Genomic DNA, 56854 nt, shown 5'->3' on the forward strand with positions numbered 1-56854 from the left:
AACTGATCTTTCTTGCGAATAAGTTTTAATCTTCTGGCACTAACTTGAATGATTCTGAAACTAATAGGGAATAGAGTCGTAGAAGAACTAAGGAGTGATATCGATGAAACGACTTATAATGGGACCTTTACTGCTGTTACTCGTTTTCATTTTCCCGATACAAGCGTTTGCAGACGATTTTACAATCGATGGATTTTCGATTGACGCAACGTTACAAACGGATGGAAACGTCCAAGTGAAAGAAGTATTAACCTATGATTTTGACGGTTCGTTCAATGGGATTACGCGTGAAATCTACCCGAAAAAGGGAAGCGAGATTCAGGATCTTCAAGCGGAAGAGAATGGAAAACCGTTAAAAATCGAAGACGATGATGGTGCTTATAAAATCCATCGGAAAGCGAAAGACGAAACCGTCGTCATTCAGCTGAGCTATACAATACTAAACGGAATTGAACGATATTCCGATATGGGGCAGTTTTATTGGCCGTTCTTTGACGATCGAAATGAGACCGATTTCGGAAATGTATCCATTACAGTCCATCCCCCAGCAGCAACGGACGATGTGATTGCGATGGGATATCATGCGGCTCGCGGCAAAGTCACAACGGAAAGTGACGGAACTGCAATTTTTGACCTTGGTAACGTATCGAGTGGTGAAAATGCGGATATCCGTGTCGGTTATGACGAATCCTTATTCAGCGGAGCGCCGCTTGCCGGAAACAAATCCATTCGTTCAGAGCTCTTGGATGAGCAGCAATCTTTAGCAGCAGCGCAGGCTAAATATGATGACAGGCATGAGCTTACTGGCCGAGTAGCTCCTTATATAGTAGGCGGTGCAGTACTTCTACTTATTCTGATAGGAAGCTATGCACTTCGTCTGCAGCAAAGACGTAAACAGAACGCAGTGCAACAGTATCCGGAAGCCTACTTTGTGCCGGATCCTGTCATGAGTTTGCCGGCAACCCTTAGATACACCGTGCCGCAAGCGGGAGGACCGCAAATTCAAACGACGGCACTTCTTGACTTGCTTCGTAAAGGATACATTGAAAAAGTTGGCGAAGAAGAGTTCCGAGTTGTCAATCGGAATACAGAATATGCACACGAGAGTCTGCTGATTGAATGGTTATTCGACGAGTTTGGAGACGGAGAAAGGTTTTCATATAATGATTTAGACGTGTTACAAGGCGATCCGCTTGTTGTGAAAGAAGATGTGGATAAATTCAGGACGTCACAAGTTGCCTGGGAATCTGCCGTCAGAGATGAAGTTAAGGAGAATCATCTAAAAGGTGATGTGAAAGGTGTACGTCTTCTTTCTATCATCACGGGTCTTCTGCTGATTGCACCGATGATTTGGTTTGGCATATACAATCAGCCGATGTGGTTATTCTTCTTAGTCCTGCCTAGTATGGCACTGATTTTATTGGGGATTTTCTTCAATCCGAAAACTGTAAAAGGATATGGAATATCGCATCAGTGGGAAGCATTTCGAAAACGATTGCCGACTGTATCTGAATCGGACTTGAATGAGCAGCTGGATGATGAGCAAAAGCGTGCTGTCATTTATGGAATTGGGACGAAAACGCTTGAAAACAACAATTATTTTAAATCGAAACAGACGACACAAGCAATTGACGGCGTGCCCGGCTGGTCATACTTTCCAGTAGGGATAATGGCGACACACTATCTAACGAGTGCAGATACTGCGGTTGCTTCTTCTACTTCATCGTCCTCTTCCTCCAGCATGCCTGGCGGAGGTGTAGGAGGCGGCGGTGGCGGGGCTGGAGCATTTTAACAGACCCAGACAAAAGTTGGTCACAACCCGTATTTTTCTCAGAACAATAAGTTAGGTAACGTTTGCGAACCATGATAAGATGGAGAAATATATTATTTTTGGTTCGATACTGGTTGTAGGAGCGTATTAAATGAAAAAATCATCTCTCACTTTGTGGCTGCTGCTGACGAATTTGCTCATTGCCTTTTTAGGAATTGGTCTTGTGATCCCCGTCATGCCTACCTTGATGAATGAATTGCACTTGTCAGGAAAAGTTGTCGGTTACTTAGTTGCCTTTTTTGCTGTCGCACAGCTTTTAGCTTCTCCGTTATCAGGACGATGGGTGGATTCCATTGGACGCAAGAAAATGATCGTTATCGGATTGCTCATGTTCAGTGCATCTGAACTGCTATTTGCTGTCGGTCAAACGCTGAGTGTCCTGTTTGCTTCCCGTATTGTCGGAGGAGTAAGTGCTGCATTCATCATGCCAGCGGTGACGGCGTTCATTGCAGATATTACGACGAACGAAACTCGTGCGAAAGCGCTGGGCTATATGTCTGCGGCAATTTCAACAGGTTTCATATTAGGTCCGGGAATCGGCGGGTTTCTTGCATCCGTCGGTACGCGGGTGCCGTTCTTCTTTGCGGCAGGACTTGCGCTTTTTGCAGCGATTTTCTCTTTCGTTATGCTGAAAGAGCCTGAACGTCAATACGAAGAAACGATGAATACTAAAAAACCGGGCTTCACAAGAGTGTTTGCTCCGATCTATTTCATAGTCTTTGTTGTGATATTTGTATTATCGTTCGGACTGGCTTCTTTTGAATCGATATTCAGTTTGTTTGTTGACCACAAGTTTGGCTTTACACCTGCCGATATCGCAATTATCATAACGGGCAGTGGACTGGTCGGTGCAGTTGCTCAAGTTGTATTGTTCGATCGGCTCGCAAAACGAATGGGAGAAAAGAAACTGATTTTCTATTGTCTGGTTTTGTCCGCTTTTTTGGTGGCCGCGATGACAATCGTCAGTTCATACTTTGCGATTCTAGCCGTTACGATTGTTGTATTCGTTGGGTTTGACTTGATCCGTCCAGCCGCGACGTCATACTTGTCCAAAATTGCGGGGAACGAGCAAGGTTTCGTCGGCGGGATGAACTCAATGTTTACCAGCATCGGAAACATGATTGGTCCGATTGCTGGAGGAATTCTCTTCGATATCGATCTTGACTATCCGTTCTACTTTGCAACGTTTGTCCTGATCATTGGTTCTGTTCTTGCTTATGTGTGGATGCGTCGAGAAGGCGTAACAAAAGACCCTGTGCACCAGCCGTTGTAATCGGTTGGGGCTCAGGGCCTTTTTATAGGAAAAATACTATGAGCTGCGAAGCGATCGCAACAAGAATGAGCGCAAATGGATAAGCAGCTGCATAGGCGATAGCAGGGTCTTCCGAGTCGATTAACTGATTCAATGCACCGAGCGCAGGTGTACTGGTCATCCCGCCCGAAAGTCCGCCTAGCGCGTGGACGACACTTAGTTTCAGAAGTTTCCGTGCAGCGAAATAACCAGCAAATATGGGAACTAGTGTAATCAGAACGCCGCCAAATATGAGTTTGACACCTTCAGTTTGAATCACTTCGACAATTCCGGCACCGGCCGTTGTGCCTGCGCCTGCCAAGAACAATACTAAACCGAGTTCACGGATTACATGATTGGAAGGGCCATAATAACGAACGTGTATCGGGCCGAGCTTACCGAAATGTCCGATGATCAATGCGACAAAAAGAGGCCCGCCTGCGGTACCAAGCTTGATGGTCCCGAGGCCGGGTACCGGAATAGGCACCATTCCAAGCAGAACCCCTAATAAAAGTGTAATACTGATTGAAAAGATATCCAAGTTCGTGATCGTAAGTTTCTTCCGGGCGAATAATTCTTCAACCTCGTCCAATCGCTGTTCTGTACTGACAATCGTCAAAACGTCCCCGCGAATTAAAGGCAAGTTCGGATTTTGTGTCAGTTCAATCCCTTCACGTGTAATGCGGGTAACCGTCGTTCCATGATCTTTTCGTAAACGGAGTTCTTTCAACGTTTTCCCAATGACTTCATCGGAATCGACAGTCACTTTACGAAGGTGAACATTATCTGGATTCTCTAAGTCTGTAGCGACAGGCTTTCCTACATAGGCAGTCAATCCATGCAGTTTCGTTTCGTTACCAACGACTACGATGTGATCTCCCTGTAGCAAAATCGTATCCCCTAAAGCAATCATCGTATGTCCATCACGGATCACGCGGCTGACGACAGCATCGTAAGGAGCGAAATGCAATTCGCTCAAACTGCTTTTGTGAAGCATGGGATTCGTCACTTCAAGCGTCGTGAGAACAGGGGAACCTGCCGTCCGGATCGGATTTACGGTCTCCTCCAAGTCTTTTTGTAAATCGACCTTTCCGATGCGGGGCAGCAGCTGGACAAACAATACGACTGCCAGAACGCCGAATGGATAAGCAATCCCGTAACCGACAGATGCGAGCGGGTCATGTGTGGCCTGCAAGGCAGCAGCTAAACCGGGTGTACTCGTAAGGGCGCCTGTCATGAGACCGACACTTAATGCGGGATTTAAGTCGAGTCCTTTCGCAACAACAATAGTTGTGATTACCGCAAAGAAGATAATCAGCAACGACAAAATGCCGAAGATCAGGCCGCTTGAACGCAGCATACGGAAAAACTTAGGACCTGCCTGCAACCCGATACCGACAATGAACAAACTTAATCCGAAGTTTTGAATTACCGGAGAAATCGCAAATCCGAAATGTCCAAAAACCATTGCAACAAGTAAAACTCCAGCAGCACCTAAGTTCAGTCCTTTGATCGACCAGGACCCAAACCAGGAGCCAAGAAATAAGATAACGAATAACAAAATCAGCGGTTCGTCGAGTAACGAGCGCAGTAATTCCATCCAATCACCTCTAGAAAACAATCTACCCTAAGTATACTGCAACCAACCGGAGGAGTGCAGTGACACGTTTTGGAATTTCAAAATCGAAAAGGTTAGTTAACTTCTTCGACAGGGAAGGTATAGGGATATAGTAGTTATTGTAATACCAGAGAGGAGATTTAAGTATGGGATTTCTATTAATCATTTTCATTGCTCTTGGCGCAGCAAGTCTGATTTTTCAAGGACTGATGTATATAAAACAATTTCATTTAAACTTAGGGGTCCGCACCATAAATGCTATACTTGGACTAATTATCGCGTACATCGCGTTCACGTCTTTCCCTGAAGGTGACACGATGGAGAAAACAGTAGCGGCAGCTTTAGGGGTTAGTGCTGTAATTGGACTTGTGCTGAGTTTTGTTAAACGGGAAGCACTTGCGGGTAAGATATTTCTATCTTTATCTGTACTTGGCGGACTTGTATTTTTGTTTTTCGGAATGTAATGCAATTGACTGTTTCTTTAAAGGGAGCAGTCAATTTTTTTGTTGACTCTCACGTTACGTCAGCCTTTATGCTTGAATCAGGGAAGGAGGAATGAGTATGAAAGTGAAGGAAGTGGCAGCCTTATCTGGTGTCAGTATCCGTACTCTACATCATTATGATGAGCTAGGATTATTGAAGCCAGCAGGGACGACGGAAGCGGGGTATCGCGTGTATTCGGATGAAAACCTTATCGAGCTGCAGCAGATCCTGTTTTACAGGGAACTTGGGTTTTCCTTGAAACAAATTAAAGAACTTGTGACGAACCCATCGTTCGATCGTCTCGAGGCATTGGAAAGTCAACAGTCCATGCTGCGTCAAAAACGTGCACAACTCGATGTCATGATCCACACCATCGAACGGACAATTAAAGAAGGAAAGGGGGAAGGCACGATGACAAACGAAGAAAGATTCAAAGGTTTTGACTTCAGTGAAAATCCATACGAGCAAGAAGCACGCGATCGCTGGGGAGACGAAATTGTCGATGAAACGAACAAAAACGTGCAGCAGTTCGGCGGGAAGCAGCAAGAAGAGATGAATGCACTGTATCGGCGTCTTGCGGAAGTGCGCCATCTTGAGCCGGAATCATCCGACGCTCAAGTGCTGATCGGTGAATGGTATCGTTTGTTGAACAGGATTGGAACGTATTCACTGGACGCATTTGCGGGACTTGGGGAGATGTATGTGGCGGATGAGCGCTTCACAAAGAATATCGATCAGTTTGGATGCGGTCTCGCACGTTTCATGTGTGAGGCGATGAAAGAATACGCACAGCAAAATAAGTAATGGCCAACAGGCACCTATTGCAGGTGCCTGTTTCAGTTTGACCCGGTTACGCGATTGTTTTATGATGTATCAAAACAGTTTGACAGTTGATGGAAAGGGTGTGGGGGGATGAATGTTCCTGCTAAATTACAACGCGGCGATGAGATTCGAATTATCGCACCGAGTCGAAGTGCTGCCATTTTGTCTGAAGAGGGTGTAAAGCGTGCGACTGAACGGTTGGAAGCGCTAGGATTCAAGGTGACTTTTGGAAACCATGTATTTGAGGATGACCTACATCACTCTGCTTCGATTGAGCATAGAATCGAAGATGTGCATGATGCGTTTAAGGATCCTTCTGTAAAAGGGATTTTGACTGTCATTGGCGGGTTTAATAGTAATGAATTGCTGCCTTATCTGGATTATGAATTGATAGGGAACAATCCGAAGGTGTTTTGCGGATATAGCGACATTACTGCGATTGCAACAGCGATTACCGTGAAAACAAGAATGGTCACGTATTCAGGTCCACATTTCTCGAGTTTTTCGATGGAGTTGGATCAGGATTGGCAGACGGAGTTTTTCAAGAAGTGCCTTATGCAAAAGGAACGTTTTCCGCTTACTCCTTCTAGCCGCTGGAGCGATGATTCATGGTATTTGGATCAGAACGACAGAACGTTTGAACCGACAGAGTGGAAGATTTATAGCGAAGGAAAAGCGCAAGGGCAAATCTTTGGTGGGAATTTATGTACCCTGAACCTTCTGCAGGGGACGGAATACCTTCCAGATATGAAGGACGCGATCCTATTCATAGAAGATGACGGCATGACGATTCCTGAAACATTTGCACGGGATTTAACTTCACTGCTGCAAGCAGCAGGTGAAATACAAGGATTGGTATTAGGCCGTTTTCAACGGGAAAGCACGGTTTCAGACGAACAGATTCGTTATATCCTCGACAAACACCCTGTGTTGCAAGAAATTCCAGTCATTTACGATACGGACTTCGGGCATACTCAACCGATGTTTACTTTCCCGATTGGCGGAGAAGCAGTTTTGGATAGTGAAGGCTGTTCAATCGAATTGATCGAGTTTTAGTATGGAAATAATGCTCAAACTGGCATAGCGCAGTGCTATGTCAGTTTTTATTGGCTAATAAAATTTAAAAGTTAAGTGATAGTAGGGACTCTAAAGCAGATAATTGAACATCTGCTAAATGAGAACACATTACCCATTACTATGTTTAATGAACAGCTTATTTAGTAAATCATTTTAATTGAGAATTGTTATCATTTAGTGTATATTTGTTTCCAGGGAAGAAAATATCTGAATAAGGGGAATATACAATGCAAATATACTGGACTAAAATAAATAAGATCATTGAAGAAACGCCTGAGGTTAAAACGTACTTGCTTGACTGTCCGAAAGACTTTACTTGGGAAGAAGGTTCTCACACGCACTTTGCATTGGAAGGGTTTAATGCAGAGGATAAGCCAAATCGCAGCCTCATTCGCCACATGTCCATCTCGACGCTACCGCACGAAAATTCAATCGGCATTACGACGCGTATCAAAGAGCAGTGTTCGGAGTTTAAAACAATTTTAAGAAGTCTAACTGTCGGCGATGAAGTTGCACTATTTAAAACCCATTCCAATGTACCGCTTAAAAGGGAAGACAAGAATGTGTATCTGCTTTCATCAGGTGTCGGCTTGGCAACCTTCAGACCGCTGGTGCTGGATTATTTCAAGCGCAATGAAAACGTCAATCAAATTCACTCCCTTAACATCGACTCATCAAGAGACTTTTTATTCACTACTGTTTTTACTTCTGCACCTGACCAAAAGTTCACATCACAGTTTGTAGATAATCGTAAAGACTATTATGAAGAAGTAAAACGTCTTGCTGCTGACGAGGATGGGCTCTTCTACGTTGTGGGGAGTGACGAATTCCTTCTGCAGAACATCGAAGTGCTGCAAGAACAGGGAGTTAAGCCGCAACAAATTATGCTCGATAAGCATGAACAGTCACTTTCTAAGTTTTTAACATTAGATTTGTCAATTTGAAAATTGGATATCAAACTGAATCGTACCCCAATAAATAAATGCAGAAACCGCTAATGATTGATTCGTTAGCGGTTTTTACATGCTCCAAAGAGTATTATTTTTGAAAACGGGATAATCACCATTTCTGGAAAAAGATAGATAACTAACGTGGGAATGTTATAATGGTATAGACTAATCAGTTAGTTCCTGTGAGAGTTAATGCATTTATTCGAAAATGGTCTTTCCACGTTTTGAAGGACTTATCTGTTCTCAAAAGAAGCATTATAAAGTTCAGTTTGCTATATGTAGAATTGGTTAAAAGGAGTGGTGAGAAAGATGGTGAACGATGAAGTGACGTCAACTGCCTATAAGCGAGTATTCGACCGTCTTGCTCTCTACTTGCTTGCGGTAGTTCTCGCTCCTGTTCTTTTCGGAGCTTGTCTGACGCTTTACTCAATGGCAATGCATGAGGACTCTTGGGGTTTCGGTCCGTCTACCCTTGTAATAGCTCTTTACTCACTTCCGTTTTTTGCACTCGGTGCCTTTCCGGTTTCCTTGTATATCGACTCCAGTGTCAGAACGAAACAGAGCTCCCGGTGGATTAAAAGTCTTCTCTACGTGGGGGCTGGCAGTCTCGCTGGACTGCTCGGAGCTGTCCTATTCTTTGACCTGTTTTCCATTCCGGCGATAATTCTGTATGGGGCGGTTGGCGCTCTTATATACTTCGGTGTGGTCGAATTGGTGAAAAAGCTATTTAGGAGCCGCGAGCTGGACTCTTGAAGTAACTAGGGAATGTATAGGTCTGTACAATAATCACGCAGCTAATAGTATTTTGAAAACCTAATAAGTAAAGTGAAAACTAAAGTCAATCGGTTGGAAAGAATTGTAACTGTGTCTTTTTAAAAGACCACAAGCAAGGAGGAAAGATGAATGGAGAACAAATTGTACGCAGTCTATGCACTGATTTTAGGAATTATTTCCTTTTTCACAGGAGAAATCGTAACGTTTATCATGTTGGGATTCATCTTGATGGCGCTCATTAACATCAATACGACGTTGAAAAAGAATGCCCAGCAGCGGAATGACAGTCATGACTGAAGTCTTTGACCAAGAGAATGACAATATCTCCAAAGGTGGTGGAAGCATGGCAAGTACAGCGACTTACATACTTTTGACTCCCGTTCTGGCATTCCTCGGCGGACTGCTGTCGTACAGCATTATGCTGCGGCTGCTGTGGAGCGAATCGATTGGATCCGAATTAGGAACAATTGTCTTTTGGGGCAGTGCGGTTTTTTCGGTCATGATTCCTGTCTATTTTGTCGTCGTCTACCTTGTCGCGCGCCGCTTCAATCGAAATACACTTTTTCTATTTACTGCAGCCTGTTTTCTGGTCTCATTTGTGCCAGTGCTTCTGATCTTTGTCCCTTTCGGCAGCCAGGCACTGTTTTCGGAACAATCCGCGCTCGTCTTGTCATTCTTCTTAGCCGCAGGAATTGTTTTCGGTCTATGCAGCTGGGCGTTCAGGAAATTCAAGTTGAAAAAATGATAGGGTCACGCGTGTCTGCGATAATTATTTAGCTCAACATTTTGAGCGTATACTAGCGGAAGTATTTTGTTTGTCATCGAAGAAGCAGGGATAAGTAAATTTCCCAAAGAAACTAATGAACAATTTGCGTTTCACAAATTACAGGCCTGACCAATTATCTACGAGGATGTGAATGAATTCGGACAGTAATTACAAGGTAGTGATTAACTATAGTCGCTAATTCTATAGGAAAGAAGCTATCTCCAAAGAAAGAGTAGAGGTTAAACAATCGGGTCTTATAAATTACTTAGATGCGTGTTGCAATCGAGCCAAATTTCAGGGAATGAAGAGGTACACATATGGAAAAGAAGTTACAGAAGTCAGGATTGTATGGATTAATATTTGGTTTAGCTGTTTCAATCTTATTTGTCAGTTATAAAGATGTACAGGATTTGGGTAATGGTAGTTACGAAATTTCTTATAAGCCTGCTTATGACTATATAATTTCGATTTTACGCTTAGGAATTATAGGGATGTTTGTAGGCTTATTTATTGGTTGGAAAGATTTCGAAAAGAAAAGCAGCACTCAAAAACAAGGAAAAACATATTATGTCCTCGCATTTTTTGCTGTATTCCTAGCTTCGAGCGTCATAATGTTGATATTTAATTGGTAAAAAAACTTCTACAAATGGGCGCTATTCTAGAACAAGGATTTGCTCAGCTTAAGCAATAGGGCCAGATTTATGAAAGTATAAATAATAGTTAGGGCAAAAGGAGAAAGTGAATATGAGTTTAGCAAGTTATATAGGATGTAATGTAGAAATCCCCCTAAGTGATGAAGAATCCGACAGTTTGATTATTATTGGCAATTGCTTCTCAGACGAGTCGAACCGACAAGCAGTTAGAGAAAATCAATTTTCGACGCCTTTTGTATATGAAATATCAAGTGACTGGGGAATCGAGATTACAGAATACATGGACAAAAAAATGTATGCTGAATCGAAAGAGAAGCTAATTGTGCTATGTGAAATTATGAATAGTTTTCTTGAAAAAGGAGAGTATTTTGAACTGTATAGTTGTTGGGTGGGTGACGAGGGTGAAAAGCGAGAAGGTGAAATAACCCTTCCAATCAGTAATTTTGACATTGAGAAAATTGTGTTACCTGAAAAGACGTTAGTAAGGTTTGAAAAATAAAGCCTTCTTCTGTAATCGGGCCAGATTGTTGAATGGAAAAGACGGGAAGGAGCGAGTTATATGGATTTGTGGTTTATTATAAAAGAACGTTATATGCTTCTTTCTGTTCTTTTAATCATTACATTTGTTAGCTTGTTTTTGCTTTTAGCTATTTGGAAAAATCGTTCTGAAGTGCCGAGAAGTCTAACTGTAATAATAACAGTGATTTGTATGGGAATAATTATTTTATCGTTACTTGCATTAGTATTTGCGATTTCATTTGGATACAATACTTAAAAAACAATTCATCAATCGGGTGCGTTTGAGTTATAAGCGATCGCTTCAATATCTCAATAGGGCTAAATGGTTTCACAAAGAAGGTTAATTTAATTAGATGTTAAGGCTTTATTTTAAGTAAAGGGAGGGTTTGAATGGGAATTATAGTTGCAGTTGTAGTGGTAATAACATTAATTTCAATAGAAGTTCAATTGAGAAGATTAAATAAAACAAACGAAGAAATGGCAGTATTACTAAAGGAAAAAATGAAAAAAGAATAAGATCACATAATACAATCGGGTACTTTTGTAAGACATTCACAAAGACGGGCTAAATCATCGATAACTAAAAATCGTGAGGGGTTTTAATGAATAAAGAAATTGAAGAAAAGATTGTCAAAACATTTTTCGTTAAAAGTATTCAGCGAAGAGTACTGTTTGAACTCTCTTCACTACACAAGCGCTATGATGCTTTTGGAAGACGAAACGATTTCCTGCGTACAGAGTTAATGTTTGAGATACCTAAACCCAATTCAGATCCTGAAGAGATTGAGAAGTTGTTAAAAAAACAAGGAGCTGGAACTATGTGCTATGTAATGACATCGGCAGAAAGTGATATTGATGGAGAAGAATTACCACTAACAAAAGCGTTAGAAGAACTAATTTGGTCAGGACTACCGTTTATTATCTCTTGTATACCAACTAAATTGGCTTTCTATCAAGGTGAACAGGCATATGGTCCTCCCCAAAGGTTTATTTTGAAAAGATAAAAGCAGTAGTTATTGTTGTATTAACGGGAAGCTGCATCGTAAGTAATCGCATCTCTATCGCAAATGAAGACATTTCTGTAACACAACTATGCTGCAGTAAGGTGATTTAACGAAATGGATTATGTCAAAGCTGAATTATTTTAAAGGGGAAAAAGGAGGGTTATACTATGGATTTATTTTTAGAGATTGCTCGTATTGTACTGCCTGTCGTGATAGTGGGTGGGATTGCACTATTTGTAATTCTGAGAATGAAACAAAAGTATAAAAAAGGAGCTCTGGGTAAGAAAAAAACAAAAAGTGCTCAAATCTTACTGGATAGTTTAATACCATTCGGAATGCTGCTTGGTTTGGCTGTTTCCATACTGCTTAGCTCATTTACTAACTTTTCCTTTCTATCTGCAATTACTTGGGGACCGGGAATAGGTATGTTATTTGGATATTTTGCTTATGAAATTTTCAGCAAAAGAGAAGAAAGTTATTTATAATAATGGACTCCTGGAATCGTGATAAATCGCTGGAATCTTGATCACATTGACAAACTATAAACATATCGATGGGGTGAAACAACTTGTCTCAAGAAAATAAAAGATCCACTTTGATTAGAAACATAGCCATACTGGTGCCAATATTTATTGTGATTTATTTAGGGGTCATGCTTTTAAAATATCTAGCTCATGATGAATTGACATGGGTAAACACCTTTGTGCTGATGTTTTTCATACCCCTTATCGTTTTTATTTTAGGTAGAATAACGAAAAAATGAGGGAATTGAATACGTGTTGTTTGAGTATGGAAAAAATTTGAAACTGTGAGAAGTTGGAATGGCTCTTTATATCTTTATGCTGCAGCAGCTGATCGTCTATCAAACATACATACATACATGCAGCTAAGGATAATGATAGGATCTGATTTTGATTTTGCGAAGGGAGATGAGCTTTCTCAGGTTCTAAGAGTTATAGAGGACTTAATGGAGTTGGAAATAACATTTTCTAAATAGATAGTCATTTGGAATGTCGTAAATATACTGATGGGAGATGAACCTTATACCTACTGCAGCTAAACTTCCTATACTGCTCTCGCTATTTTTGATATCCCTTTTATGCGCTTGTCAACAGCCCGCTCCACCTACAGAACCCGAACAATCCCACGAGCAACTAAACACCGAAGATAAACAGCAAAGCCTATCCTACTCATTTAAAAACCCCGATTCGGGTCAAGAATTTACTATTCTCCACGCGTACTCGTTATACGAAAACTTTTTTGAAGCGGTTGAAAAGAATCCCAAAGTATCCCCTTATGATTTATATGACGATGAAGTGATACAGCCTGTCTATGAGGCGTGTTTTAAAGATGCGGAACTTATTGACGCGACTTTTGCTGTTGCACTTCACTGGACTCCTCCGAAAAGTGAATATGACAACGTAAAGGGTTTAATCGGAAGGATGAATACAGACCAATTAAATCAGGTGTTTGAGGAATCTCTTCTCAAATCTTCAGACATGCTTCCTGCAGACAAAGAAACAACTGTGTGTATTTTTCCTGAAAATGAAGATTATCCTTCTGAAATGATAACATTCGGATCTAATGAAATTCTCGTCTTTTATAAAAAATATGATAAGTATTATAAACCGGGGATGGCTCATGAATATCATCACAGTGTCTGGCTTGAGAAACATGCGAAAGAAGATGAATATCTGACTGTATTTGACCATTTAGCATTGGAAGGACAGGCTGTAATGTTTGAAAGTCTGGTATATCCAGAGTTGAATGCTACGCAATATGCGGTGGATGAGAGCTTTAACAATGAGTATTGGAATCAGATTGAGTCCCATTTTGACAGTATTTCTGGATATGATATACATGACATGATACAAGGCGGCGCGAATGGCCTTCCTGAGGGTTATGGCTATAGTGAGGGGTACAAAATTATTCGATCGTACTTGGAGCTGCTTCCTGGCATGACTGTGGAAGAATGGACATCAAAAGATCCTAAAGAGATATTTGAAGATGGGAATTATATGGCTAACTATCAGTAGGTAGTGATGGATCGGGTGTTTGAAAAGTAAATGAATCGGATACTGCAGCGAAAAGCGGTCCAATGATTGAATTTCTTTTCTAACACCTTCATTCTTCGGATATGACGGAAGATATGAATGACTATATACATTACAAAGAAGAATCTATATTAAACGATTTGAACGTATAGCAGTAACATTGATATCGATAAAACAGAGACTCGTAAGCTTATGGCCTGAGTTTACAGAAATAAGAGATGATTTAAGCAGGTACTTTGACAAGTTTATTTCTATGTTGTAAAATTACTATTAATTCGAGATAAATGAAACTGAGATAAATATAAATATAATTAAAGATAAAGGAGAAGCCTATGACTAACAACAAAGATATAGCATTTCACGAAGAAGAAGTGTCTCTAAAGTTATTTGTCGTACTAACTCGAGCATTGCAGTCCATTAAAGTACGTGTAGAAGAAGATATAAGGAAATCAGGCTTGAATCCAACTGAATTTGCTGTTTTGGAACTGATTTATAATAAGGGTGACCAGCCAATACAGAAGATTGGGGAAAAAGTCTTGATTGCGAGCAGCAGCATTACTTACGTGGTAGATAAACTAGAAAAGAAGGACTTATTAAAAAGAGTACCTTGTCCAAAAGACCGACGTGTAACACATGCCTCTATAACAGTTAAAGGGAGTGAATTAATGGATACGCTCTTTCCTGACCATCAAACAGCAATAAAGGAGATTTTTAAGGGGTTAACAATTCAAGAAAAGGAACACATGATAGAGCAATTGAAAAAGTTAGGAATGTACGCAAGAGATATGTGACTTTTTTAAAATCTGATATCTCGGATTCGTACTATATGAATTAAAAGTAAAAGGAGTTTTCTAACATGACAAACAACTTATTAGGAATTCACCACGTAACAGCAATGACAGATAATGCTATGAGAAACTATAAGTTTTTCACAGATGTACTGGGCATGAGGCTGGTTAAGAAAACGGTGAACCAAGATGACATTCAAACGTATCACACATTTTTCGCTGATGATGTCGGTTCACCAGGGACGGATATGACATTCTTTGATTTTCCGAATAACCCGAAAGGAACGCCGGGAACGAACTCGATTTCCAGAACAGGATTCAGGGTGCCTAACGATGCTGCATTAAAGTACTACTTAGAGCGTTTCAGTGAATATGGTGTGGAGAACGATGGCATACAAGAACTGTTTGGCAAAAAGGTTTTGCCGTTTCAAGAATCGGATGGCCAAAGATATCAATTGTTTTCCGATGAAACGAATAAAGGGGTTGCTCCGGGCACACCTTGGAAGAATGGACCGGTTCCTGAAGATAAAGCGATCTATGGATTGGGACCCATTGAAATAACGGTAAGTTACTTCGATGATTTCAAGAAAATGCTTTCGGAAGTTTACGGCATGAAACCGATCATCGAAGAAGACAACGTGACGCTATTTGATATAGGAGAAGGCGGAAACGGTGGGCAAGTCATTTTACGAAAAGATGATACGACACCAGGACGCCAAGGCTTCGGACAAGTACACCATGTTTCTTTCAGACTGAAAGATCATGATGCGATTAAAAAGTGGGAAGCAAACTATAACAAATTGGAAATTCAACATTCTGGTATTGTGGATCGTTTCTATTTTGAAGCACTTTATACACGTATTGGTCATATCCTAATTGAACTTTCAACGGACGGGCCAGGGTTCATGGGCGATGAGCCATATGAAACGCTAGGAGAAAAGCTGTCCATTCCACCATTCCTTGAGCCGAAACGTGAATATATTGAAGGGCAGATTCGTCCATTTAATACAAAACGATCAAAATGATAGAGGAGGAATTTTATATGGAAGCTATTAAAAGGATCCACCATATCTCAGCTATTGTAGGGGACCCCAATGAAAACCTGAAGTTTTACAGAGATGTATTAGGACTCCGTCTCATTAAACAAACCGTTAATTTTGATGACCCAGGCGTTTACCATTTATACTTCGGAGATCATAATGTAACTCCTGGAACAGTCATTACCTTCTTTCCTTGGACGAACAATAACCAAGGAAGAAAAGGAAGCGGTCAAGTAGGGAGAATCGCTTTCAGAATACCTAAAGGCAGTATGGACTATTGGATAGGACACTTGACTGCCCATAATATCCAAGTGGAAAGTACACAGCTTTTTGGCAAAGAGACCCTTGAGTTCGATGACGTTCATGGACTCGAACTAGCAATGGTTGAAGGAGAAAAAGCCTCTGATCAGCACGACATCCTTGGTTTCCACGGATCAGTGCTATTATCCAGCAATCCAGAAGGTACGAAAGAGTTACTGACAGGTATCATGGGCTTAACTGAACTGGAAAGTGACGATGAGAATTATCACTTTGAAACGGTTGGAAAAGAAAAACATCATATGATTATTTCAATGCCACCACAGCCAGCTGGTCGTTTTGGTATCGGAACTGTCCATCATATAGCCTGGTCAGTTCCGGATATTGAGACGTTGAAGAACTGGCAGTCCGCACTTCAGAACAAGGGATTCGGCGTTACTGTAGTTAAAGATAGAAATTACTTCAACTCGATCTATACCGGTGAAAAAGGAAATATTGTATTCGAGTTCGCAACAGATGGTCCAGGATTCGATCTAGATGAAAGCTTGGAATCACTTGGAACCACGCTGCAGCTACCTGAACAATATGAACATAAAAGGCATGAATACGAAACACGGCTGCCAAGATTGGATATCTAGTCTGTGGCTAAACTGTTCATCTTTTCTCCCCGAATCGAAGGTAGTGATTACTTCGGAAGCAGCAGGCGGTTAAAATCGGACGCCTGGGTGAATAATAAGAAAGGCGTGTTAGAAAAATGAATTATATTTACAAAGAAAAGAAAAAAGACGCACCGGTATTTGTGCTGCTTCATGGCACAGGCGGTACGGAAACAGACTTGGTATCTCTTGCTGAATTACTGAATCCTGCTTATAACATTTTGGGTATCCGAGGAAATGTACAGGAAAATGGAATGAATAGATATTTCAAACGCCATGGAGAAGGGCAGTATGACTGGGAAGACCTTGAGTTTCGCGGAAACGAACTTTATGAATTCATTGTGGAAAAATCAAAAGAATACAATTTCAAGATGGAAGATGTCGTGCTCGTCGGATTCTCAAACGGCTCCAATATTGCCATACAAATGATGCTGCAACAGCCCGAATCGTTCAAAAAGGCGGCTTTGTTCGCACCATTGTATCCGGCAGATGCATCAGAAAAACATGATTTCAGTAATGTGGATGTCTTTCTGTCACTCGGCAAGGGGGATCCTATTGTACCTGAATCAGAGAGCTTACGCGTCATCGATTTATTTAAAGACAGAGGTGCAGGGCTTACAACAGTGTGGGTGAATGGACACAGTCTCCCACAAGAAGCCGCTCAGCAAGCAAAAAAATGGTTGGGTAACGTGTAAATCGCATCAGACTGCGTAATCCATTCAAGAATTGATGTATCTGCAGTAAGAAGAGGTCAAATGGTTAAATCGTATAGATCCGTATGGAAAAATCAAAACACTAAAGGAGAATGAATTTATGAAAAACGTAAAATTAGCTGTTATCTTTTACAGTATGGGTGGAACGAACTTTCAAATGGCAAAATGGACGAAGGAAGCTGCGGAATTAGCAGGTGCCGAAGTTAAATTACTAAAAGTTGAAGAGCTTGCACCACAAGCTGTCGTTGATGCAAATGAAGGATGGAAAGCGACAGAAGACGCAACGAAAGATGTCCCAACTGCAACTTCAGCAGATATCGAGTGGGCAGATGCAATCATTTTCAACGTTCCAACCCGTTTTGGGAATATGCCATCTCAGATGAAACAGTTCATTGATAAGCAAGGTGGTATTTGGGCTCAAGGGAAGACTGTCAATAAGGTAGTCAGCGCAACTTCAAGTGCACAAAATATGCACGGAGGCCAAGAGGCGACCATTCTAAGCCTATATACTTCCATGATGCACTGGGGTGCTATTATTGTTCCTCCAGGATATAGTGATGCCGTATTATTCGGCGCAGGAGGCAACCCTTATGGGACAAGTGTAACTGTCGGACAGGATGGTAAGATGATCGAAGACGTTGAGGACTCGGTAAAGTACCAGGCGACACGTACAGTGAATATAGCCAAACAGTTAATCAACGGACAACAGTAATCCTTCCGTAGTAAGACGGATATGGATCGACACGAGTAAGTGGAATACGAATAATAGGTTGTTCGCTCTACTTTCCAGAGAGAAAGCGAGACGCAGACTTGTAAAGAGAATTCAAGGAAGTGCGTCATAAAAATCGCTCCCGATAGGCGCTATTCGAATAGCCCTTTCCCTTCGAAGTTTGAAGGGGAGGGCTATTTTTATAATTGAAAATCGGGACTTGATAAACTTATCACAGATACATGCCAATAAATATTGTCGACTTAAAACTTTTTGTTGAAGTTGCCCGTCAAAAGAATAGGACGTGATCGCGACATGTTTAAAACTGAAGAAGGTGGATCTTTTGTCATGACAAAAAATGAAAAGTTTAGACGGGTCGAGCAGTTCTTAATTGAAAACCAAAATGCCCATTATCGGCTTGCTTATAGTTATGTAAAAAACAAAGAAAATGCACTTGATATTGTGCAAGACTCGATATTCAAAGCGCTTCAATCCATTGATCGCCTAGATGAAATCAAGTATTTAAAAACTTGGTTTTATCGGATATTGGTGAACACTTCCATTGACTTCATCCGCAAACACCAGCGCGTGATGGTGATGGACGATGAAATCCTGGAAGGGTATTTACCACAAACCGAAGACGAGCAGGCAGATATGGATTTACGTGATGCTGTGGATGCGCTCACTGCTCATGAAAAATCGTTAATTATCTTACGTTTTTTTGAAGACTTGAAGATTGATGAGGTGGCGGCCGTGTTGGGGGAAAATGTAAATACGGTCAAAACTAAACTTTACCGAACGCTAAAAAAATTACGTGTTGAAATCGGAGAGGGGATTTAGGATGAAACAGCTCAAAAACCTAAAGAAGGAATATGAGGATATTGACATTCCTGCTGAATTGGATGAAATGGTCAGACAATCCATCCAAAAAGCGGCAAGCACAAAAAAGAAGCGTTCTTTTGTAAAGCGGTATGTACTGAGTTCGGCTGCTGCGGCTGCTTTGTTTGTTGGCAGTATAAACGCAAGCCCCGCCTTCGCAAATTCGTTAGTGAACATCCCTGTTCTCGGTTCCATTGTTGAAGTATTCACAGTTCAGACGTTAACGCTGGATGAAGAGACGTACCAAGCCAATCTGGAAACGCCAGCAATCGATGGTTTGGAAAACGAAGGGCTGCAATCCGCATTGAACGGTAAATATATCGAAGAGAACGAAAAGCTCTTTAAGCAATTTAAGGAAGACATTGGTGACATGGAGGAAGCTGGTTCAGGTCACTTGGGCATCGATACGGGATATGAAGTGAAAACCGATACGGACCAACTCCTGTCGATTGCCCGTTACGAAGTAACTACAGCTGGCTCATCTTCTGCTGATATGCAATACGATACGATTGATAAGCAAAATAATATTTTAATTACATTACCGAGTCTGTTTAAGGACGAATCCTACATTGCCGTTATCAATTCCTACATTAAAGACGAGATGGAGCGGCAAATGGCGCGTGACGGGAACACTGCGTATTTCTCCACAGAAGAAGAGGGCCTTGAGTTCAGTTCAATCCAAGCCGACCAAAATTTCTATATTACTGAGGATCATAAACTTGTCATTTCTTTTGATAAGTACGAAATAGCGCCTGGTTACATGGGAGTGGTCACATTTGAAATTCCTTCTGATATTTTGAGTGATGCCCTTGTAGGGGACGCCTATATTCGTTAAGTTTTTCAGCAGCAGATGACTAAACCATCTGCTGCTCTACGTTTTGATGAAAGAACGTCCAATTTTACATAACCGTCGAAAAAAAAACCAACGATTCATAATTTGACAGGAGGATTTGAATACTATGAACACATTACATCAAAAAAACGCACGGAAGAGAAGGAGGTTGAAAAAACAATATTTCATAGCCCTTCTTCTTATCCTATTCGGAATTGGTTTCTTTGTTGGTAGATCCTATTCTGCAGGTGAACTACTTAGCGTATCAGAAGGCTCTTCCACTATGTCGGAAGAAGTGGAGCAATCAGCAGAAACTTCCATTGATCCGGAAAAGGCTGGAAAACCCGAAAAGCCCTCCTCTGTACAGGAGGAAGTCGACAAACCAGTAGAACCGGAACCTCAATCGGAAGCGCCCACTATTGTGAAATCCGATAAAACGGACCCAGTCATCGAAGAAAAAACACCTGAAAAAGTAGTCTATATAACGTTCGACGATGGCCCAAGCAAGTGGACTGATCAATTTTTAGATGTTTTGCAGGAGCACGGAGTGAAAGCGACGTTTTTCATGCAAGGGAGCAACTTAAAGAATGAAAACCTGCAGAAAAGTGTGAGACGTACAGTTCAAGAAGGTCATTACATAGGCGGTCATAGTATGACCCATAACTTCAAGACGCTTTATACAGACAAGCAATTTGTACCGGAGATGATTGAAACCCTGGACTTAATCCATGAAATTACAGGATCGACCCCTCACTTAGTCCGTCCCCCTTATGGATCGGCGCCAGGATTGAAAAACGAAGAGATACGCGTTCAGCTTGTTAATGCGCATATCAAAGTATGGGATTGGACCATCGATTCGCAAGACTGGGAGCTTGCGGGTAACCCCTCCCAAATCGTGAGAAACATTAAACAAGGGACTACTTCCGATCGGGAAATTGTATTGATGCATGAAAAGCCGCAAACGTTGGAGGCGCTTCCCAGCATCCTTAAGTTCTTCAAAGAACAAGGGTATGAATTTGCAGTCTATGAGGAGGAACATCACTTCACCCTCAATTTCCAGAACGATGCAAGACTTTAAGGAAGACGGTGAACGCCAGCTCATTAATGATGAAATGGAACGGATAGAAATAAAATAAGCGGATCAAAATTTAAAATAGCCCATTTGGATACTTTAGTTAGATGTGTCCAAACGAGCTGTTTTTGATTCCGCCAGTAGGAAATGTACTGTTTCCATCAAACTACGTCTATGAGTTCATTTTTGATTTTTGCTGTAACTCATTATAATAGTGAACACTTGTCATGGCACCTTCATTGATCATTTCAGAATCATCTATATCTGACGGCTTTCCTAGGTTCTTGACGTAGCTGGTATTTAATTTCTTCACCGCTTTATTCAGTTGAGCTTTTACTTTTTTTCGATTTTCAGTTTTTGAAAGATAGACTGTCCCTGCAACAGCTCCTGCTGCTCCAATTACTTTAGAGATACTCCCCAATTCTATCAGCTCCTGTTCATATGAAAAAATTTTATTATTTAATATACCCTGTTTTTTGAAAATGAAAACCAGCACTGGCGTTCTAAGTCCTTAGGCATATAGTTTCGTCAGTGGATTATGCGATTACTGAATTGTGATGGTGGTAACTGAGAAAATTCGATTTACTTCTGAAACCAACTTGTCTTGGGTTGAAGAGCGTCGCATGTCAGCTATGTTTCAAGTGAACGATCAGATCTCTGGATCGAAAGCGTATGTATATGAAACACCGCTAATGAGCTCATTAGCGGTGTTTTCATTGATGACCTTATTTTTCGGGTGATTCAGTTTGCGTTCGTTGTTGTCCTAAGGATTTATCCACCGGAATGATCAAGTTCAGAATCACTGTCGCGAGTGCACCTACTGAAATTCCTGAAGAGAGCAGGTAATTTGCCCAGTTTGGAACCGTTGCGAGCACTTCTTTAGGAAGCACCGTGACTGCGATTGTCAGTAAAATCGGAACGCCGATCACGATCATATTGCGGTCATCGATAATGATGGGCTGAATGATTTTCATCCCGTTCGTGACGATTGCCACACAGACGATACCGAAAATCCCGTTGATGACAGATTCAGGGATACAAATAATGATTGCGGATAATTTGGGGATGAACCCGAGTAATACTAGGATGAACCCACTTGCCATGATGACCATGCGGCTTCCGACTCCAGTGATGGCTAGAAGTCCAGCGTTCGATGAATAGCCAGTGAGTGGCGTGCTGCCGAATAGGGAACCGACGAAACAGCCAAGCCCTTCACCGAAAGAGGCGCGGTTTAGACGTTTTTCATCCAACTCTTCTTCTGTAATGGTTGAGACAACAAACCATGTACCCGTCGTTTCAAGCAGGATGATCAAGTACACGAGCATCATCGTCAGGATTGCGCCCATATCGAATACAGGTTTTCCGAACGGCAGTAATGTCGGAAGGGAGAACCAAGCCGCTTCTTTCACGGGTGTGAAGTCAATTGGGTAGAAGAAACTAGCAGCGATTGATCCAGCGACAATCGCGAGAATGACAGAGACCAGCCGGAAAAACGAACCGAATCTTGGCAGTCTTTTACCGAGAACCATACATGTTACAAGAACGCCGGCTGAAATCGAAGCGATTGCTACGTTTTGACCAATGGTACCTTCTGCAAAGTAAATATTGTTTAATCCAACAGGCATTAACGCAATACCAACGATAATGATAACTGTTCCGCCGACGATAGGAGGAACGATTTTACGGACAGTTTTTGCAAACACTTTTAAGGGATAACCAAGGAGTGCAATCATGATAGCGCCGGGAATGAGACTTCCTGCAATGGCTCCAAGTCCCAGCTTCCCGCCGATTGCGGCAATTGCACCTATTGGCACATAAGAAGGACCCTGAACAACAGGCAGTTTTAAACCGAAGCCGGTTTGAATAAGCGTTGCTAGTCCAGTTGCGAGAAAACACATTTGAACGAAAAACGACGTATTCTCTGTACTTAATGACAACAAGCCCGCTACGATAATGGGCGCAATATACAAATCCATCGCGAGTACGTGCTGCAAACCGAGTGCGATTGCTTTCGGATAGCTTACTTTCTCATCAACACCGATGAGCAGACCATCTGGACGTTTCTTGGACAACATGAACACTCCCTAGTTCGTTTTTGTTACGGTATAGATTGGAGTATAAAGAATAAGTTTTCGTTTGTACAGTATAAATACGAACGTTTTAAAAACTTTATTTGAATTAGTTCGTGTTTGGGGTTGACCTCAATGAATTCATTCCGTACACTTGGGGTAACTAAACAAGTGGAAGGGGATCTATCCATGTTGAATGATCGTGCGTTACAAGAAGAGTGGCTCGTTGCCTGCCGTTCAGAAGACGTTCAAGAATCACCAATTCAAGTTGTTCTAATGGGAGAACGTCTGGCAGTTTTCCGCAACAGTAAAGGGGTTCATGCATTTAAAGATTTGTGTATACATAGAGGCGCTGCATTATCCCTTGGGGAAGTGAAAAACGATTGTCTCGTCTGCCCTTATCATGGATGGGAATACGAAGACAAAGGGGATTGTGTAAAAATCCCACAGCTTCCTGAAGGCAAATCTATTCCTAAAAAAGCCAAGGCTACCACATATTCATGTGTCGAGAAATATGGCTTCATCTGGGTGAACCTCGCTGGGAATGAGCCGGAGTTCTTCAACTATCCAGAGATGGAATCAGATGAGTGGAGAAACGTCATCTGGGGTCCACAAGAAGCCGAAGCGCTCCCGCCGAGAATTGTTGAAAACTTCCTGGACGTCGGCCATTTAGCGGTCGTTCATCAAGGGTTTCTCGGACAGGAATCACATCGTGAAATCGAGCCCTATAAGATGCACGAAGAAGAAGGAAGAATGTATTCCGATGAAATCCGTATTTTCCAGCCGGATGCCGATGGAACGGGCGTTGCAAAATACGTGTATTACACGTATGAAATTGTCCGGCCGCTCACGGTTCGATTTACAAAACGTGATGCTGAAAATGATACATTGATGACGATTCTGCTGACGGTTCGTCCGATGTCTGAAACACATTCTGTCGCGTATGGAATTTTGTCATTCAACTACGATACAGGACAAACTGATGAAGAAATTGTAGAGTTCCAAGATATGATATTCGCTCAAGATAAGCCGATTGTCCAAAACCAAAAACCTGAAGAACTGCCACTCGATTTGCAAGTGGAATTATCGCTTGTGTCAGATCGTGTGAGTATCGCCTATCGCCAATATTTGAAGAAGTGCGGTGTCGTATTAGGAACTGCATAATTGTATGGAAAGGGCTGCCCATTGGGGTGGCTTTTTTCGTTGTGTGATAAACTTATAGGAATCATAGATGACTTGTAAAACCGAATTTCATGCACATATTGGAGGGGTTCTAATGACCACATTATTATTGAAAAATGCGCGGTTGAAAGATGATCAGGAGCTGCAGGATATTTGGGTTGAAGATGGATGGATCCGGAAGATTGGTAAGGAGTTGAAAGAACCGGGTGAACGCGTCATCGAATGTGAGGGGCGTGTCGTATTGCCGGGGTTAATAGAAGGGCATATTCATCCAGACAAAGCCTTTTTGGAAGAGCGAAAACCGAATGTTTCCGGAACGCTGGAAGAAGCGATCAAAAACACGGGTGAGCTGAAAAGGGAGTATACGTATGAGGACGTCTATGAACGCGCGGAAAAGGTATTGAATTGGGCGATTTCTAAAGGGACGACAGTGATGCGCGCTCATCCCGATGTGGATCATATCGAAAAACTGCTTGGCGTGGAAGTGCTGCTCGATTTGAAAAAGAAGTATAAGGACAAAATCGACTTGCAAATTGTTGTATTTCCTCAAGAAGGAATTTTGAAATCCGACGGAACCTTGGAGCGGATGGAAGAAGGAATCCAGATGGGGGCAGATGTCGTTGGCGGCTGTCCCTACAATGAAAAAACGCTTGCTGATTCACATGCTCATTTGGAGATCGTTTTTGACTTAGCGGAGAAGCACGGGTTGCCACTAGATCTGCATGTCGATTTCGCTGATCATACCGAGGATCCGCGGTATATGCTGACGGAGCGGATTTGTGATATGACAATTGAGCGAAGCATGCAAGGACGTGTAACACTCGGGCATGTCACGACGTTAGGGTCGATCCATCCAGAAGAAGCTTCCGCATTGTTCACTAAAATTGCCGAAGCAGGAATTACAATTATGCCTTTGCCTGCAACCGATGTATATTTAAACGGCAGAAATGATGAAAAAAATGTGAGAAGAGGCATGGCTCCAGTACTGCATATGCTTGAGCACGGAGTAAATGTTGCTTTCGCTTCAAATAATATTCGGAATGCGTTTACGCCGTTCGGAAACGCAAATTTGTTATTGATCGGCTATTTACTGGCGGAGACGCAGTTTATGGGTTCGGCGGATCAGCAGCGGTCTGTACTCGATATGATTACGTACAATGCAGCAAAGTGTCTCGGAATTGAGGAGACATACGGAATTGCTGAAGGGAAAAAGGCAGACCTGGTGGTGTTTGATACGAAAAAGTTGAGCGATGTCATCCAAGACCAGCCCATCGCTAACTTTGTTATTAAAGCAGGAATCGTTATTGTGGAACAGTCCATTACGAAAATTGTCGAATAAATGCGAAAATATTGTTAGATTATTTTGAAAACTATCAGGAATGTGGTAGAGTAATACACATTATAAAGTTTAAGAAGGAGGCAATTTGAATGACCACAGTTGGATTTGTACGCCATGGGGTGACTGCCTGGAACAAACAAGGACGAGCGCAAGGATCCACGGATATACCATTGGATGAAGAAGGAATCCGGATGGCGGTACGTGTGGCGGATCGGTTAGCGGCGGATGGCTGGGATGCCATCTATACAAGCCCTTGGAAGCGTGCAAAACGAACTGCAGAACTGATTGGCGAGAAAATATCCAATGCAGACGTTATGGAGGATACCCGGATTCGCGAGCGAGCCGGGGGGTTAATTGAAGGAACAACCGAAGCGGATCGCCGTGCAAAGTGGGGACCCGAGTGGAAACAACTGGACTTGCAAGGGGAGACACATGATAGTGTCATAACGCGCGGTATGTCGTTCATTGAAGAGATGCAGCAGCGCTATCCAGAGGGACGTGTGCTTGCGGTGAGTCACGGCGGCTTCATAAAACGCTTATTGTCGGAGTTATTGCCCGGCACGACGTATGAAGAGCCGCTTGGAAATACGTCGCTGACGATTGTGAAGCTCGATGCTGAACAAAATGTCTGCGAGTTGTTTAATTGCACGGAGCATTTGCATGAGATGAAATTATGAACCGGTCTGCCCCTAGGCAGCCGGTTTTTTGGTAGTCGAACGGTTCTCCATCATCGGCAGGTACTTCTTCATCAAATGAGGTATCTTCTTCATCACTCCAGAGAGAATGTCCGACACTACGCATGATTTCTCCGACACATCGCGAAGTTTCTCGATAACGAGACACAATTCAACCTGGTTTAAGGGATTAATTGGTAGCGCTTCGCTTGATTTTTTTAGTGTTGCTGAGAGCCTTTAGTGATGTATGCTACCAAAAATTGTCTCCGCCATTGGAAAGTGATTCTTCATCAGATGAGACATCTTCTTTATCACTTCGAACAGAATGTCCGACACTACGCGTGGTTTCTTCGCCCGATCGCGAACTTTCCCGATAACGGTATCCAATTCAATTGCGAAGAAGGGAAGAGTACTCCAAAAAAAGACCCCACCTAAGTGAGGTCTTGGTCAAGACTTATTTACCTTTACGCCAAAACACTAGTAAACTTAAAAGCAGGACTGAACCTGAGGTGATGAGCAATGGAATATGCTCATCCCAAATCCCGTAAAAACATGCTGCTAAAGAGATACTTCCAAATACGCCTGCGAAACTTCGCGAGTGAAGGCGAACGCGCTGGCGGTCTTTTTCTCTGTCATGCTTCTCCGTGTACTCCCGCATACGTTTCGGTTCTTCCAAGTAGGAATAGAGGCGTGGCGGAATTGTGCGCAGCTGGCCAATGGCATTGAGTGCTGCCTTTGATAGGTCTTTACCTGAAATGCGTTTGCCGCCGCCAATTCCTGTCTTGTGTTTCGCCCATTCGACTACGCGTTCTTTTCCTAGACCTAATAGGTCCACATCTGGATCGAGTATATGCAAAACACCTACAAACACTGAAACAGCTCGACCTAAAAAAGCAAATTGGGCCGGCATCTGTACAGGCTGTGTGCGGACAATCTGCATCAAGTCTTCCAGCAATCTCTCCACGACAAATCCATTCATATCATTTAAATCATCAGATTCATACGCTTTGACGACACGTTCAATGGCGCTTGTAAGAAGCGCACGATCGGCATCGGGCAATAGAAACTTCAATTGTTCCAATCCATCCAGCACGCGCTCATAATTTTTGAAAATCACACCTTCGACAATTAAAAACATTGAATCGGCTTCAGCTGGACTGATCGTCACGACCATCCCGAAATCGATCAGTACAAGTGTCCCGTCTTCTTGAACCATTAAATTCCCACTATGAGGGTCTGCGTGGAACTGACCGCCTTCCAAAATTTGTTCTAAGAATAATAAAAATAATTTGACTGACAGCTCTTTTCGGTCAATCCTATGTTCGTCCAAAAACTCAGTATTGGTAATGCGCACCCCTTCAATCCATTCCATCACAAGCACGCGACGCGTTGTATAGTTAGCGAAATAGACGGGAAAACGTACCCCTTCCATATGAGGAAACCGTTCTGAAAAACTTCGACCATTTTTCATCTCTTGGATGAAGTTAAGCTCTGCTCCGATGACATCTGTCATCTCGACGTATAATAAATCAAAGTCCACTTGCTTGTTGAAGCTGGTAAACCGTTTTGCCAGCCAAATGACTATTTTTATCGCTTTAAAGTCTGCACGTAAAATCCGTTCAATATTTGGCCGTTGAATTTTAATTGCCACTTTGGTTCCGTCTTTTAACCGGCCTTTATAGACTTCACCTATCGACGCAGATGCTATAGGTACCTCGCTAATCTCTGAAAGCCGTTCCATGTGCGGGATGCCCCATTCATCATCAAGAAGGGCTAAGGCCTCTTTGGTCGGCACGGGCGTCACTTGGTCTGTCAGTCCTTCTAATTCTTCTAAGAACGAAGGAGGCATGATATCTGCCCGGGCAGATAAAAATTGGCCGAGCTTGATCATCAGACCGCCTAGCTCCAATGCTGTTTTTTTATAAGTTCGGGCTTGCCGAGTTACCAGTGCTTCCCATTTTGCATTCACAGTTGGAGTGAACTGACCACGATGGCGGCGCTGGAACGAAGTGACTTGAATGAAAAACACAATGGACATCCACACGATTTTGACAATCCGATATAAGGCAAGTTGCTTCAATTCGAACGCCTCCTCTTTTAAATAGTATACTGATAAAGTGCCAGAAAGCAGAGAATAGTGTATTACACAGTTGAAATGGATTAACATAGGTTTCAACAGGGTAAATAACAACGTAGAATTGCAGAAGAAGAGGTGGTAAAGATGGCAGAACATGAATTTCACTTAAAAGCCTTTTGGCCGGGCGGGCGCAACAGTGCTGGATATATAGAAGCGGGGAATTTGCAAACCAAGATTTCAATCCCTTCCGCAATGGAAGGACCGAATGTTGGCACAAATCCGGACGAGATGCTGTTAGGAGCAGCAGCGACGTGTTATATCATTACATTAGCAGCGATGATTGAACGGACACATTTACCGCTCGACACGATGTCGCTTGAATCTATCGGATTTGTTGATGTGACGATGGGAATTTTCACATATAAAAAGATTATCCATAAGCCGACAGTTTCATTGAAATCTGAAGCGAGTCCTTCTGATTTTGAAAAGCTGAATGTTCTTATAGTCGAAGCGGAAAAGAATTGCATGATTTCCAAAGCAATTAAAGGAAATGTAGATGTGGAAGTTGAACCGAGTGTGTCGAAGTCGCAAGTATGACTGGCAAGATAGGAGTTTTTCCTATCTTGTTTTTATTTTGAGTATGTCCTGTAACATTCGCAATCTTTGAATAGTCTTGCTAGAATAGATGAAACCAAATGGAAGGATGATGCACAGTGACCGAAACGTTGTCGCACCAGGATGTGATCTATGCATTCAGTAAAACACATCCCCCTATAAAACGAGTAGATGCTGGAACGACGATTGAGATTGAGACGTATGATTGTTTTAAGAACCAAGTGCAATCAGAAGAAACGAAGATTAGCGGGATTGACTGGGACGCGGTGAATCCGGCAACCGGCCCTATTTATGTCAATGGGGCCGCGCCGGGAGACGTCCTTCGCGTGACGATTCGGAAGTTGACGATTGGAAACCAAGGAGTCATGGCAACCGGACCCAATCTTGGCGTCATGGGGCATCGCTTAAGCGAACTTGAATCAAAAATCATTCCGATTGAAAACGGTGCAGCAAAATTCAATGATAAACTTTCCATACCATTGAATCCGATGATTGGAGTGATCGGTGTTGCGCCCGAAGGGGAGCCCATTTCTTGCGGAACTCCAGGAACACACGGGGGCAACATGGACACGAAACTGATTCAAGAAGGCGCAGTACTGTATTTCCCTGTTTTTGCTGAAGGTGCATTATTCGCTCTTGGTGATTTCCATGCTGCCATGGGAGATGGCGAAGTGGGCGTTTCAGGAATAGAAGTGCCGGGAAGTGCTGTTGTGACATTGGATGTCATTCAAAAAACACCGCTGAACCATCCTTTACTTGAAAATGAAGAAGGATTCACATTCCTTGTTTCTGCAAAGACGCTGGATGAAGCAGTGAAAATGGCTGTTGAAGAAACGGCAGACTTGTTAGCAGAGCGTACAGGTCTTAGTTTGGCCGAAGTGACGATGTTGTTAAGTGCAGTTGGTCAAGTGCAAGTGAGTCAAGTCGTGGATCCGCTTGTGACAGTCCGTTTCTTTGTTCCGCGTTATGTATTGGAAACGTATGGGGCAACACTGTTAAATGGATAAGTAGGTGATGAAGCCAGCTTCTTTGTTCGAAGAAGCTGGTTTTCTTCATGGGACAGACGTTTTTAAAATGAAACCTTCCGCAAAAAGACTTCGTATAGAAACTAAAAGAAAGCGGGATCAAGCAGGGAGGGACAGCCATGAGTGTATTTGACAAAAACATAGCTTTTTGCCATCCGTGGCGATCGTATCAAGCACGAATTCTAAGTGATTTAGAATACCATTTGAAAAATAAGCACCTCCACTTAGTTGCGCCTCCAGGGTCAGGAAAAACCGTGCTGGGCCTTGAAGTCATGCTTCAGTTAAATGAGCCGACGCTAATTGTCGCCCCGACGCTTGCAATCCGGAATCAGTGGATTGAACGATTTGTGGGGTCGTTCCTTCAAGTATCTCAAACGCCTGACTGGATTTCGACGGATATACGAAAACCAGGCCTGGTAACGGTGACCACTTACCAAACTTTACATAGCGTACTTAAAGGGGAAGACCTTGAAAAGTTCTTTACTGTCTTTGACGCGGTAAATTTCAAAACGATAATTTTGGATGAAGCCCATCATTTACGCACATCTTGGTGGCAAAGTGCGATTACGTTCAGAGACCGGTTAAGCGAACCGAACATTGTCGCACTGACAGCGACACCGCCGTATGACGCAGGTCAACGTGAATGGAATCATTACATACAACTTTGCGGTCCCATTGATGAAGAAATCTATGTGCCGGAACTGATTCGGGAGGGTGATCTATGTCCGCACCAGGACTACGTCTATGCATCCGTACCAACACCCGAAGAAGCCGGCATGATTGCACAGTTCCATCGATCGGTAGATGCGTTTGTGGATCGGCTTTTGTCCAATCACGAATTTCTGGATTTAATAGAACAGCACCCATGGATTCGAACTCCAGAAGACCAGTTGGATGAGCTGCTGGGCAGTCCCGAATATTACTCAAGTATGCTGTTGTATTTAAGAAATGCCGGCAGTGAGAGCTGGAAGCGCGGAATCGAAATTATTGGCGGCGATGAAAAGGATATTCCTGAGTTTTCACTGGAGTGGCTCGAAGAATTATTGAATGGGCTTTTATATAAAGACCCGTTTTACACTGAAGACCATCTGATTCTGAAAGCCGTCCGATTGGAGCTATCCAGAATTGGAGCGATAGAACGAAGGACTATATCGCTGCGATCGAGTCATGCGATTCAGCAGACGCTCGTAAAAAGTGTGACCAAACTGAACAGCATCGAAAAAATTGTATCATTCGAAGCGGATCAGTTAGGTTCCGCGCTGCGGCAAGTGATTTTGACGGATTTCATCCACAAAGAGGATCTGCCGACTGCGGTAGACGATGAACGACCGCTCGTTCGTTTAGGTGTCGTACCCATCTTTGAGAAACTACGCAAAATGTCAGGTGCAGAATGCCGTCTTGGTATCTTGACTGGATCACTCATTGTAATTCCGGCCACAGCTTGGCGAACACTTTCTGAACTCGCTTTACGAAGTGGAATTGAACTTTCTGCGGTCCCTCTTCCGCATGATGAACGATATCTCCGAATAGAGGTTGGAGCGGACCGCCAGAAAGTTACTGCACTCTTAACAGAAGTGTTCACTTTAGGTGAAATTCAAGTGCTCGTGGGGACGGCGGCGTTACTTGGGGAAGGGTGGGATGCTCCAGCTATCAACTCACTCATCATCGCATCTACAGTTGGCAGTTATATGTTAAGCAATCAGATGAGGGGGAGGGCTATCCGGACGCAAGCAGGGAATCCCGGGAAAACTGCGGCCATTTGGCATTTAGTTTGTATTCAGCCAGTGATGGACGGCGGAGGACCTGATCAGGCAGCTCTTGAGCGAAGGTTTCAATCCTTAATCGGTTTGGATGCTGAACTTCCTCGGATTTCATCAGGCATTGAGAGATTGCACCTGGCGGGAAATCCGGATTCGGGTAAAACGATAGAAGGACAAAATGAAAAGACACTGCAGCGCGCCGCGAACCGTGCATCGCTACAGGAAAGATGGCAGTATGCGGTAGGAATTGCTGAACGGGGGGAATGAAAAGAAGAACTGGTTGCGGAACGGAAAAGAATCCCGAAACCGTTCGTCTATGCAGCGACAGTTAAGTCATTAGTTATTGTCGGTGCGGCCGTGTTTTTTGAAACTGTCCGCGAGATAATGGGGCCATTCCCTTTCAATATATCAAAAGAGCGGTTACTGATTGCGTTTCTAGTTGGAATTGTATTGGCTTCACCGTATTTGTGGAAGTCAGGAAAAGCGATGATTCGGCATCGTTCACTGGAACAAAGTATGATTCAAGCTGCGACGGCGGTCTATGAAACTCTTTTCCATGCAGGTTTGCTGTCGATACCTTTGTCTGAAAATCGTATTCTTACAGAGGGAGGAGAATCTGTCTCGTGCAGTTTAGAAAAGGGGTCGATTCACGAACAAACCGTGTTCCTGAAGGCGATGCAAGAACTGCTCGACCCAATCGAGAATCCAAGATATTTGTTAGTGCGCAGGTCAAAGCTTCTTTTCATGAAACGGTGGGATTTTCATTCGGTTCCTGAAGAAATCGGACGAAAAAAAGAGGTGGCAGAGGTTTTTTTGAAACAATGGAATCATCATGTGGATCATGCTGATTTGACTTATACGCGGACGCCTGAAGGCAGGAAAGAGCTGCTTGTCGCTAGACTTGCTGCCATGTCAGCGATTTTTCAGGAGAAGTCAGAGCGGTTAAGCGTTTGGAGATAGACGAGAAGAAGATTACTAGGAGGAGAACGTATGATTGAATACATACTCGTTTTTTTAGGAGCTGCAGTACCCGCGCTTGAGATTGCGCTTGTCATTCCAGTCGGGATTGTCAGAGGACTTTCACCGTTTTGGGTCATACTGTTAGCGTTTGCAGGCAATATGCTGACGGTCGTTCTATTAATCTTCCTGTACCATCGGATTGAACAATGGTACAGAAGGCGAAAAGGTGACAGCACGGAAGGTCCATCGAAACGTCAGCTGCGTGGAAGAAAAATTATGGATCGATACGGAGTTGCTGGACTCGCATTGGCCGGTCCCATTCTAATCGGGACACACATCGCGGCTTTTTTCGCATTGCTCTTCGGCGCATCCAAACGGAAAACGGTAATTTGGATGACCATCAGCATCGCCCTTTGGTCACTTGTTTTTGGTATTGTCACAGCGATGGGCTTTTCTTTTTTCATTAAAGATTAAATAATTTCGTAATTAGCGTCAGAATGGGTGCAACAATAATCCCGTACACAACAAAGATGGCTCCGAATGTTCCGAGGAGATAAAGCGTTTTGTGTTTGCTATAAGCCTTTACTTCAGGTGTTTCAATCAGATGGAAAAAACGTCGCTTTCCACATTCATCACATAGGAGAAGGAATGTGACATCTTTTCGGACTTCGGATTTGTTGAACACTACTGTCTTCACGCGTTTCTCTTTTCGTTTGAATGACAGACCGAACGTTTTTTCATAAGGGATTGTTTTCGTATGTGGACAATCAACTGAATCGAATTCCAGGTGAAGACCGTCAAACCAGCTTTTCTCGCGGATTGTTCTTTTATACAAGATGATCCCGGCAATGCCGACGAAGAGGATTGTCAAAGGGAAGGCGGAAATCATTAAAATCTTTTTAACCAACATCAACACCTCAAATGTAACTAATAGTCACTCGCTTTGTATAGTCTATCAAATGGGTAACTCTTAGTCCAAAACGTTTATAAGGCAAGGTGACAGCCTGAATTTATTAAGCTGTTAAAACAACTAACTTTTCTTTCAACTAAATTTTGAAAATATATTGACATGAAAAACACAATACTTTACTATTATTTTCAGCATGAATAAAGTCATTCTTATTAGTAGCCGCGGAGACGAGGGGTCGACGATGCGGTGGCAAACCCATTCGGAGGTAGATACCGGATAGGGCGCCCAACCTGAGCGCAGTTTCGTGATGGAACTGTGAACAATAAGAGGATAAGCAGCTGATGCAGATCGAAGCTTTCCTTAGGTTGTAGGAGAGCTTTTTTTGTGCTCCAAAACACATTTTTTGTAAGGAGCGGATTTAATTGGTTGAAAAGATTTTATTTACTTCAGAGTCGGTGTCAGAAGGACATCCGGACAAGATTGCAGACCAAATTTCAGATGCAGTTTTGGACGCAGCACTTGCGCAAGACCCACTTTCACGGGTTGCGTGTGAAGTGTTTACGACAACGAACACTGTCATTGTTGGTGGAGAGATCACAACAGAAGCAGTGTTGGATATCGAAAAAATCGCCCGCCAAACGTTAGTTGACATCGGGTATACGAACGATGAATTAGGAATCGATGGCAGCACATGTACTGTGCAAGTACTTGTGCACACGCAATCCCCAGACATCGCAATGGGTGTGGATACGTCGAGTGATACGAAAGCGATCGGTGCAGGAGACCAAGGTCTGATGTTTGGATTTGCGACAGATGAAACAGCAGGATACATGCCGTTACCGGTTGAGCTGGCACATGCGCTTGTGAAAAAAGCGTCAGTACTGCGTAAAAACGGTCAGTTCCGCTGGGCGCGTCCTGATATGAAATCTCAAGTGACGATTGACTATACAACGAAAGAAACACCGAAGATCGATACGATTTTAATGTCGATCCAGCATGATGGGGATTTCGAACAAGAGACATTCGAAGCCTTTGTGAAAAACGAAATCATCTTAAGCACAGTTGAAGAATTCAACTTACAAGGGGACTTCCGTGTCCTTATCAATCCAACCGGACGATTTGTAACTGGCGGACCTCACGGAGATGCAGGGTTAACAGGACGCAAAATTATCGTGGATACGTACGGTGGAGCGGCACGTCATGGCGGCGGTGCATTTTCCGGTAAGGACTGTACGAAAGTTGACCGGTCTGCAGCGTATGCTGCTCGATATGTAGCGAAAAACATTGTTGCAGCAAGCCTTGCAAAAAAATGTGAAATCCAGCTGTCTTATGCAATCGGTGTGAGTGAGCCGATCAGTATAGCGATTGACACATTCGGAACAGGGAATGCACCAGATGCGCATTTATTACAAGCGATCCGTGAGGTATTCAACTTAACACCAGCAGGAATTATCGACATGCTCGATTTACGGACACCCCGGTACCAGGCGACAGCAGCTTATGGACACTTCGGCCGTACCGATCTTGACTTGCCGTGGGAACGGACGGATAAAGTAGATGTGCTGCTAGAAGCAGTCTATGAAAAATCTGGAGTCGGATGCTGATGACGTTTGTCAAAGAGACAGTAGTTGAAAAAACTGGACTTACGCAAACGGACGCACCGTTGTTGGATGCTCTTGTTCGTTATGCGGCTTCCGAGACGGTTCCGTTTGACGTGCCGGGACATAAGATGGGCGCGGTATCGACGCCGTTTCAACAAGCGATCGGGAAGCAAGCGATGCGGATGGATGTCAATTCGATGCCATCTCTCGACTTGCTGAGTCATCCGAAATCAGTCATCAAAGATGCACAAGGACTTGCTGCGCAAAGTTTTGGAGCCGACCATGCATTCTTTCTGGTGAATGGGACGACAGTCGGGATTCATGCCATGATCTTAGCTGCGTGTAAACCAGGTGAGGTGCTGATTGTGCCACGTAATGGTCATAAGTCCGTGATGGATGGCATTATTTTGAGCGGTGTTATTCCAGCTTTCGTGCAGCCTGAAGTGGACGATCATTTCGGACTATCGCATGGAGTATCTGTAGAAAGTGTCGCGCAAGCGTTGCAGGAAAACCCGAATGCGAAAGCGCTGCTTATTACGTATCCAACGTATTTTGGCACGATGACAGATCTCACTAAAATCTGTGAACTTGCGCATGCCGCAGGGGTTCTGGTTTTAGTAGACGCTGCACACGGCGCACATTTACGGGCCATTGAAGGAATGACAGATCCCATTGAAGCAGGGGCTGATATGGTTACGACGAGCATGCATAAGACAGGCGGATCACTGACGCAAAGCTCGCTGCTTCTATTGAATAACGAACGGATTGCAGTGGAGAAAGTTCAAAAAGTCGTCAGTATGCTGCAAACCACGAGCGCGAATTATTTACTTATGAGTTCACTGGACGCAGCAAGAAGAGAGCTGGCTGTGCATGGGGAGACCGGTTTCCATCGGTTGAAACCAATCGCAGAACATGCCATTGCTGCAATTGAACAAGGCAGTTCATACGAAGTTATCAAGAACGTCCATACGACTAAACGCTTCAGTCAGACACATGATTGGACGAAGTTGGTAATCCGGGTGAATGACCTCGGTCTGACTGGATTTGAAGTGTATTCACTATTAAAAGAACGCTTCGGGATTCAAATGGAACTAGCTGAAGGCTATGTTGTGATGGCTGTCCTTACAACAGCAGATACCGAGCAATCCATCGGCCGTCTCGTAGCCGCTTTGCAAGACATAGAGCAAACGTATAAGAAATCCAGTGTCCTTCATTCTGCATGGACAGTCGTGGATTCAGTGAATGAACTGGCCATGACGCCTAGAGATGCATTTTATGCGGATCAGGAATCGATTGCGATTGATGAAGCAATCGGAAGAATCAGCGCAGATACGCTGATGATTTATCCGCCAGGGATTCCGTTAGTCATTCCGGGAGAACGGATCACATGTGAAGTTGTTCAGCACTATGCGTATTATCAACAAGCTTTTGGAAGTGTGTTATCCGAGTCAAAACAAACCGGCAGAGTAACTGTCGTAAAAGGGGGATGTTAACAATGAGTTTAGAATTATCGGCGTTAGGACGTCACGTATTGATAGAGTATTATGGGTGCCCGAGTGAAATTATAGAGAACAACAAAGTGATCGAGCAGTTCATGAAAGAGGCTGCAGATTATTCAGGAGCAACTATCGTAGAATCGGTGTTTCATCACTTCAATCCATACGGTGTCTCGGGTGCAGTCATCATTGCGGAATCCCACCTTACGATTCACACTTGGCCGGAATACGGCTTTGCCTCTGTAGATGTCTACACATGCGGTGACTCGGTCAGCCCATGGAAAGCAGCGGATTATTTGGCTGAAAAGCTCCAAGCGAAAAAGGTAGAATCATTTGAAGTGCCACGCGGCATGGTAGAAAAAATTCGTCAGTTTGCAGAAAAGGAAATTGAAGAAGTGACTGTGAAGCCTGTATTGGCAGGTGCGAACGCATGAGTTGGTATACAGAGCAATGGAGCGAGGACTGTAAGTTTTCTGTCGGGTATGAAAAACATCTGCATAGTGAAAAGTCACCGTTTCAGCAAATCGATTTTTATGAAGGTAAGGAGTTCGGTACGTTTTTCACATTGGACGGTCTGATGATGGTCAATGAAAAAGACGAATTCATCTACCATGACATGATTGTCCATCCGGCATTCGCGACGAATCCGGATATTAAGAAAGTGCTTGTAATTGGCGGAGGCGACGGAGGAACTGCGCGTGAAGTGCTCCGTTATCCTGGGGTAGAACACGTTGTACTGGCAGAAATTGACGAGCAAGTGTTCCGTTTGTGCCAGCAATACTTGCCGATCACAGCTGCAGGTGTAGAAGAAGATGCACGTATGGAACTCGCTTTCGGCGATGGACTGGCGTATGTCCAAAATGCACCAGATGCTTCGTTTGACTTGATACTCGTGGATTCAACAGATCCAGTTTCTGTCGGAGAAGGGTTGTTCACAACGGCGTTTTACAAGGAATGCTATCGCGTGCTGAACGACAAAGGAATCTTGATCAACCAGCACGAGTCACCTTATTTCTCGGAGTATGCAGAGAACATGAAGAAAGCGCGCACGAAGATTAAACAAATCTTCCCTGTCGCACGCGTGTACCAATATCACATGCCGACCTATCCTTCAGGCCACTGGCTGTTCGGTTTCGCATCGAAGTCATTGGATCCATTGAAAGATGCAGATGCAGACGTATGGAACGCAATCGGACTGAAAACGAAGTATTACAATACTGACCTTCATGTCGGCGCTTTTGCGCTGCCGACGTATGTACAGGAGGCACTCGATAGTGAAGAATAATGTAGTGAGCACGAATCCTTTCATCGGATGCGAAACGCCATACAACGATGCGGATCTCGTCCTATTCGGGTCTCCTTTTGACGGGACAACGAGCTTTCGTCCAGGCACACGTTTTGCCGGACAGGCGATTCGTCCGGACTCATATGGGTTAGAAACATATTCCCCTTATTTGGACAAAGACTTAGAGGATGCCCGCATCTTTGACGGCGGGGATCTGGAGCTGCCATTCGGAAATACGGAGCGCGTTCTTCAGCAAATCGGAACGTACAGCCATCAAGTGTTAGCGGATGGGAAGAAGTTTCTTATGATTGGCGGGGAGCATTTAGTGAGCCTGCCTTCGATCCGGGCGGCGTACGATGCATTCCCTGATCTGCATGTCATCCATATTGATGCGCACACGGATTTGCGTGAGGACTATATGGGAGAGCCATTGTCACACGCGTCAGTCATCCGACGCTGCCATGACTTCCTAGGAGACGACCGTATTTTTCAGTTCGGGATCCGTTCAGGCATGAAAAGCGAATTTGAATGGGCGAAAACACATACCCATTTGGAAAAATTCACATTGAACACATTGCCTGAAGTGGTGAAGTCATTGAAAGACGTTCCGGTCTATGTGACGATCGACTTGGATGTACTGGACCCAGGAACGTTTCCGGGGACTGGCACACCTGAGCCCGGCGGCATTACATATCGGGAATTGCTGGACGCAATCGCGGAACTTCAAAAGCTTACGAATATTGTCGCAGCAGACGTAGTGGAGCTGTCTCCGCAATACGATCCATCTGGCGCTTCAACAGCTGTTGCCTGCAAGACGATTCGTGAACTGTTATTGACGCTGACGAACTGATTATTATATAGAAGAAAAGCCGTCCCATGTGATGATTTGGGACGGCTTTTGTATGGGATTAATTCACCTCAACTGCAGCTGCAGACGATGCCGCTGGTGCTTTCTTCGCACCATGCGAAAGTGTCAGCATGAAGATGAAGGAGATACAGAACATGATTGCGAGGTAGATCATCGCAGCTGTCATATCGTAATTTTGTAAAATGTATCCGACTAGGATTGGAGAGAACCCGCCAACCGCGCGGCCGAAATTGAAAATGGTATTGGTCGCTGTACTGCGAATCTCAACAGGATAAAAACTGCTGATCAACGCACCGTAGCCCGCGAACATGCCGTTTGAGAAGAATCCAACGACCGCTCCGCCGATCAGCACACCAGCGCTGCCTGTTGCGTAGCTGTAAAGGAACACAGCAGCTGCTGAAGCGAGCAGGAACACTCCGTATGCTTTCTTCGCACCTAACCGGTCCATAATTTGTCCGAACACCAGCATTCCTGCGATCATTCCGACAGCTGTACTGATTGTCCAAAGTGCTGAGCTCGACACCGAAAGGCCTTGTGATTTCTGAAGCATGGATGGAAGCCAGATCATCAGGCCGTTATAGCCTGCTATTTGAACAGTTGCCATGACTGCAAGTGTGATCGTTGTAAAAGCGATTCTTGGAGAAGCGACGAGTAAACGCAGTTTCCCGGCATTCTCTTTTTTCTTCTGGGCTTTCTTCAATTTCTGTGATTCTAGCCATTCAGGAGATTCGTCCAAGTTGCGACGGACGATGAATGCGAAGATGACTGGAACGATTCCAACAAAGAACAAAGCACGCCATCCGAATGTCGGCAAAATGAGGGCACTGAGCAATGCGGCTAGGATAACTCCATATTGAGCGCCGACACTAACATAAGAAGATGCGCGACCTTGTTTGTTTTTAGGCCAAGCTTCTGCGACGAGCGCCATACCGATTCCGTACTCTCCGCCAGCACCAAGACCTGCGATGAAGCGGTAAATATAAATTTGCTCAATGTTCGTTGCAAGTCCAGTGAGTGCTGTTCCAAGTGCGAATAGCAAAATACTGTATGTAAATATTTTAACGCGACCGAATTTATCGGCCAAAATCCCGAAGATAACGCCTCCGACGAGCATACCGATATTTGTAACGGATGAAATAAGTCCGCCTGTTGCGAAATCGATTCCGAAGTCCGCAATAATCATTGTCATTGCGAAAGAAATGAACATGATATCCATGCCTTCGAGAGTTAGACCAGCGACTGAAGCAACGACCGTTTTCTTTTGATAATTCATCATGAGTTCCGCCTTCCTGTTTTGGGGTAGTGCCTAACATAAGAAGAAAGCGAACGCCGTCCCCTTTTTGCGTCTCACAGAACGCGGGTTAAAAGAGTGTGCAGTAATCAAAGTGCGCACAAAAATGCCCTTACCAGTCAGAGAGACAGGAAGGGCAAAGTACGACAAAGTATAGGAGACTGGAGAATCTCCAATCCCAATATCCGGTACCCTTTCCGGCCTCTCGGGACCGTGTTAAAGGAACAATTTAATTGTTTTAATCCTAGCAGATGAAAATTAGAGGTGCAAGATATTTTTACTGGAAACAGTAATGTCGAAGTTTTCTATTAATAATTTAAAAAGGCATAGTTAGTCTATTAATGATATAATCATTCAGTTAATTAGTTTTCCGTCTGGAGGTTATATCGTGGATCATACAGAAACGCATCGTCCTGCACAGTCTAAACGTGTAGTTCTATATAGTTTAACGTTTTTAGCAATCGCAATTATCGGTCTCACATACGTGAAATGGATGCCTTATGTAGGGAAAAGTATTACCGCCATTTCGACTCATTCGATAGGCGATTCGATTTTAGGGTCGACTCCGAAAGAAGCAGAATCCGCTTCGTTTTCGGGGGCATGGGACTACGCAGTCACATATTTTGCAGCGGTTTGGAAAGCTGCGGTCCTTGGAATTTTACTAGGATCACTGCTGCAAGTATTGCTTCCTGCAAATTGGCTCATTCGAGTATTAGGAAAAACGTCATTTGCAAGTACAGCAGCTGGCGGAATTGCAGCGGTTCCGGGCATGATGTGCACATGCTGTGCAGCGCCGGTTGCAGTTGGATTACGTAAGAAGAATGTGTCCATCGGTTCGGCACTTGCCTTTTGGATCGGGAATCCGACCTTGAATCCCGCAGCGCTTGTCTTCATGACATTTGTATTGTCATGGAAGTTCACCGCCCTGCGGTTAGTATTCGGAATCATTTTGACGTTCGGTGTGAGTTACTTGGCGAATCGCTTAGCGCCTGCAGTGAACCCGGTGGATACTGAAAAGCTTTTACAGCAAGCTGCTGAAGAAGAACAAGGTTCGTTTTTAATGCGCTGGTTCAAGAGTCTTGGGAAAATGACACTGTTCATCTTACCGGCATATTTCTTATCCGTTCTGTTGATGGGGGCAGTGAAAGGCTGGTTGTTCCCGCAATTAGGTGAAGCGACAGGAAGTTCAATTTTACTCTTAGTGCTCGTAGCGATTGGCGGCATGCTGTTCGTCATCCCCACCGCTGCAGAAATTCCAATTATCCAGACGTTCATGGCATATGGCATGGGGGGAGGCCCTGCTGCTGCGTTGCTGCTAACATTACCGGCAATCAGTTTACCCTCATTGTTGCTCGTTTCAAAATCATTCCCGAAAAGAGTACTTGCTTTCGTCAGTGTCGCGGTTGTAGTGCTAGGTGTGCTAGCCGGAGTCGCAGGGAATTATATATTGTAAGCATAGAAGACCGTTTCCTCACTGGGAACGGTTTTTCGTTTTCTTCGGGGAAGAAAAATCCTCTATCAAGCTCTCATTCTTCGGGTATGATACACTCTCTTCAAAGACAACTAGGAGGGATTTAGGATGGAACAGCTTATAGGAAAGACGGCAATTGTTACAGGTGCAAGCAGTGGGATCGGCTCGGGTATTGCGAAAGAACTTGCACAACAGGGTGCGAATGTTGTCCTGGCTGCCCGCAGCATTGAAAAACTGAATGACTTAGCGAAACAACTTCAAGATGCTGGCGGTTCAGTACTTGTCGTTCCTACGGATGTATCGAGTCAAGCAGACGTTGAAGCCCTCGCGGCCAAAGCGAAAGAGGCGTTCGACGGTGTCGACATTTACGTCAATAATGCTGGGCAAGTGTTAGCAGGAGAAGTGCGCTCAGGTAAAACGGAAGAGTGGGAGCAAATGATCGATGTGAACATTAAAGGTGTCTTATTCGGCATCAATGCTGTACTGCCATCCATGCTCGAAAAAGGCGCAGGCCACCTCATTAATATCGCATCCGTTTCTGCAACAGAAGTGACAAAAACGAGTACAGTGTATAGCGCTACTAAATTCGCAGTGCGCGCAATTTCCATGGGTCTCGAAAAAGAACTTGCAAAAACGGGTGTCCGTGTAACGAACATCTCTCCAGGGATGGTCGACACCCGATTAGGTGAACAGTATGATTGGGGCGACCGTAAGAAACTTCAAACAGCCGATATCGCAAAAGCGGTCGTCTATGCAGTAACTCAGCCTGACTATGTGAACGTTAACGAGATTACGATTCGACCCGTCTAACTAAAAAAACAGCTCAACTTCGCACGTTGCGAAGTTGAGCTGTTTTTTAATTAAGAAGCTACTGGTTTTTTCAATATGCCAAGCAAAATCGCAGACACGATTGAGCCGATAATCACAGCGAGTAAGTAAAGCACCCAACTGCCATCCACTAGAGGAAAAACAAAGAGTCCGCCGTGCGGTGCACGCAAGCCGATGTTGAAAGCCATCGAGAGTCCGCCTGCAATTCCTGCCCCTGCCATAACGGAAGGGATGACTCGCAGTGGATCTGCCGCAGCAAATGGAATCGCCCCTTCTGTAATGAACGACAGCCCCATAATGTAATTCACTTTACCTGCTTCACGCTGCTGCAACGAGTATTTGTTTCTGAAAACAGTTGTGGAAATCGCAATTGCGAGCGGGGGAACCATACCCGCCGCCATAATCGCAGCCATCGGTTCATACACACCGCTTGCGAGCAGTCCTGTACCAAACAAGTAAGCCGCTTTATTGATAGGGCCTCCCATGTCGATCGCCATCATTAGACCGAGAACAATTCCGAGAAATACCGCGTTACCTGTGCCAAGCCCTGTCAGCCAGTTGGAGATGCCCGTGTTGAGGGCGCTGAAAGGTGTATTAACAATATAATGCATGATCAATCCTGTAGCTGCGATACCAAGCAGCGGATACAGTAAAATGGTTTTAATGCCATCGAGTGAAGGAGGGAGTGCAGATAGCCATTTCTTCAGTCCAACCACTAAATACCCACCGAGGAACCCAGCGATAATGCCGCCAAGGAATCCGGCACCGCTTGTCGCTGCCATCAGTCCGCCTACCATACCTGGTGCAAATCCAGGTCGATCGGCAATACTTAAGGCGATGAAACCAGCCAGAACAGGGATCATTAAAGCAAATGCGTTTCCGCCGCCAATAGTATTCAATGCAGCGGCAAACGAATTATATGTCGGATCTGCCGGGTCGAACGAATTCGGTCCAAATAAGAAACCAAGTGCAATGAGAATTCCGCCGCCAATAACAAAGGGAAGCATGTTTGAGACACCGCTCATTAAATGCTTATAAATGGTAGAACCGATCCCTTTAGAAGAAGTGGATGCTTCATTCGAAGCTCCATCCGAACCGCCTTTATAGATAGGCGCATTTTGTGCAACAGCGCGATCGAGCAGCTCTTTTGGTTTCCGGATCCCTTCTGCAACGGGGACTTCAATGACATGCTTTCCTGCAAACCGTCCCATTGAGACATTTGTATCGGCTGCGACAATAACCGCTGTTGCCTTTTCAATGTCCTCAGCAGTCAACACGTTTTGTGCGCCGCCCGATCCGTTCGTTTCCACTTTAAAAGGAATGCCGAGTTCTGCCGCCTTATTCTTCAAGGAATCAGCGGACATATACGTATGGGCAATTCCAGTCGGACAAGCGGTTACCGCAACTACATAAGGTTTAGACGAATCGATGGGAGCAGCCGGTTTTGCAGCAGGTTCTTCATCCGGTTCATCGTGCGCGTCGATCAAAGCTAAAATCTCTTCCTTCGATGAAGCCGCAAGCAGTTGTTTCCGGACGTCTTCGTTCATCAACACCGTCGACAAGCGTGCGAGCGCTTTCAAATGCATTCGATTTGCACCGTCTTCAGCAGCAATCATGAAGAACAAGTGAGCCGGCTCTCCATCGAGCGATTCGTATTCCGCACCGACTTCCGAACGTCCGAATGCAATTGCAGGTACCTTAACAGCACTCGTTTTCGCATGTGGAATTGCGACCCCATCTCCAATCCCCGTTGTACTTTGGGACTCGCGATTCAGGATGGCTTCTTTAAAAGCAGCTCGGTCATTTAGTTTTCCAGCATCGGCGAGCACAGCAACAAGTTCGTCAATGACAGCTGGTTTGTCAGTACCTTGAAGTCCAAGTAAAATCGTATCAGCTGTCAACAATTCAGTAATTCTCATAGGTCGTTTCCTCCTTTTAATGGTGTTACGACTACTTGTGCAAGCAACGCTTCCACTTGTTCCTTTGTGCACAAACGATCGGAAAACGCAGTCGCACTGCCTGAGGCAATTGCTTTTCTAAACGCATTTTCAAACGATTCCTCATGCATAAGTGCTGCGAGAAACCCAGCAACCATGGAATCTCCAGCTCCGACAGAACCACGCACGGTTCCTTTCGGTGCATTTGCGATAAGTGAGAGAGACTCACTCACGTAGACCGCGCCTTCACCAGCTAACGAAACAATCACTTGCTGCGCTCCTAATTGAATGAGTGTTTTCGCATGATGGACTGCGTCTTCCAGTGTAGAGATGTCCGTACCTACCATTTCACCTAGTTCATGGTGATTCGGTTTTATCAAAAACGGACGATAAGGCAATGTTTTAAGCAACGATGCCCCTTCAGCGTCCACTACAAAACGAATCCCCGAGTCGTCACACAAACGGGCGAACTGTTCATACGTGTCTTCAGGCAGAGAAGCTGGGATACTTCCTGATAAGACGAGTACATCATGACTGCTTAAATTTCTTACTTGAGTTTTTAGTTTCTCAAATTGATAGGTGTCGATTTTCGGTCCTGCTGCGTTGACTTCTGTTTCTTCAACGGCTCGTATTTTAACGTTGACACGCGTCTCGCCTTGAACTGATATGAAATCTGAAGTAATTCCCGCGGTCTGCAAAAGCCGTTCGACTTCCTGTCCAGTAAAGCCACCCGTGAAACCGAGTGCATTGCTTGGCACTCCGAAGGAAGTGAGGACTTGAGAGACGTTAATCCCTTTTCCCCCGGGCAAGAAGTGATCGGATTTGGAACGGTTCAAGGAACCAATCGACAAGTCGTCAAGTGTAAGTAAATAATCCAAAGAAGGATTGAGTGTAACTGTGTAAATCATAGTTGTACCACCTTCCATCTGGTTTCTTTTGGAAACATGTGCATCGATTCCGAACTTTCACTCGTTGTAACAATGGTAGTTTGTGTACAATCTGCGAATCTTGCAAAAGCGACTTCTTGGAACTTGGAATGATCCGCTAACAGATAGGACTCACGAGACAAGTGAATTGCCAGTTCTTTAAGTTGTGCCTCTTCCTCATCAGGTGTCGTACATCCATACTCAGGATGAATGCCGTTGACGCCTAGAAAGCATTTATCGAAACGATACTGCTGGAGACTGGAAAGCGCTCCTCTTCCGACGAGCGCTTTCGTAGATGGTTTTGCAATCCCGCCAGTTAAAATCGTTTTGCACCCTTGCTCGAGTAAAGCGTCAGTATGTGAAATTCCATTTGTAACAACAATGATGGAAGGGGGGAGATAGGCAATCATTTCAAATGCCGTTGAACCTGCATCCAAGTAGATGGTATCGCCAGATTCGACACAGGAAGCGCCAGCTTGACCGATTTGCTGTTTTGAATGAAGGTTTTTGGATGTTTTTTCAGACATGGTTGCTTCTTGCAGTTTTCCTTGTAACTTTGCCGCTCCGCCATGAATGCGTTTTAATTTCTTTTGGTTTTCCAATTCTATTAAATCTCTGCGTATGGTTGATTCAGATGCGCCAGTTTCAGAAGCAATTTCATGCAAGCGCACTGTCTGATTTTGTGATAACAACTGTAAAATTAGATGATGCCGCTCTGCCTCGAGCATTTAAACCACTCCTCATTCTCACTCTTTTTTACAGTATAAACCTAGAATGTTCTGAAATCAATCAAAAACATTCAATTTTATTCAAAAACGTTCAAATTAAAGTTTTATACTAAATTACTTCTTGATTCGAAATAATCATTGACCTTGGAATTTTGTTTTGCTAAAATTGGGTGTCGTTATCGACAGCGTTTGACAAAGCTTGTTTTTAGTATTTCGCAGAACAAAACAAGAGAAAAGCTTTTCCACTACAGAAGGTTGTTGTTGTAAGAAGAAGTTCATGATTAAAAGCTCTGACTTTGATTATTTGTGACACAATTGGGCTATAACTGATGATAAGTCTGAAGCATTTTAAGCAGCTGTACCTGTTGTGATTGCACAATTGAGAAGATTCATGATTTTTTTCATATAGATGTTCCTAATTTAGAAAAAGGGGTAATAATAAGTAAATAACTATCTCTTTCGTCGCGGGAATAATGGACTTTTGTCTTAAGAAGTAAGAACAATTCAACAGAATCGATAAAGTTTGGTTGATATCGAACTGCTGATTGAAGTAGAACACATCTTGAAAAGACGGCATGTCCGTTAAATTTGAAAGGGGAGAAAACACATGAACTTAGCAGCTATTGGTGTGCCAGGGCTAATTATTATTCTTGTCATTGTACTTATATTGTTTGGACCACGTAAATTACCGGAAGTAGGATCTGCTGTCGGGAAAACGCTTGCGGAATTCAAAAAGTCTGCAAAAGACATTATGGATGATGATGAAAAAGCCGAAGCTAAAAAAACTTCTGATACAGAGAAGTAGGTGAAACGATGGATCAGAGTGAAGAGAACAAGCGGGATGAAATTAATCCGCTAGACAAAAAGAACAAAGAGGATGCCGAACAATCTATTGAACAAAAGTCAGTAGCTGCAAACGAAGAAGTCATGCAGCCGCCTGTACCGTACTTAGATGAAAACGGATATCCGACAAACAAACGTCCGAGTGAACCTAAAAAGGAAGAAGAAACTGCTGAAGAGGATGACGAAGAGTCTAATTTGGTGGCACACTTATCCGACTTACGTAAACAACTGATCAAAAGTATTGCGGTTTTCCTGCTGTTTTTCATCGCTGCATTCAGTACCATCAATTTCTGGTTCCCGTATATTACACGCGGCTATAAGTTGATTGTGCTGAGTCCAATGGAAGTCATTTCGTTTTATACAACCATCTCAGCGGCGCTTGCATTTGGATTGTCAGTCCCGTTCCTCTGTCACTTTTTGTGGCAGTTTGTGAAACCGGGATTGAATGAAAAAGAAAGCCGTTTTCTAAGTCTTTACTCACCAGCCATTTTAATATTGTTTGTGGCAGGTTTAGCCTTTGGTTATTACGTCGTAAATCCGCTCAGCTATAATTTCTTAGTATCATTAGGTGAGATGAATTTTGACGTCATGGTGTCAGCGCAAGAGTATGCGCGATTCCTTTTGCTGACAACCATGCCGATTGGGTTACTTTTTGAATTACCCGTAGTTGCACTATTCCTATCAGCGATTGGTGTACTTACATCTGGATCCATGAAAAAAGTACGGAAATGGTCTTATGTAGTGCTGGGTGTCACTTCAGCGCTCATTACACCGCCCGACTTTTTCAGTCAGCTTATTATTCTGATTCCGATGATTGGCTTATATGAAGCAAGTATCTATCTAGTCATGCGGACAGAAAAGCGTCTGGAAGCTGCAGATGCATCTTAAAAAAACCCGTTCAGCAATTTGTGCTGTGCGGGATTTTTTTATAAGAAGCGAAAAGCAATTTCTATTCCAGTTTGAAATGTGCCGAAAACTTCATAATTGGCGATAGATATAAGGTGTTCTGATAGTGCTGTATATAGTTTGATGTTAAAATTAGTTGGTAGCTAAACTCGTTTGGCACAAAAAGACGAGTAAGAAAAGGAATGAAAAAAGAATGAAAAAGGAATGAAAGATGCATTGAAAGCAGCTCTGACGAAAAAGAATATCATAGGAAACACGCTGTTGTTTGTCGGTATTATTGGTTATATTCTATTGTTTGGTGCACTATTTGGCCAAAATAATATACTAATAGGCGTTTCGACAATTACGGCGATGCTCATGCTGCTCGAACGAGATTTAACGATACATCCAATTGCAAATACAGTGAAATTTGCAGGATTGAATTTATTGACAGGAATAGCAGCTTTTGCGACCGGGTTCTCCGTGTGGGGAGCTATACCGATCCATTTTGTGATGATGTTTATCATCAGTTATACATTGATATTCAATTTGAAGAATCCGTTGTACTTACCGTTTTCACTTCAATACTTGTTTTTATTGGCGATTCCCGTCACGGCTGAAGATCTGCCCTTGCGCTTGACGGGGCTAGTTGTGGGTGCTGTTTCTATAATGGCGCTGCAAATGATTGTTAATAAAAAGCGAATTTCAAAAAATGCCGATCCTATAATTAAAAGTATATGTTCATCGTTGCTGGAGAAAATGGATAAAAAAGTTTCAGGTGAGAGTGGAGCCGAAATGGATACGGCAATTCGCAAATCTGTCGGTTCTTTGCGTTCGATGATCTATGATCAGCGGGAAGAGGATTATTACCTTACAGAAGAGTGAAGTCTTCGGTTAAATGTATCTGTGGCACTCGAAAAAATAAACACCTTACTCGATTCCCTCGAACCAAGACACGCAGAAGGCAGAGTGCTTCAAGACGTACGCATGATCTTAACTAAAATTGTGGAAGAATCCTCTGAAGGGATAGACGCTGCTGAATTGAGCCAGGCATCTGAAGAAGTCCGAAATAGTTACGCTGCCCGACCGCCAAAGTCTTCTGTTAAATTGCGGCTGCTTAATAACGTAGAGTATTTGACTGACAGCTTACTGGCACTTCAAAAGTTGTCGCCAAAGAAACGAAAGATTACCCGCAAGTTAGAGGAAATTCCATTAAAATATAAAAAATTCACATTGAACTCAGCTCCGAGACACGTAACATCTTTAAAAATGTCGTATGCCGTCCATATGGCGACAGGTATTGCAATCAGTGGCTTTTTGATGGACTTCTTCAATTTAGCTGAGGGTAGATGGATGATGTTTACTGTATTATCCGTAATCATCCCTTTTTATGAACAATCTCATAAAAAGATGAGAGACCGTATCTTTGCAACCATTGTCGGGGCAATCCTTGTAGGAGTTACATTTTCGATTTTCCATACATCTGCAGTGAGAACCGGACTCTTACTGTTCGCAGGTTACTTGATGAGTTTTGTAAAAGTATATCGCTACAGTACAATTTTAGTGACGTTCTCTGCGATAGGTTCTGTTGCATTAATAACAGGGGAAACTCAATTCCTTACCGTGGAACGTTTACTGATGGTTCTTGCAGGGGTTTGTATTGCATTACTTGTGAACAAATTTGTCTTCCCCTATAAGTTGACGGACGCGAATGTGCATTTAAAAGAAATGTCTAATGATGTTCTAGCAGAGATGCTTTCAGAAGCACGTGGAGCGGTTAGCGGCAAAACCACTATAGGAAGCCACACTATGAAAAACTTATTGATCATCAGCACGATGATTGAAGAACGAGCCCGCGTTAACTTACAGGCGGCTGGTGAAGATGTAGCGGATGAATTATTTGCACCGCGCAGACTTGCTGGAAATACGTTTTATGAACTGCAAATGTGGAAAGAAATGCACGGCATGAATGCGGACATTTCGAATCGAGCGATTGTAATTATCGGTCAATTGGAAACCTGCTGGGCGAAAAGGGAATCTTGCAAATTGGTAATTCAACAGCTCAATTTGTCTTTGGCGGAAGAGCCCGTATTGGAAAACAAAATCATATTCAGTATTCTTCTGGAAATTGCGTATAAGTTTGACGAAATTACAACAGAAGATGAACAAACGGAACTTACGCTAGATTGATGACGTCAACTAATGTGTAAATGGAGTGAAAGTAAAGGATATTTTAAGTAGAAGAAAGGGTTGAAAAGTCGTGAATACTGAAATTCATGACGTAACGGCAACAAACTATCGAGATATTCTCAAATTGACAGTTGCCCAGTCGCAAAAAGATTATATTGAATCACCTTATGAATGCCTGGAAGATTCTGTTGAATGGAAGCAGTTTAAACCAGTCGGCCTATATGTCGACGGAGAACTCGTTGGGTTTGCTATGTATGGGTTCTTTAAATCAGAAGGGGACCGGGGAAGATTATGGATCGACCGGTTACTGATTGATAAGCAATTCCAAGGCAGAGGATACGGTACACATTTCATGGAAAAATTGATTGGAAAAGTAGAAGTGGAATATGGACAACAACCGATTTACTTGAGTGTGTACCCTGATAACGAGGGCGCAGTGCATCTCTATAAAAAACTTGGATTTGAATTCATCGATGAACGGGATATTAATGGCGAGCATATTATGAGAAGACAGTAAAAGGAAAGAGGACCAGAAATGGTCCTCTTTCCTTTTAGGTTAGTCGGATTCTTTTTCCTTTTTCAATTCGTCTTTGGCATGTTCTTCTGCAGAGTCTTGAATATTTTCTTGAATTTGTTTACCTACTGCTTCTCTCTCTGCGTCTTCAGAAGACTGCTTAGAAATTCCGTTCTTTTCTTTTTCAATTTCTTCCTGCATTTCTTCGATATTTTTCATTTCTTCTTCATACTCCTTATCCACTTGTGACGTGGAGGGAATAACCTCATCTTCATTATAATCCACTCGTTTTCCGTATCGGATTAGCTCATAAATAATCATTCCATTATTCGGTTTTCCGCTTGTCATAAGCATTGGAACAGAGTCAATTAATGCATAAAAGAAAGCATAAAAGATGAACCGGTTCCAGAACCGTGCTTGGTCTTCCAAATATCCGTTAGCAATCAAAGCATTTAGAGTGAGGGCAACTGTGAGTGTTGAAATTATAGGAGCAGCGTAAACCATAATATAAGCGAAATTACTCTTTCGTTTAATATCGTCAAATGAGAACCAACTGTACATATGGTAATATTTACGAATGTCAAAAATGCCAAACATGAAAACACTAGGACCGGATCCAATCGTCAGCCGTGGATTTTTTACCCCGAATAAGTAAGTAACAGGTAAGTATCCAAATTCCCTTATAAAAACTGCTACGGGAATAATGATAAAAGAAGATATAATAAGTGCAAATAAATCTGAAAATCCGAACAAGGATGACTCACACCTTTCATCTTTTCTAAGCGTGTACTTTTCATACCCCTTCTTCATACGTTTAAAGCATATGTAACCCAAATGACTTGGCAACGATACATAAGAAACGAAAGGTATTTGGCCATACTATGTTTGATTCGCACTGCAGAGGGAATCATACTTCTATATTGATAATACATTAAATGAATTTTTGAAGGAGGAAGGAAACATGGCTAAAATTGCAGTAGAAGTACCATTTGACGATGTGAAACAAGCACTTGAAGAAAAAGGACACGATGTAAAAATGTTTGAATCAGATGAAAAACTATCTGGTTACGACTTCGGCGTTGTCCGTGCATTAAGTGATGTCAATGTTGACACTTATGATTTCCCAGTAGTGAGCGTAGAAGGAAATTCCGTTCAAGAAATCGTAGATGACGTGGAAAAACGATTAGCTCGATAACTAGTAAAAAGTGTCCGGATTCAATACTTCCGGGCTTTTTTTATGGACAGAATTGGATAGTTAAGCGTTATGCGATTGAGCAATTGCCAATTTCAAGCATTGCAAGTGTAGGTTCGTATGATTTTTTGTATACTAAGAAGGAACGTACTTTCTGAAATGAGGGATCGAGATGTCCGAACTAAAAACAACGTTACTGGCTGATATGAAAACAGCAATGAAAGAAAAGGATACCGTTAAAAAAGGAGTCATCAACTTACTTCGTGCAGGTATCCAAAACCAGGAGTTAGATTTGAAACGCGAATTGACGGAAGAAGAAGAGCTTAAAGTGGTTCAGCGCGAGTTGAAACAAACGAAGCAATCACTTGAAGAGGGTCAAAAAGCGAACCGTGAAGACATTGTCGCTGCAGAGACTGAAAAGATTGCGGTTATTGAAAATTATTTACCAAAGCAACTATCTGTTGACGAAGTCAAGGAACGCATCGCAGCACTTGGCATCAGTAAAGATACACCAATGGGTCAAGTGGTCGGCCGGATGATGAAAGAGACAGCAGGCAGTGCAGAAGGTAAGGTCGTGTCTCAAGCAGTTAAAGAATATTTAAATAGCTAAGCAGACAGAAAAAAGCCGTCATCCTCAATAAAAGGATGATGGCTTTCAGTTTAAAAGAAGTAAAGTCCCACACTAATGACAATTCCGCTTAATATCAAAACAAATACACAGTATCCCATAATATCTTTAGCGCGTAATCCTGCAATTGCTAAAGCAGGCAGTGCCCAGAATGGCTGGATCATATTCGTCCAAGCGTCACCCCAAGCGATCGCCATCGCCGTTTTGGAATAACTGACGCCTAGTGATTGAGCAGCATCCAACATAATAGGTGCTTGAACAGCCCATTGACCGCCGCCAGATGGAACAAAGAAGTTAACAATTCCAGCCGCGTAGAACGAAAAGAGCGGGAACGTAGCGGCTGTTGAGATGTTAACAAATCCTTCTGAAATCACAGCAGCGAGTCCAGAAGTGACCATCATCCCCATGATCCCTGCATAGAAAGGGAACTGAATAATAATTCCACCTGCAGTTTTGACTGCATTCGCAACCGCCGCAAGAAAACGTTTTGGAGTACCGTGAAAAATAATGCCTAGTATAAAGAATATTAAGTTAACGATATTCAGATTCAAGTCGAAACCGTTTACTCCAAAATGATGGCCTAAGTATATGACTCCAAGTGCTCCAATGAGCATAGATAGAATCCAACTGTTTTCAAGGCGTGAAGCAGGCGTTTGTTCAGTCACTTCCTCGATAATTATTTCATCTTCAAGGACATCAGGGTCTACAGTAACTGTATCTTCTTTCTTCGGCATCATAAACCGATTCAAAATAGGCAGTGTGATGAAAAGAATTCCAACGATAATCAGGTTATAAGTAGAAAAAATAGTTTGAGACGTTGGTACAACGCCCATAATATCCGCAAATGGATGATCAGCTGTCGCAATAGAAAGCGGAATGGATCCGCCTAATCCGCCATGCCAAATGATGAAACCAGAGTAAGCACTCGCGATTAACAATCGATAATCAACCGTTTTTACTTTCTTCGCAATTTCCTTTGCGAATAGAGCACCAATAACTAAACCGAATCCCCAGTTGATCCAACAAGCAATTAGAGAAACGACTGTAACTAAAAGAATTGCAGAACCCGGAGACTTTGCTAAGCCTGCTAAGTTGCTTAACCCTTTCTTAAATAACGGACTGCTCGCTAATACGTGACCTGCAACGAGTACAATGACCATCTGCATTGTAAATGCTAGTAATCCCCAGAAGCCGTCTCCCCAAAAGACAACCATATCGAGCGGACCCGAATCTGTTAAACCGAGACCTAGTGCGAATACGACTAATGTCAAGATTGCTACGAAGATATATGGATCCGGTAAATAACGTTCCATAATCGTATTCGACCACTTTGTAAGTGTGCGCATTGTCCATTCCCCCTTTTTTTAAAATAGTGACACTCCTTTAGACTATCATAGTAAAAAGTAAGGGAGAATATGTTTTTTGTGTAATAGTAAATGAAAAGTTGAAAAGTGCTGAATGTGAAATAGGGAATAGACCGCTACTGAATAACCTAGCGAATTGAACGGCAAATAGCGGGATCGACTATTTCCCTACAACATAAGTCTTTAAAAGAGCAAGTCGTTCCCGGAATCGAACTTTCGCTTCAATCACTTTTGGTGTTTTGGCAGGAATCGTATCCCATTCATATCCTGCTTTTTCAGCAAGATAGCCAGCACGGGCAACGTGATAATCACTTGTGATTATTGTAATTCCAGTAACATCTTGCGGAATCAGCTTTTTAGTATTTTCCAGGTTTTTGAACGTTGAGGTAGATTGGTCCTCAAGAATCATTCGTGATTCAGGAAATCCATAGGCGGATAAATAATTATGCATTGCTTCAGCTTCGCTAATTCCTTCGTCCGGCCCTTGTCCTCCTGAAAGCACCAATGTGACATGAGGGTGCTGCTGTGCGTAATCCAATGCAGCGTCTAATCGATAGCGTAAGGCAAGGGAAGGGGTCGTTCCATTTACTTTTGCACCCAAAATAATAGCGTATGAGTATATGCCTGTTGCACGTTTACTCTGCGCTTCTTTCATAACGTAAGTTGTACTAATCCACCATGCAAGTATCGACATCCCCAAAATACTGATTGTGGTCAATAGACGTTTCCCCTTTTTCAATACATTCTCTCCGTTTCCTATGCTTGTTTATGATCGAGTGTGACTTGATAACAAGACGGAAGTTGGAGGAACAAGTTGCCTGCGCAACGGGTTAATTTACAAGTAATGTTGAAGTGGTGTATTATTACACTATTAAGAGAGGGAGATTTCATTGAATCAAGAACAGATTAGTGAGCAAGTTTCGCATCGATTGATCCTTATCCGGACAGAGGCGGGTTATTCTCAGGAAACGATGGCTGCTGTATTAGGGATCTCAAAAAAAACACTCGTTCAAATTGAAAAAGAAAGAACGACTGCCAGCTGGACTGTAGTAGTCGCAGTTATTTCCCTCTTCGCAGATAGTGAAATCATTCAATCACTTTTGGGGGACGCTCCATTAGAAGTAATCCGGACTGTTGCACATAAAGGTTTGGACCGTCCGAAAGGAAAGACGCTTGGCGGAAAAGTCTGGTGGAAAGAGATAGAGAACGCACAAGGGTTTAGAATTCAACAAAACTTAATCAGCCAGCACTTTCGCATATTAGACAAAGAGGATTATGTATGGTTCAGTACATTCGATGAACAGGAAGTTTTGGAGAGGTTTCAAGAACTTTTAAAAGCATAGCGTTAAACTCGAAAAAAAAAACTGCCATTCTCTAAAGAAGGCAGCCTTATGCTAATAGTATACTCGATGTATGTAGGCAGCCCTTACGCGGGAACGAATGTAACGTCTTCCGTAATTTTGTCGAGCTTCTTAGCAGCGTCTGTAACGAATTCTTCTTTCCTGTCAATTGGTGCATCCGGGTCTTCAGGGGCTTGGAATTGCTCTAATCCTGATACTGTCATCACTGGACTGTCTTCTTCGTCCAAACCGATATTCATGACGTGTTTAATGATGAATGGAGTAGTGAACTTAATAAGAGCATTATTTGAATCCAGTTCACCTTGCAATACCTCAAAAGGGACACGTAAGTAAATGGTCACTTCTTTTCGTTTGTACAAAATCGTATCAAACATTCCGTGGTCATACTCCCAGCCACCTGCTATATCCATTCCTTCTGCATTGAACAGCTTCAATGCATTTCCATACAATACAATTTTTCCTTCAATCTCACTTTTCAATGCAATCATGGATTTTCCTCCTAATCTCAGTCAATTATCTTTAAAATACCCCATTACCTAGAGTCAAAACCTAGTTTGTAAGAATAAGACTATTTTGTAATCTATAATAGCTTACATATGATTCGAACGTCTTCTATATGATTCTTCATAGAGAGGAGACCGATATTGAAGAACAGGATCATCGGAACAGCTAAATCCTGAAACTTCATGGGTTGGATCGAAGAAATGGTTTTCCGCATTGTCCTCTCTTTTTTTAAGCAAAACTAAATTCCCTACATCTATGACTAAGCGCTCATCAGGCCAGCTGACAGAAGGGTCATCTGTTGGGTCTTCGGGTGATGCAACGGTCATCATCAGTCTGAAAGCTACTTGTGATGTGGACATCCTCTCCAAGAGTTCTTGTTCCATGTCTTTTGTAGAAAAAGGAAGCTTTGAAGCGTTCGTTACTGGCACAAATGAAAACCGAACGGCTTGCTGTTCACCTAACGCTGTCGTTAAAATATATGCATGAATCGCCCAGAAAGACGTCGATGCAAAACTTGAAGGAGTTTTAAGTTGCTTTAGTAATGAAGGAACCGTTTTAAATTCAGTATCGTTACTTATGATTTTCAGCTTTTCATTAAAAGATTTCTCACTACCACCTAAAACTTTAATGAGCCGAATGAATGCTTCAGGTGTTTTCGTAGGGAATATAGGCACATTTGCCATTGCAAATGATACAGGCTTGTTGTCATCAACTTGAAACTGGACAGCCATTCCTTTAATAGGCATCAGCCGTTCCGAAAAATCAGGAACAGGGGAGGCGTGAGAGAAACGGACGACGGCATTCACCTGCCCCGCTTGTAAAAACTTTGCTTCTGTAAAAGGGGCTGCATTTCCATTCGATGTAAAGAGTGCATCGAAACCGATTCCTTTTGCATGTGCTCTTCTGAAACCAGGATACGTTCCTGCAACCTCTTCAATAGCGTCAATGGCTTCCACAGGGGTAATTGAATTTTTTTCTTGTGACGAGTTCATACACTCACTCCTTTGAAGCACTATACCCTTCCGGTTAAAAGTCAATCGCTCGCTGCATCACTAGCCAGCTCAGTATAGACAACTAACCGTTCCTCATGAGTTTTAGCTTTGCGATTGAATTCACCTGTACACGTAATCAGATTTAAACGGCTTCCATACGAAAACCCGAAGATCTCCTCTACAGGTGCCTCTTTGCGCGGATACGTCTTCGTTTTTGTGACGACGAATGTTAGTGATTTTCCATCTTTGTCTTGGACAATGATTTCATCATCTTTTTTTAGCTTATCTAATTTGTAAAAAACGGCGGGACCGGTAAGTGAATCGATATGGCCAGCCATCACGGCACTTCCTTGGTTTCCTGGAAGTGTGCCTGGTTCAAACCATCCCACGTTATCGACACCTTCAGGAACTCCCATTTGACCGTTAGCTAATTCACCGACATTTTCAATTTTAGTTTTCACATCAATCGCAGGAATTTCAAGTGTTACTGGAGTAATTCCTTTTTGTTCTGATTTTAAAGACAGCCCTTCAGCTGAAGGTTTCTCTGCAG

General features: G+C 43.1%; 63 protein-coding genes (1 of these 63 running past the window's edge). 47 read left to right on the forward strand and 16 right to left on the reverse strand.

Features of this window, described 5'->3' with window-relative positions; genetic code table 11:
- The first annotated feature begins 103 nt into the window (after positions 1 to 103).
- Positions 104 to 1792, forward strand: a complete 1689-nt coding sequence (locus tag QT716_RS11190; protein ID WP_317936141.1) for a DUF2207 domain-containing protein — start codon at positions 104 to 106, stop codon at positions 1790 to 1792.
- Positions 1793 to 1922: 130 nt separating this feature from the next.
- On the forward strand, positions 1923 to 3104 hold the full coding sequence (locus QT716_RS11195) for an MFS transporter (RefSeq protein WP_317936142.1): 1182 nt from the start codon (positions 1923 to 1925) through the stop codon (positions 3102 to 3104).
- A 22-nt stretch (positions 3105 to 3126) separates the two neighbouring features.
- Here the strand turns inward: QT716_RS11195 and QT716_RS11200 are convergent, their stop codons facing one another.
- Positions 3127 to 4722, reverse strand: coding sequence for an aspartate:alanine exchanger family transporter (locus QT716_RS11200; RefSeq protein WP_317936143.1), 1596 nt, complete (start codon positions 4720 to 4722; stop codon positions 3127 to 3129).
- 164 nt (positions 4723 to 4886) lie between these two features.
- Between QT716_RS11200 and QT716_RS11205 the strand changes: the two genes are divergently transcribed.
- From QT716_RS11205 to QT716_RS11310, 22 genes are all read left to right on the forward strand, one after another.
- Complete coding sequence (locus QT716_RS11205) at positions 4887 to 5204, forward strand: hypothetical protein (RefSeq protein WP_317936144.1); 318 nt, start codon at positions 4887 to 4889, stop codon at positions 5202 to 5204.
- Between the two features lie 91 nt (positions 5205 to 5295).
- Positions 5296 to 6027 (forward strand): MerR family transcriptional regulator, encoded by a 732-nt coding sequence (locus QT716_RS11210; protein ID WP_317936145.1) that lies wholly within the window; start codon positions 5296 to 5298, stop codon positions 6025 to 6027.
- Between the two features lie 108 nt (positions 6028 to 6135).
- Complete coding sequence (locus QT716_RS11215; RefSeq protein WP_317936146.1) at positions 6136 to 7101, forward strand: S66 family peptidase; 966 nt, start codon at positions 6136 to 6138, stop codon at positions 7099 to 7101.
- A 248-nt stretch (positions 7102 to 7349) separates the two neighbouring features.
- The gene (locus QT716_RS11220; RefSeq protein WP_317936147.1) at positions 7350 to 8066 is read left to right on the forward strand and encodes a dihydropteridine reductase; all 717 of its coding nucleotides are present in this window, start codon (positions 7350 to 7352) and stop codon (positions 8064 to 8066) included.
- A 315-nt stretch (positions 8067 to 8381) separates the two neighbouring features.
- Positions 8382 to 8825: a hypothetical protein gene (locus QT716_RS11225; RefSeq protein WP_317936148.1), complete on the forward strand. Its 444-nt coding sequence runs from the start codon at positions 8382 to 8384 to the stop codon at positions 8823 to 8825.
- 150 nt (positions 8826 to 8975) lie between these two features.
- On the forward strand, positions 8976 to 9143 hold the full coding sequence (locus tag QT716_RS11230; RefSeq protein ID WP_317936149.1) for a hypothetical protein: 168 nt from the start codon (positions 8976 to 8978) through the stop codon (positions 9141 to 9143).
- Positions 9136 to 9591: a hypothetical protein gene (locus tag QT716_RS11235; RefSeq protein WP_317936150.1), complete on the forward strand. Its 456-nt coding sequence runs from the start codon at positions 9136 to 9138 to the stop codon at positions 9589 to 9591. The genes QT716_RS11230 and QT716_RS11235 overlap by 8 nt, the downstream gene beginning before the upstream one ends.
- 338 nt (positions 9592 to 9929) lie before the next feature.
- Positions 9930 to 10244: a hypothetical protein gene (locus tag QT716_RS11240; RefSeq protein WP_317936151.1), complete on the forward strand. Its 315-nt coding sequence runs from the start codon at positions 9930 to 9932 to the stop codon at positions 10242 to 10244.
- A gap of 112 nt (positions 10245 to 10356) precedes the next feature.
- Positions 10357 to 10764, forward strand: coding sequence for a hypothetical protein (locus tag QT716_RS11245; RefSeq protein WP_317936152.1), 408 nt, complete (start codon positions 10357 to 10359; stop codon positions 10762 to 10764).
- 60 nt (positions 10765 to 10824) lie between these two features.
- The gene (locus QT716_RS11250) at positions 10825 to 11040 is read left to right on the forward strand and encodes a hypothetical protein (protein ID WP_317936153.1); all 216 of its coding nucleotides are present in this window, start codon (positions 10825 to 10827) and stop codon (positions 11038 to 11040) included.
- A gap of 134 nt (positions 11041 to 11174) precedes the next feature.
- Positions 11175 to 11300, forward strand: coding sequence for a hypothetical protein (locus QT716_RS11255; protein ID WP_317936154.1), 126 nt, complete (start codon positions 11175 to 11177; stop codon positions 11298 to 11300).
- Between the two features lie 86 nt (positions 11301 to 11386).
- On the forward strand, positions 11387 to 11788 hold the full coding sequence (locus QT716_RS11260) for a hypothetical protein (protein ID WP_317936155.1): 402 nt from the start codon (positions 11387 to 11389) through the stop codon (positions 11786 to 11788).
- Between the two features lie 167 nt (positions 11789 to 11955).
- The gene (locus tag QT716_RS11265) at positions 11956 to 12273 is read left to right on the forward strand and encodes a hypothetical protein (protein ID WP_317936156.1); all 318 of its coding nucleotides are present in this window, start codon (positions 11956 to 11958) and stop codon (positions 12271 to 12273) included.
- 549 nt (positions 12274 to 12822) lie between these two features.
- Positions 12823 to 13824: a DUF2268 domain-containing putative Zn-dependent protease gene (locus tag QT716_RS11270; RefSeq protein ID WP_317936157.1), complete on the forward strand. Its 1002-nt coding sequence runs from the start codon at positions 12823 to 12825 to the stop codon at positions 13822 to 13824.
- A gap of 350 nt (positions 13825 to 14174) precedes the next feature.
- Positions 14175 to 14633 carry a MarR family winged helix-turn-helix transcriptional regulator gene (locus QT716_RS11275; RefSeq protein ID WP_317936158.1) on the forward strand — a complete coding sequence of 153 codons (459 nt, stop codon included), beginning with the start codon at positions 14175 to 14177 and terminating at the stop codon, positions 14631 to 14633.
- A 65-nt stretch (positions 14634 to 14698) separates the two neighbouring features.
- The gene (gene mhqE, locus QT716_RS11280) at positions 14699 to 15655 is read left to right on the forward strand and encodes a ring-cleaving dioxygenase MhqE (RefSeq protein WP_317936159.1); all 957 of its coding nucleotides are present in this window, start codon (positions 14699 to 14701) and stop codon (positions 15653 to 15655) included.
- 17 nt (positions 15656 to 15672) lie between these two features.
- The gene (locus QT716_RS11285; RefSeq protein ID WP_317936160.1) at positions 15673 to 16566 is read left to right on the forward strand and encodes a VOC family protein; all 894 of its coding nucleotides are present in this window, start codon (positions 15673 to 15675) and stop codon (positions 16564 to 16566) included.
- A gap of 116 nt (positions 16567 to 16682) precedes the next feature.
- A complete protein-coding gene (locus QT716_RS11290) occupies positions 16683 to 17279 on the forward strand; it encodes an alpha/beta hydrolase (protein ID WP_317936161.1) in 597 nt (198 codons plus the stop codon).
- Positions 17280 to 17397: 118 nt separating this feature from the next.
- Entirely contained in the window at positions 17398 to 18009 is a 612-nt protein-coding gene (gene wrbA, locus QT716_RS11295) for an NAD(P)H:quinone oxidoreductase (RefSeq protein WP_317936162.1), read from the forward strand.
- Between the two features lie 345 nt (positions 18010 to 18354).
- Positions 18355 to 18846: a sigma-70 family RNA polymerase sigma factor gene (locus QT716_RS11300; RefSeq protein ID WP_317936163.1), complete on the forward strand. Its 492-nt coding sequence runs from the start codon at positions 18355 to 18357 to the stop codon at positions 18844 to 18846.
- 1 nt (position 18847) lies between these two features.
- Positions 18848 to 19720, forward strand: a complete 873-nt coding sequence (locus tag QT716_RS11305) for an RsiV family protein (protein WP_317936164.1) — start codon at positions 18848 to 18850, stop codon at positions 19718 to 19720.
- Positions 19721 to 20000: 280 nt separating this feature from the next.
- Positions 20001 to 20795 carry a polysaccharide deacetylase family protein gene (locus QT716_RS11310; RefSeq protein ID WP_317936224.1) on the forward strand — a complete coding sequence of 265 codons (795 nt, stop codon included), beginning with the start codon at positions 20001 to 20003 and terminating at the stop codon, positions 20793 to 20795.
- Positions 20796 to 20961: 166 nt separating this feature from the next.
- Here QT716_RS11310 and QT716_RS11315 read toward each other — a convergent pair whose 3' ends face one another.
- Together QT716_RS11315 and QT716_RS11320 are read right to left on the reverse strand one after the other, a co-directional pair.
- The gene (locus tag QT716_RS11315; RefSeq protein WP_317936165.1) at positions 20962 to 21210 is read right to left on the reverse strand and encodes a hypothetical protein; all 249 of its coding nucleotides are present in this window, start codon (positions 21208 to 21210) and stop codon (positions 20962 to 20964) included.
- Between the two features lie 304 nt (positions 21211 to 21514).
- Positions 21515 to 22864, reverse strand: a complete 1350-nt coding sequence (locus QT716_RS11320; RefSeq protein WP_398293263.1) for a uracil-xanthine permease family protein — start codon at positions 22862 to 22864, stop codon at positions 21515 to 21517.
- 183 nt (positions 22865 to 23047) lie between these two features.
- On the opposite strand from QT716_RS11320, the gene QT716_RS11325 reads away from it, so the two are divergent.
- The 3 genes from QT716_RS11325 (at position 23048) to QT716_RS11335 (ending at position 26056) form a co-directional block, all read left to right on the forward strand.
- Entirely contained in the window at positions 23048 to 24022 is a 975-nt protein-coding gene (locus tag QT716_RS11325; protein WP_398293302.1) for a Rieske 2Fe-2S domain-containing protein, read from the forward strand.
- 112 nt (positions 24023 to 24134) lie between these two features.
- The gene (locus QT716_RS11330) at positions 24135 to 25379 is read left to right on the forward strand and encodes an amidohydrolase family protein (protein WP_317936168.1); all 1245 of its coding nucleotides are present in this window, start codon (positions 24135 to 24137) and stop codon (positions 25377 to 25379) included.
- A gap of 89 nt (positions 25380 to 25468) precedes the next feature.
- Complete coding sequence (locus QT716_RS11335; RefSeq protein WP_317936169.1) at positions 25469 to 26056, forward strand: histidine phosphatase family protein; 588 nt, start codon at positions 25469 to 25471, stop codon at positions 26054 to 26056.
- On the opposite strand, the gene QT716_RS11340 is transcribed toward QT716_RS11335, so the two are convergent.
- Both QT716_RS11340 and QT716_RS11345 read right to left on the reverse strand, forming a co-directional pair.
- On the reverse strand, positions 26019 to 26222 hold the full coding sequence (locus QT716_RS11340) for a hypothetical protein (RefSeq protein ID WP_317936170.1): 204 nt from the start codon (positions 26220 to 26222) through the stop codon (positions 26019 to 26021). The genes QT716_RS11335 and QT716_RS11340 overlap by 38 nt on opposite strands.
- A 285-nt stretch (positions 26223 to 26507) precedes the next feature.
- On the reverse strand, positions 26508 to 28133 hold the full coding sequence (locus tag QT716_RS11345) for an ABC1 kinase family protein (RefSeq protein WP_317936171.1): 1626 nt from the start codon (positions 28131 to 28133) through the stop codon (positions 26508 to 26510).
- A 141-nt stretch (positions 28134 to 28274) separates the two neighbouring features.
- Here QT716_RS11345 and QT716_RS11350 point away from each other — a divergent pair, with 141 nt between their 5' ends.
- The 5 genes from QT716_RS11350 to QT716_RS11370 all read left to right on the forward strand — a co-directional run bounded on the left by QT716_RS11350 (position 28275) and on the right by QT716_RS11370 (position 32964).
- Complete coding sequence (locus QT716_RS11350) at positions 28275 to 28727, forward strand: OsmC family protein (RefSeq protein ID WP_317936172.1); 453 nt, start codon at positions 28275 to 28277, stop codon at positions 28725 to 28727.
- A gap of 116 nt (positions 28728 to 28843) precedes the next feature.
- Entirely contained in the window at positions 28844 to 29752 is a 909-nt protein-coding gene (locus tag QT716_RS11355) for an acetamidase/formamidase family protein (protein WP_317936173.1), read from the forward strand.
- Between the two features lie 137 nt (positions 29753 to 29889).
- Complete coding sequence (locus QT716_RS11360; RefSeq protein WP_317936174.1) at positions 29890 to 31797, forward strand: DEAD/DEAH box helicase family protein; 1908 nt, start codon at positions 29890 to 29892, stop codon at positions 31795 to 31797.
- Between the two features lie 90 nt (positions 31798 to 31887).
- On the forward strand, positions 31888 to 32490 hold the full coding sequence (locus tag QT716_RS11365) for a hypothetical protein (protein ID WP_317936175.1): 603 nt from the start codon (positions 31888 to 31890) through the stop codon (positions 32488 to 32490).
- Between the two features lie 30 nt (positions 32491 to 32520).
- Positions 32521 to 32964: a small multi-drug export protein gene (locus tag QT716_RS11370; protein ID WP_317936176.1), complete on the forward strand. Its 444-nt coding sequence runs from the start codon at positions 32521 to 32523 to the stop codon at positions 32962 to 32964.
- Here QT716_RS11370 and QT716_RS11375 read toward each other — a convergent pair.
- On the reverse strand, positions 32954 to 33403 hold the full coding sequence (locus QT716_RS11375) for a hypothetical protein (protein ID WP_317936177.1): 450 nt from the start codon (positions 33401 to 33403) through the stop codon (positions 32954 to 32956). The genes QT716_RS11370 and QT716_RS11375 overlap by 11 nt on opposite strands.
- A 419-nt stretch (positions 33404 to 33822) precedes the next feature.
- Between QT716_RS11375 and metK the strand changes: the two genes are divergently transcribed.
- The 5 genes from metK to speB are packed head-to-tail and all read left to right on the forward strand — an operon-like array spanning position 33823 to position 38632.
- Complete coding sequence (gene metK, locus QT716_RS11380; protein WP_317936178.1) at positions 33823 to 35004, forward strand: methionine adenosyltransferase; 1182 nt, start codon at positions 33823 to 33825, stop codon at positions 35002 to 35004.
- A complete protein-coding gene (locus tag QT716_RS11385) occupies positions 35004 to 36494 on the forward strand; it encodes an aminotransferase class I/II-fold pyridoxal phosphate-dependent enzyme (RefSeq protein WP_317936179.1) in 1491 nt (496 codons plus the stop codon). The genes metK and QT716_RS11385 overlap by 1 nt, the downstream gene beginning before the upstream one ends.
- Positions 36495 to 36496: 2 nt before the next feature.
- Positions 36497 to 36931, forward strand: coding sequence for an adenosylmethionine decarboxylase (gene speD, locus QT716_RS11390; RefSeq protein ID WP_317936180.1), 435 nt, complete (start codon positions 36497 to 36499; stop codon positions 36929 to 36931).
- The gene (speE, locus tag QT716_RS11395; RefSeq protein WP_317936181.1) at positions 36928 to 37782 is read left to right on the forward strand and encodes a polyamine aminopropyltransferase; all 855 of its coding nucleotides are present in this window, start codon (positions 36928 to 36930) and stop codon (positions 37780 to 37782) included. Before speD ends, speE begins: the two co-directional genes overlap by 4 nt.
- The gene (speB, locus tag QT716_RS11400; protein WP_455431227.1) at positions 37751 to 38632 is read left to right on the forward strand and encodes an agmatinase; all 882 of its coding nucleotides are present in this window, start codon (positions 37751 to 37753) and stop codon (positions 38630 to 38632) included. The genes speE and speB overlap by 32 nt, the downstream gene beginning before the upstream one ends.
- 58 nt (positions 38633 to 38690) lie before the next feature.
- On the opposite strand, the gene QT716_RS11405 is transcribed toward speB, so the two are convergent.
- Complete coding sequence (locus QT716_RS11405; RefSeq protein WP_317936225.1) at positions 38691 to 39923, reverse strand: MFS transporter; 1233 nt, start codon at positions 39921 to 39923, stop codon at positions 38691 to 38693.
- A 406-nt stretch (positions 39924 to 40329) separates the two neighbouring features.
- Between QT716_RS11405 and QT716_RS11410 the strand changes: the two genes are divergently transcribed.
- Both QT716_RS11410 and QT716_RS11415 read left to right on the forward strand, forming a co-directional pair.
- Positions 40330 to 41394: a permease gene (locus QT716_RS11410; protein WP_317936183.1), complete on the forward strand. Its 1065-nt coding sequence runs from the start codon at positions 40330 to 40332 to the stop codon at positions 41392 to 41394.
- A gap of 126 nt (positions 41395 to 41520) precedes the next feature.
- On the forward strand, positions 41521 to 42222 hold the full coding sequence (locus QT716_RS11415) for an SDR family oxidoreductase (protein ID WP_317936184.1): 702 nt from the start codon (positions 41521 to 41523) through the stop codon (positions 42220 to 42222).
- A 50-nt stretch (positions 42223 to 42272) separates the two neighbouring features.
- Here QT716_RS11415 and QT716_RS11420 read toward each other — a convergent pair whose 3' ends face one another.
- Genes QT716_RS11420 through QT716_RS11430 form a run of 3 tightly spaced genes read right to left on the reverse strand, consistent with a single transcriptional unit; the run spans position 42273 to position 45831 of the window.
- Entirely contained in the window at positions 42273 to 44159 is a 1887-nt protein-coding gene (locus tag QT716_RS11420) for a PTS fructose transporter subunit IIABC (protein ID WP_317936185.1), read from the reverse strand.
- Positions 44156 to 45085: a 1-phosphofructokinase gene (gene pfkB, locus QT716_RS11425; RefSeq protein WP_317936186.1), complete on the reverse strand. Its 930-nt coding sequence runs from the start codon at positions 45083 to 45085 to the stop codon at positions 44156 to 44158. The genes QT716_RS11420 and pfkB overlap by 4 nt, the downstream gene beginning before the upstream one ends.
- Positions 45082 to 45831, reverse strand: a complete 750-nt coding sequence (locus QT716_RS11430; protein WP_317936187.1) for a DeoR/GlpR family DNA-binding transcription regulator — start codon at positions 45829 to 45831, stop codon at positions 45082 to 45084. Before QT716_RS11430 ends, pfkB begins: the two co-directional genes overlap by 4 nt.
- Positions 45832 to 46438: 607 nt before the next feature.
- On the opposite strand from QT716_RS11430, the gene tatA reads away from it, so the two are divergent.
- The 5 genes from tatA (at position 46439) to QT716_RS11455 (ending at position 50266) form a co-directional block, all read left to right on the forward strand.
- A complete protein-coding gene (tatA, locus tag QT716_RS11435) occupies positions 46439 to 46636 on the forward strand; it encodes a twin-arginine translocase TatA/TatE family subunit (protein WP_317936188.1) in 198 nt (65 codons plus the stop codon).
- Positions 46637 to 46644: 8 nt separating this feature from the next.
- Complete coding sequence (tatC, locus tag QT716_RS11440) at positions 46645 to 47562, forward strand: twin-arginine translocase subunit TatC (RefSeq protein WP_317936189.1); 918 nt, start codon at positions 46645 to 46647, stop codon at positions 47560 to 47562.
- 222 nt (positions 47563 to 47784) lie between these two features.
- Positions 47785 to 48444 carry a hypothetical protein gene (locus tag QT716_RS11445; RefSeq protein WP_317936190.1) on the forward strand — a complete coding sequence of 220 codons (660 nt, stop codon included), beginning with the start codon at positions 47785 to 47787 and terminating at the stop codon, positions 48442 to 48444.
- Between the two features lie 21 nt (positions 48445 to 48465).
- Positions 48466 to 49749: an FUSC family protein gene (locus QT716_RS11450; protein ID WP_317936191.1), complete on the forward strand. Its 1284-nt coding sequence runs from the start codon at positions 48466 to 48468 to the stop codon at positions 49747 to 49749.
- 70 nt (positions 49750 to 49819) lie between these two features.
- On the forward strand, positions 49820 to 50266 hold the full coding sequence (locus QT716_RS11455; RefSeq protein WP_317936193.1) for a GNAT family N-acetyltransferase: 447 nt from the start codon (positions 49820 to 49822) through the stop codon (positions 50264 to 50266).
- A gap of 39 nt (positions 50267 to 50305) precedes the next feature.
- Here QT716_RS11455 and QT716_RS11460 read toward each other — a convergent pair whose 3' ends face one another.
- Positions 50306 to 51073, reverse strand: a complete 768-nt coding sequence (locus QT716_RS11460; RefSeq protein WP_317936194.1) for a hypothetical protein — start codon at positions 51071 to 51073, stop codon at positions 50306 to 50308.
- 151 nt (positions 51074 to 51224) lie between these two features.
- On the opposite strand from QT716_RS11460, the gene QT716_RS11465 reads away from it, so the two are divergent.
- Together QT716_RS11465 and QT716_RS11470 are read left to right on the forward strand one after the other, a co-directional pair.
- Positions 51225 to 51458: a YkuS family protein gene (locus tag QT716_RS11465; RefSeq protein ID WP_317936195.1), complete on the forward strand. Its 234-nt coding sequence runs from the start codon at positions 51225 to 51227 to the stop codon at positions 51456 to 51458.
- Between the two features lie 169 nt (positions 51459 to 51627).
- Positions 51628 to 52065 (forward strand): GatB/YqeY domain-containing protein, encoded by a 438-nt coding sequence (locus QT716_RS11470; RefSeq protein ID WP_317936196.1) that lies wholly within the window; start codon positions 51628 to 51630, stop codon positions 52063 to 52065.
- Between the two features lie 50 nt (positions 52066 to 52115).
- Here QT716_RS11470 and QT716_RS11475 read toward each other — a convergent pair whose 3' ends face one another.
- Positions 52116 to 53429: a short-chain fatty acid transporter gene (locus tag QT716_RS11475; RefSeq protein ID WP_317936197.1), complete on the reverse strand. Its 1314-nt coding sequence runs from the start codon at positions 53427 to 53429 to the stop codon at positions 52116 to 52118.
- A 178-nt stretch (positions 53430 to 53607) separates the two neighbouring features.
- Complete coding sequence (locus tag QT716_RS11480) at positions 53608 to 54186, reverse strand: YdcF family protein (RefSeq protein ID WP_317936198.1); 579 nt, start codon at positions 54184 to 54186, stop codon at positions 53608 to 53610.
- A gap of 151 nt (positions 54187 to 54337) precedes the next feature.
- Here QT716_RS11480 and QT716_RS11485 point away from each other — a divergent pair, with 151 nt between their 5' ends.
- Entirely contained in the window at positions 54338 to 54790 is a 453-nt protein-coding gene (locus QT716_RS11485) for a helix-turn-helix transcriptional regulator (protein ID WP_317936199.1), read from the forward strand.
- An 83-nt stretch (positions 54791 to 54873) separates the two neighbouring features.
- Here the strand turns inward: QT716_RS11485 and QT716_RS11490 are convergent, their stop codons facing one another.
- The 3 genes from QT716_RS11490 to QT716_RS11500 all read right to left on the reverse strand — a co-directional run.
- Complete coding sequence (locus QT716_RS11490; RefSeq protein WP_317936200.1) at positions 54874 to 55296, reverse strand: YugN family protein; 423 nt, start codon at positions 55294 to 55296, stop codon at positions 54874 to 54876.
- A 102-nt stretch (positions 55297 to 55398) separates the two neighbouring features.
- Positions 55399 to 56304 (reverse strand): catalase, encoded by a 906-nt coding sequence (locus tag QT716_RS11495; RefSeq protein ID WP_317936201.1) that lies wholly within the window; start codon positions 56302 to 56304, stop codon positions 55399 to 55401.
- A 41-nt stretch (positions 56305 to 56345) separates the two neighbouring features.
- Positions 56346 to 56854, reverse strand: the 3' portion of a protein-coding gene (locus QT716_RS11500; RefSeq protein ID WP_317936202.1) for a class F sortase. 136 nt of this gene lie beyond the right edge of the window; 509 of the gene's 645 nt are visible here — the last part of the coding sequence; its start codon lies beyond the right edge, outside the window — the gene reads right to left on this strand; its stop codon occupies positions 56346 to 56348.

The sequence above is a fragment of the Sporosarcina aquimarina genome, assembly GCF_033253705.1.
GTDB lineage: Bacteria > Bacillota > Bacilli > Bacillales_A > Planococcaceae > Sporosarcina > Sporosarcina aquimarina.

What these genes read in the sequence shown, in the direction of transcription:
- QT716_RS11190 (WP_317936141.1), top strand. Translation starts at nt 104, where the DNA reads ATGAAACGACTTATAATGGGACCTTTACTGCTGTTACTCGTTTTCATT.
- QT716_RS11195 (WP_317936142.1), top strand. Translation starts at nt 1,923, where the DNA reads ATGAAAAAATCATCTCTCACTTTGTGGCTGCTGCTGACGAATTTGCTC.
- QT716_RS11200 (WP_317936143.1), bottom strand. Translation starts at nt 4,722, where the DNA reads ATGGAATTACTGCGCTCGTTACTCGACGAACCGCTGATTTTGTTATTC.
- QT716_RS11205 (WP_317936144.1), top strand. Translation starts at nt 4,887, where the DNA reads ATGGGATTTCTATTAATCATTTTCATTGCTCTTGGCGCAGCAAGTCTG.
- QT716_RS11210 (WP_317936145.1), top strand. Translation starts at nt 5,296, where the DNA reads ATGAGTATGAAAGTGAAGGAAGTGGCAGCCTTATCTGGTGTCAGTATC.
- QT716_RS11215 (WP_317936146.1), top strand. Translation starts at nt 6,136, where the DNA reads ATGAATGTTCCTGCTAAATTACAACGCGGCGATGAGATTCGAATTATC.
- QT716_RS11220 (WP_317936147.1), top strand. Translation starts at nt 7,350, where the DNA reads ATGCAAATATACTGGACTAAAATAAATAAGATCATTGAAGAAACGCCT.
- QT716_RS11225 (WP_317936148.1), top strand. Translation starts at nt 8,382, where the DNA reads ATGGTGAACGATGAAGTGACGTCAACTGCCTATAAGCGAGTATTCGAC.
- QT716_RS11230 (WP_317936149.1), top strand. Translation starts at nt 8,976, where the DNA reads ATGGAGAACAAATTGTACGCAGTCTATGCACTGATTTTAGGAATTATT.
- QT716_RS11235 (WP_317936150.1), top strand. Translation starts at nt 9,136, where the DNA reads ATGACTGAAGTCTTTGACCAAGAGAATGACAATATCTCCAAAGGTGGT.
- QT716_RS11240 (WP_317936151.1), top strand. Translation starts at nt 9,930, where the DNA reads ATGGAAAAGAAGTTACAGAAGTCAGGATTGTATGGATTAATATTTGGT.
- QT716_RS11245 (WP_317936152.1), top strand. Translation starts at nt 10,357, where the DNA reads ATGAGTTTAGCAAGTTATATAGGATGTAATGTAGAAATCCCCCTAAGT.
- QT716_RS11250 (WP_317936153.1), top strand. Translation starts at nt 10,825, where the DNA reads ATGGATTTGTGGTTTATTATAAAAGAACGTTATATGCTTCTTTCTGTT.
- QT716_RS11255 (WP_317936154.1), top strand. Translation starts at nt 11,175, where the DNA reads ATGGGAATTATAGTTGCAGTTGTAGTGGTAATAACATTAATTTCAATA.
- QT716_RS11260 (WP_317936155.1), top strand. Translation starts at nt 11,387, where the DNA reads ATGAATAAAGAAATTGAAGAAAAGATTGTCAAAACATTTTTCGTTAAA.
- QT716_RS11265 (WP_317936156.1), top strand. Translation starts at nt 11,956, where the DNA reads ATGGATTTATTTTTAGAGATTGCTCGTATTGTACTGCCTGTCGTGATA.
- QT716_RS11270 (WP_317936157.1), top strand. Translation starts at nt 12,823, where the DNA reads ATGAACCTTATACCTACTGCAGCTAAACTTCCTATACTGCTCTCGCTA.
- QT716_RS11275 (WP_317936158.1), top strand. Translation starts at nt 14,175, where the DNA reads ATGACTAACAACAAAGATATAGCATTTCACGAAGAAGAAGTGTCTCTA.
- mhqE (WP_317936159.1), top strand. Translation starts at nt 14,699, where the DNA reads ATGACAAACAACTTATTAGGAATTCACCACGTAACAGCAATGACAGAT.
- QT716_RS11285 (WP_317936160.1), top strand. Translation starts at nt 15,673, where the DNA reads ATGGAAGCTATTAAAAGGATCCACCATATCTCAGCTATTGTAGGGGAC.
- QT716_RS11290 (WP_317936161.1), top strand. Translation starts at nt 16,683, where the DNA reads ATGAATTATATTTACAAAGAAAAGAAAAAAGACGCACCGGTATTTGTG.
- wrbA (WP_317936162.1), top strand. Translation starts at nt 17,398, where the DNA reads ATGAAAAACGTAAAATTAGCTGTTATCTTTTACAGTATGGGTGGAACG.
- QT716_RS11300 (WP_317936163.1), top strand. Translation starts at nt 18,355, where the DNA reads ATGACAAAAAATGAAAAGTTTAGACGGGTCGAGCAGTTCTTAATTGAA.
- QT716_RS11305 (WP_317936164.1), top strand. Translation starts at nt 18,848, where the DNA reads ATGAAACAGCTCAAAAACCTAAAGAAGGAATATGAGGATATTGACATT.
- QT716_RS11310 (WP_317936224.1), top strand. Translation starts at nt 20,001, where the DNA reads ATGTCGGAAGAAGTGGAGCAATCAGCAGAAACTTCCATTGATCCGGAA.
- QT716_RS11320 (WP_398293263.1), bottom strand. Translation starts at nt 22,864, where the DNA reads ATGTTGTCCAAGAAACGTCCAGATGGTCTGCTCATCGGTGTTGATGAG.
- QT716_RS11325 (WP_398293302.1), top strand. Translation starts at nt 23,048, where the DNA reads ATGTTGAATGATCGTGCGTTACAAGAAGAGTGGCTCGTTGCCTGCCGT.
- QT716_RS11330 (WP_317936168.1), top strand. Translation starts at nt 24,135, where the DNA reads ATGACCACATTATTATTGAAAAATGCGCGGTTGAAAGATGATCAGGAG.
- QT716_RS11335 (WP_317936169.1), top strand. Translation starts at nt 25,469, where the DNA reads ATGACCACAGTTGGATTTGTACGCCATGGGGTGACTGCCTGGAACAAA.
- QT716_RS11350 (WP_317936172.1), top strand. Translation starts at nt 28,275, where the DNA reads ATGGCAGAACATGAATTTCACTTAAAAGCCTTTTGGCCGGGCGGGCGC.
- QT716_RS11360 (WP_317936174.1), top strand. Translation starts at nt 29,890, where the DNA reads ATGAGTGTATTTGACAAAAACATAGCTTTTTGCCATCCGTGGCGATCG.
- QT716_RS11370 (WP_317936176.1), top strand. Translation starts at nt 32,521, where the DNA reads ATGATTGAATACATACTCGTTTTTTTAGGAGCTGCAGTACCCGCGCTT.
- QT716_RS11385 (WP_317936179.1), top strand. Translation starts at nt 35,004, where the DNA reads ATGACGTTTGTCAAAGAGACAGTAGTTGAAAAAACTGGACTTACGCAA.
- speD (WP_317936180.1), top strand. Translation starts at nt 36,497, where the DNA reads ATGAGTTTAGAATTATCGGCGTTAGGACGTCACGTATTGATAGAGTAT.
- speE (WP_317936181.1), top strand. Translation starts at nt 36,928, where the DNA reads ATGAGTTGGTATACAGAGCAATGGAGCGAGGACTGTAAGTTTTCTGTC.
- speB (WP_455431227.1), top strand. Translation starts at nt 37,751, where the DNA reads ATGTACAGGAGGCACTCGATAGTGAAGAATAATGTAGTGAGCACGAAT.
- QT716_RS11405 (WP_317936225.1), bottom strand. Translation starts at nt 39,923, where the DNA reads ATGAATTATCAAAAGAAAACGGTCGTTGCTTCAGTCGCTGGTCTAACT.
- QT716_RS11415 (WP_317936184.1), top strand. Translation starts at nt 41,521, where the DNA reads ATGGAACAGCTTATAGGAAAGACGGCAATTGTTACAGGTGCAAGCAGT.
- QT716_RS11420 (WP_317936185.1), bottom strand. Translation starts at nt 44,159, where the DNA reads ATGAGAATTACTGAATTGTTGACAGCTGATACGATTTTACTTGGACTT.
- pfkB (WP_317936186.1), bottom strand. Translation starts at nt 45,085, where the DNA reads ATGATTTACACAGTTACACTCAATCCTTCTTTGGATTATTTACTTACA.
- QT716_RS11430 (WP_317936187.1), bottom strand. Translation starts at nt 45,831, where the DNA reads ATGCTCGAGGCAGAGCGGCATCATCTAATTTTACAGTTGTTATCACAA.
- tatA (WP_317936188.1), top strand. Translation starts at nt 46,439, where the DNA reads ATGAACTTAGCAGCTATTGGTGTGCCAGGGCTAATTATTATTCTTGTC.
- tatC (WP_317936189.1), top strand. Translation starts at nt 46,645, where the DNA reads ATGGATCAGAGTGAAGAGAACAAGCGGGATGAAATTAATCCGCTAGAC.
- QT716_RS11445 (WP_317936190.1), top strand. Translation starts at nt 47,785, where the DNA reads ATGAAAGATGCATTGAAAGCAGCTCTGACGAAAAAGAATATCATAGGA.
- QT716_RS11460 (WP_317936194.1), bottom strand. Translation starts at nt 51,073, where the DNA reads ATGAAGAAGGGGTATGAAAAGTACACGCTTAGAAAAGATGAAAGGTGT.
- QT716_RS11465 (WP_317936195.1), top strand. Translation starts at nt 51,225, where the DNA reads ATGGCTAAAATTGCAGTAGAAGTACCATTTGACGATGTGAAACAAGCA.
- QT716_RS11470 (WP_317936196.1), top strand. Translation starts at nt 51,628, where the DNA reads ATGTCCGAACTAAAAACAACGTTACTGGCTGATATGAAAACAGCAATG.
- QT716_RS11475 (WP_317936197.1), bottom strand. Translation starts at nt 53,429, where the DNA reads ATGCGCACACTTACAAAGTGGTCGAATACGATTATGGAACGTTATTTA.
- QT716_RS11490 (WP_317936200.1), bottom strand. Translation starts at nt 55,296, where the DNA reads ATGATTGCATTGAAAAGTGAGATTGAAGGAAAAATTGTATTGTATGGA.
- QT716_RS11495 (WP_317936201.1), bottom strand. Translation starts at nt 56,304, where the DNA reads ATGAACTCGTCACAAGAAAAAAATTCAATTACCCCTGTGGAAGCCATT.